The sequence below is a fragment of the Leclercia sp. GLN_9 genome (genome assembly GCF_043105735.1).
Lineage (GTDB): Bacteria > Pseudomonadota > Gammaproteobacteria > Enterobacterales > Enterobacteriaceae > Enterobacter > Enterobacter adecarboxylatus.
In genome coordinates this window covers 171,564-229,234 of the sequence record NZ_JBICLV010000010.1, presented here as the reverse complement: position 1 = coordinate 229,234, position 57,671 = coordinate 171,564, and the positions used below count along the sequence as shown (strand labels likewise).

Sequence of the window (57,671 nt, the reverse complement as noted above, 5' to 3'; positions counted from 1 at the left end):
CTGACGCGCGCAACCTGCTGGGGCTGGCATCGGAACAGAGCCTGTACAACCTGACCCAGCGTACGGTTGAGCTGGAGGTCATTCCGGCGCTCCGTCATTACGGCATCGGCATGATCCCGTGGAGCCCGGTCGGGATGGGGATGCTGGGTGGCGTGCTGAAAAAAATTGCCGGTGGCCGCCGGTCAACACCGCAGTTGCAGGCACAAATCAACCGCCTGCGGCCGCAACTGGAGGCCTGGGAAACACTGTGTGATGAGCTGGGGGAAACACCATCAGACGTCGCGCTGGCATGGCTGCTGCAGAACCCTGTGGTTAGCGCCGTGCTCAGTGGTCCGCGTACAGTTGAACAGCTCCGTCAGAATCTCAATGCCCTGACGTTGTCTCTTTCAGACGATACGCTCAAAAGGCTGGATACCATCTGGCCGGGACCAGGCGGGGAGGCACCTGAAGCTTACGCGTGGTAAACGGTTATCAATGTTAACAATTACCGGCCTTCGGGTCGGTAATTAAATTATTTCGGCGAAATTTATTACCTGAAGATGTTGTACTTTTCATCAATTCTTAGATGTCCGCTTTTCGCTCACAGCGGACCTTCAGCCAGCAAACTCGTCCGCTTTGTGCCAGAAGCGGACATTATAAATATTAAGACAGGATTGAATGTTAGGGCAGCTTGGACTGACCCCGCCGTGAGGACAGAATTTGTCTACTGTTGTGGGGTCAGTCCTGGATCGTCTAATGGAGCGGGGTCAGTCCAAATCCTGTTTTCATTCTTCACCCAACGAGCTCAAAAAGTACATGTGCCGTACGTTTACATACGGCTGGGTTTCACCTATTAACACCAAGGAATGCAGATTCTGGTATCACCAACTGTTCCTACCTGTACAGGTTTAGGAACGAGTTGACCCGGATTATTAAAGACAGAATTGCTTCCTCCCCAAATTTGTACTGGGTTACGAATGAATGAGTTTGACCCGCCAAAAATCTGGTTCGGATTACGGAGGAAAGAGTTGCTCCCTCCCCATATCTGATCGGGGTTGTTGATAACAGAATTTGGCCCCCCGGCAATCTGCCCCATATTTCTAGCAACCCAACCATTTTTACCAACTAAGTCGTTGCTGTCTCCGAAGCAACCGTCACCACCAAATCCGTCTGTTGCACATTTAACAAGCTCGCGTGCCGTTAACCGGGTAGCCATGCATCCAGCCGCAGCATAAGGTTGCCCGCCGGTTTGCACGACACATTGCACTGCGATTTGCTGTTCAGGATTAAGTTGTAAATTAAACATATTTGCACCGGCACAACTTGCCATCTGGGTTGCATCACCTCCGTATTCCGCAGCGCATCTGAGTGCTACCTTTTGCTCTTTACTTGCGTTCTCTCCGAGTAAATAATCTGCAGAACATGTAGCAAAATCTGACGTATCGGAACTATCTCGTGCGCAACGGATTGCGGCTTTCTGATCATTACTGAGATTTTTACCTATCCAACCTTCACCAGCACAGCTTAAGAAGTTTGATTTGGAACCATTAGACTCTTGAGCACATTTTATAATGGCCTGTTGCTCGCTGGATAGACCGTCACCTAACTCATTAGAAGCACATGTGAGAAAATCATCTGAACCTTCACTATCACGGGCACAGGCCATCAGTTTGCGCTCTCTGGCTGGTAATTTTACATTTTTAGCTATCCAGCTATCGCCAGCACATGTTACAAAATCAACGGTATCGCCCCCTGACCTCTGTGCACAGTTCACAGCAATTTCCTGATCGTGGGAAAGTGAAATCCCTAATTCCGGTGCTGCACAATTTGCAAACTCTTCAGCAGTTTTGTTACTAACTGCACAATCAAGTACTTGCTGTTGCTTCTTAGGCAAAATAACTTGATGGCCAACACACCCAATGAATGCTGACGTATTTAACCCGTAATTACGGGCACACTCGATCGCTAGATCCTGTGGGGACTTATTAACAGTAGAAATTGGTGCCGGAATTACACCATGAAATTGATCTAATGCTTGTTGTTGAACAAGGTTGCAAGGCATAGGCCCATTCAGACTATTACAGATTGGGCCAACATTGGGTACGTTATTAATCACATTAAATGTTTGCGGTAACGAGGCAGGAGCCGTGTTTAACTGTTGCATCTTCAAATATTGCTGTATCGCAGCGCATGGGCCCGGACCCAATGGTCCTGCACAAATAGGTCCGATTCCCGGTTGGCTCCCTATTACCTGCAACTGGAATTGCACAGGTTGTTGTTGCATCTGAATATAGTTCTGAACAGCGGCACATTGGCCAGGCCCTAGAGGGCCCTGGCAAATAGGGCCTAAAACAGGATCGACAGCGATAATCTGTAGCGGTACAGCGAAGGTAATCAAAGGGTATATGAGGAATACGATTGGTAGAAAAATACGGAGTAAACAGATCATAGATCCCCCTAGGAATCTAAAATTAGTTATGTCAAATGTCCCTTACTCAGATAGTCCCCACCTGCAATTGAAGCATAGCCCATCACCTTTCTAAGCGTCGCTAATAGTGCTCGGTAAGGCATCCTACCTTTGGATGAGTTTACCTGTTACCTGCTCCCGTTGATTAAGACACTCAATGTTAATCATCTAGTTGTTGGAGTTGCATACTTCCGCTTCTCGCTCAAAGCGGACCTTCCATTTTCACCTGCCTTTTGCTTTGAACCCCTTTCTGCCGTATCTCGCTCACCCTTCCATACGTCTAATCAGTCCAGATCCGACTTTGCAAAAAAACCGAACAGCCCCTTAAACCGCGGTAGGGCAGGCACCGGAATTTCCGGTTGCCTACGGCTTAAAACTTAGAGGCTGGCGTACTGTCCGATCCTGTATTTTCACCAGATCTGTGCCACGGTTAAACGGTACAATGTTAAATGGCGATATGACTACGCCGGTCATCAGACGGCGTCACGCCAAATGTTTTTTTGTATAAAGTGGTGAAATAATTGCTGTTAGTAAAACCACACATAAAAGCAATTTCGGTCACGGTCATCTCTGTTTCACGCAGCCTTGATCGGGCAGACAGGAGTCTCAGCCTCTTTATGTAATTCTCGGGTGTCATTCCGGTGGCTTCTTTAATATGCCTGAACATGGTCCGGGGCGTTAAATGGAAATTTAACGCCAGCAGATCCCAGTCATATTGTTCAAAACAATTCTCCTGCAGATGGTTGAGAAGTTTATGTAATTTATAACGTGTATTGTTTTTCTGCGCCCTGTACTGGGCTTCGGTAATGACCATAACCAGTCTGAAAAAAAGATATTCCCGTTGCTCAACTGGCTGTACCGAATTAAAGATCTGATCGACCAGTGAATTGCATTCCATTCGGATCCCCGGGGGTAACCAGACATATGAACTCAGGTTACCTGCCGATATCCGCTCAAGCAGACCTTCCATCCGGCTCAGGTAATTAAAATCAACATTCGGATTAACCAGAATGTTAATCAGTTTCAGCGTTCCCAGCTCGTCGTAAAAATGATGGTCTGTTCTTCGTACATAAAAAACATCCCCCTGCTGTACAAACAGAGGCCTGCCATTAATAACATGCAGCCCATGCCCCTGTTCAACAATTACTAACTCGTCAAATTCATGAGTATGTTCACAGCCATTATCTTCCGGATCGCTTTTATACAACGCAAGCTTATCGCTGTCGGCATTGAAATACATTGTGATCGTCAGATTGTTCATACATACCTCCTGGTTACTGAGGGCAACAATAGAGGAATTGTGCCGGTACAGAAACGGAGGTTTTACAAAATGTGAACCTTCCACCTGTAATCTCACATCCACTGCCACTTTCTCTGCTGACTTGGCAGCCGCAGGGTGGTTGCCACATACCCGGGACGAATATCCTTCAGGAAATTCTAGAGGGGAAGTATATGTCGCAAGCCATACAGTCGAACAGTCATATGACCATGATGAGGGAGCCCGTCTTCCTGAATAAGGCCGCTGAGCTGACACCGGTCATACGCAGAAGAAAAACCTGTCCGCTTAATGCCATTCGCCTGTGCGAAGATCCGCAGGCAGTGCATGGCTGGAGTATGGAGCCTATAGACACCGCGGACGCTTATCTGCAAAAGAGCTTCAGCACCGGAGACAGCCTTATTCTCGATTTCGGGACGCACGGGGTGGGCTGGCTGACGTTCGCCTGTGATTACACAGGCAGCCCGCCTGATGCACCTGCACACCTCCGGTTCACCTTTGGTGAAACACTGTGCGAGATTGCCGAGCCATTCAGCGAATATGAGGGCTGGCTAAGCAGCAGCTGGCTGCAGCAGCACGACGAATACATTGATGTTATTCCTTCCACGATCCAGCTTTCACGGCGTTACTGTTTCCGGTATCTGAAAATCACTGTTGTCTCTTTATCCCCCAAATATCAGCTTCGTTTAACGGATGTGACTTTTGAAACCGTCAGTTCTGCTCCGGAAACACTCCCGGCATGTGATACCCGCGATGCGCAGTTGAGGCGCATTGATGAGATATCAGTCCTGACACTGCGTAACTGTATGCAGGAAGTTTTTGAGGATGGGCCTAAACGGGATCGCAGGCTGTGGCTGGGCGATCTGAGACTGCAGGCGCTGGTTAACAACGTCACCTTTAAGAACCATGATCTCGTACGTCGCTGTCTTTATCTCTTTTCAGGCCACCGGCGTGAGGATGGCATGGTGTCCGCCAATATATTTACCAGACCTCATGTGATCGCTGATGACACTTTCCTGTTCGACTATTCACTCTTCTATGTCGATATCCTGAATGACTACGTGCTTGAAACTCAAGATGTGGCCACCGCAAAAGAACTCTGGCCGATCGCGTTACGACAAATTGAGCTTGCTCTGGATCGCTGTGACACTGACGGCCTTGTAACAGACAGCAGCGACTGGTGGTCATTTATTGACTGGCACGAAAAACTGAATAAACAGGGCCCGTCACAGGGGGTGCTGATCTACTGTCTGCATAAAGCAATACAGCTTGCACAGATTTGCCAGCCGGAGTTATGTGAGCGTTTATCCGCCACGTTAAGCCGGCTGATGGCAGGTGCCCGGCGATTATGGGACCCAGCCAGAGGGCTGTATGTCAGTGGTGCCGAACGACAAATCAGCTACGCAACGCAGATCTGGATGGTACTGGCCGATATCGGCGACGGTGCTCACCAGCGGACAGTGATGGAAAACCTCCTTCATTCATCCCCGGAAATTGGTATGAATACGCCATACATGAGACATCACTTTATCGCCGCGTTATTAAAAACGGGTATGCGCGAACGGGCGATCGAGGAAATTAAAAAATACTGGGGGAAAATGGTCGAATACGGCGTAGACACGTTCTGGGAACTCTTCGATCCCGAACATCCCGACTTCTCTCCGTATGGCAGCAAGCTTATTAACAGTTACTGCCATGCCTGGAGTTGCACCCCGTCCTGGTTTATTCGCCAGTACGGACTTTAAATATTCGTGATTGAAGAGACAATAAAATGGCTGATACTTCACTGAATGTATGGCGCCAGCGGGTTGGATATGGCATCGCTGACTTATCCTGTAACCTGGTCTGGCAGTTAATTTCATTGTATTTGATGTTTTTCTATACCGATGTCATGGGGTTGCCGGCTTACTACGTTGGCATTATGTTCCTTGTAACAAGACTGGTGGATGGTGTTGCTGATGTCCTGATGGGACTGGTTATTGATAATACCAGTACCCGCTGGGGACGTTGCCGCCCCTGGTTACTGGTCGGTGCCGTTCCGTTCGGTGTCATGTGCGTTCTGGCCTTCTATGTCCCTGACTTCGGCACTACCGGAAAGCTGATTTATGCGTTTATCACTTATCTCTGTCTCTCTTTTCTTTATACCCTGGTGAATATCCCGTTCTGTGCAATGCTGCCATTTATCACGGCTGATTCGCAGGAAAGAACGACGCTGTCATCAGTGCGCATTTTATTAGGCTCACTGGGTTCGACCATTGTGGCAGTGGCCACGCTACCACTGGTTGCTTCGCTCGGTCGGGGCGATCAGGAGCGGGGCTTCCTCTATACCGCGATTATTTTTGGTGTGATCGCCACCTTTTTCCTGCTGGTCAGTTTTAAGAACGTTGAAGAAAAAATCACGATAACCCAGGAGCGTATGACGCTTAGTCGTGCCTGGCTGGGCCTGAAGGAAAATACCCCGTGGAAAATATTTGCGATGAATATCTTCCTGATGTGGGGGGCATTTTTCTTTCAGACCGGGGCGCTGGTTTACTTCTTTAATTACTATGTCGGCAGCACCGAACTGACAGCGATTATTGCGGGGATAACAACATTTGTGCCGCTGCTTGGAACACTGACCGTTCCGGTGCTGGCAGCCAGAATGAAGAAACGGCACGTGTATCTTTTTGCCAGTTTTATAAACCTTATTGGTATGGCAATCATGATTGCCTCAGGCGTTAATCATATGGGACTTATTGTCGGTGCCGTTATTCTGTCCCTGGGAGCTGGCCAGCGACTTGCCATCTATTTCTCCATGCAGGCCGATCCTGTGGATTATGGCGTATGGAAAACAGGTATTAACACGGCAGGTATTTTAACGTCCATTAATGGTTTCCTGGGAAAAGTCGCTATGGCCATTGCTGGCGCAATAACAGGCCTGTTGCTTTCATCCGGCGGGTATGTTGCCAATGCAACGCAATCTGCGGAGGCTTTGTTTGCGATTAAAGCCTGTTATCTCTATATACCAGCAATATTGATTATCGCATCGATGGTCTGGATGGGTAGATTTTACAGGCTCGATGATACCTACGCAGATATCTGGGCGGATCTGGATGCTGCTCAGCATTCACCATCAGATAACGAAAATAAAAAAGCAGCCGTTATTTAAATAATTATAAGGACACTTTCATGCGTATCTCTGTAATTTACGCAGCGATTTGCTGCGCCCTTTTTTCACCCCGAATGGTTAATGCCGTACAGCTGACGGTAGAGCAGCGACTGCAGCAACTTGAGCAACGACTTAATATCTCTGAGAAAAAAACGGCGGAAGCCGAAAGCCGTGCAGCAAATGCAGAAAAAAAACTGGCTGACTTATCGAAACAAAATGAAGTCACCAGTAAACAGGTTGAGGCCGTCAGTAAAAAGCAGGAAATTAATAAAGGGACTGATGGTATGGAATTCAGTGCTTATGCCCGTACTGGTCTTCTGATTAATAGCCATGGAAAAGGCGGCAGAGGCGGGCCGGGTGTTTCTCCGGCCAGCTCCCTGAATGATGATGCGCATACTGGACGACTGGGTAATGAAAAAGATAATTACCTTGAACTGAGTCTTGGAAAGCGCATGACCTTCAGTGACGGTTCATGGGCACATTTTAAAACAATGATTGCGGATGGCGCTAAAAACCCCGATCCGTGGGTGCAGGACAATAACAGTCACCATATCAACGTACGACAGCTCTATGTGGAAATGGGAGGCTTCAGTGAGTTCTCCGGACCGTTTAACGATGCTTATATCTGGGCAGGAAAACGCTTCGACAGGGATAATTTTGACATTCACTTTACGGACAGCGACATCATGTTCCTTGGGGGGACCGGAGGCGGGGTTTATGACGTCAAATGGGGAGACACCCTGCAGGGAGCTTATTCCGTTTATGGCCGAAACTTTGGCGATTTGGGTAGCGATCGCTATGAAGAAAACGACATTCAGAACGTCATGTTTACGGCGAATCATTCCTATAACAACTGGCAGCTCATGCTTACCGGTATGACTGCGCAGGGGAATGATGATCTTAAGGATAATACCTCGACAACCGGCAGTTATGCTTACCGCTCGGATAACACAGCTAAAAATGGTTACTACGCCATGCTGGCCTATCACGATAAACAGCAGTTTTACGGGCTGGCTAAAGGCATGTCTGAAACGGCTCTCCAGTATGGTGGCGGGCTTGGTGCTGAAGCGAGACAACCCGGCAGCGATGGAGATCTGACCGAAAATGCCAAATCTGTACGTCTCGCATCCTATGGCATACTCCCCGTCTGGAATAACTGGGAGCTGGCGCCATCGGTGATTGCTCAGCACAGTGAAGACCGTTACCGGGAGGGTGACCGCTATGACTGGGCAAGTTTCAATTTCCGCGCATCGCAGGCACTGACAGCGCATTTTGCGCTACTGTATGAAGCGTCCTGGCAATATATGGATCTCGATCCTAACGGACGCACTTATAGTTCTGATCAGGGGGTGCAGACCTATCAGCCAGTTAAGGGTGGATTCTATAAACTAACCTTCGCCCCGACATTTAAGGTCGGCAATGTTTTCGATATCAAGGCCCGCCCTGAAATTCGCTTGTTTGCCACTTACATGGACTGGGATAAAGAGCTTGATCGCTATGCCCTGAATGATGATTTTGGCAGTGAAGGCTTTACTGCAGGTGGTACCTGGAATTTCGGTGTTCAGGCTGAAATCTGGTTCTGAGTGAGCTGACTGCAGTGGATCGTGATTAAACATAAAATCGCGACTGTTCCCGTCGATACATTCTGGGTGTTTCAGACGTGGCCATCTTTCCGGCCACGTCTGACTCCGGCGAAGGGAAAGTCCGCCACTGGCTTACTGCAGGCTTGCTCTTACTCAGTTACTGCAGGTCGTGTCGTTCGTTCTCAAATGCCTCCCGTATTCCGGTGTCTGATTCATGCTGCTATAAATCAATTTCTCGTGATTATTAGTTTTTTGACATAAAAGCATTCTGAATTGGGCTAAAGTCAAACATGGCAGTGCGCACTACAATACCTTTCTTGTTAATACAAGCATTCAGGCTATGTCTTTCTGACTGAGCCATTCCCGGCAGGGGATAGCTTCAGAAGCCGTTGCGGAAATACATTAAGGAGAAAGCTATGTCTCGTATCGTTGTCATTGGTGGCAGTGGCCACGTGGGCTCTTATCTCGTGCCAATGCTGGTTGAACTGGGTCACCAGGTGGTAAACGTCAGCCGGGGCGCAGCAAAGCCTTATCGCCCTCATTACGCATGGTCTCTCATCGAAAACGTTGTTATTGACCGGCTGGAAGAAGAAAAGAAAGGAACCTTTGGTCAACGTATTGCTGAGCTTCAGGCCGATATTGTCATCGACATGATTGCATTTGATCTCGGCAGTACGCAGCAAATTGTTGAAGCGCTTCGCGGCAGGATTGAGCATTATCTTTTCTGCAGTTCAATCTGGGTTTACGGTCGTTATGTGTCAGTCCCCTCTCTGGAAACAGATCCTGTCAGCCCGATTGATGCTTACGGACAGGGTAAAGCGGAAAGCGAAGCCTGGCTGATGCGTGAAGCGCGGCTGTCTGGCTTCCCGGCTACTTGTTTCCGTCCGGGACATATTGTCGGTGAAGGATGGGTACCGACCACGCCTCAGGGGAATTCTAATCCTGAAGTGTATTCGCGTATTGCCCGTGGTGAAACGCTGGCACTGCCTAATCTCGGAAGTGAAACGGTACATCATGTTCATGCTATTGATGTCGCACAGCTTATCATTAAGGCCATTGAAAACCGTTCTGCTTCAGTAGGTGAAATTTTCAATGCGGTATCCGGCCAGGCCATCACGCTCAGGGGTTACGCTGAAGCCGTTTTCCGCTGGTTTGGCAGGGAACCGTCCCTGAAGTTCCAGCCTTTTGACGAGTGGCTTGCCGGGCTTGAACCTGAGTTTGCTGAAAACTCCAGAGGGCATGTGGTGCGAAGTTCTTCACATTCCATTGAGAAAGCCCGCGTCAGGCTGGGTTACCAGCCCCGTTACAGCAGCCTGGAAGCGATCCATGAGTCCGTTCAGGCCCTGATCGCCCAGGGGCAGGTAGAGTCACCTTCACGCTGATCACGACGCAGATACGTTTTTAACCTTTGTTCAGGCGGGGCAGATTGAAATCGCTGCTCCGCCGTCATCCTGCTTTTTTTATCTGACTGCAGGCTGTGAGCCTGTGGTAACTGTTCACCATCATCTTTAGAAATTATCTATGAATAAACCGCTTAATGCGGGCGGCTTCAGTGCGCCCGAAATGACGTCTGCCTGGAGTGCAGTCATCAGCATGGCTCTGCTGTGCTTCGTCCTCGTTTCATCAGAATTTATGCCGGTCAGTCTGCTGACCCCAATTGCAAATGATCTGTCGGTCACGGAAGGCCAGGCGGGTCAGGCCATTGCCTTTTCCGGGCTGTTTGCGGTGATTACGAGCCTGTTTGGTAACACATTGCTTGCCCGCTTCGACCGGCGTACAGCAGTGATTTTCTATACCCTTGTGATGGTGATGTCCGGGGTCATCGTCACATCTGCTCACGGCTACGGCATGTTTATGTTCGGGCGTGCGTTGATTGGTATATCTATTGGGGGATTCTGGTCGCTTTCTACGGCCATTCTGGTACGGATTGTGCGTCCCGTGAGTGTCCCTAAAGCTATCGCCATTCTGCAGGGCGGGACCGCACTGGCGTTCGTGGTGGCGCCACCGCTGGGAAGCTTTCTGGGCAGCCTCATCGGCTGGCGGGGTGCATTCTTTACCGTGGTACCTGCGGGCGTGATCTGCCTGATATGGCAGATGGTCGTCATACCGAAACTGCCGCCGCAACGTGATACCAGCATAAGACAGATAGCATCCCTGTTACGCAGCCGGACATTCGCCCTGGGCATGATTGCCGTGACGCTTGCCTTCATGGGACAGTTCTCGCTGTCCACTTACCTGCGTCCTTTCCTCGAAAGCGTCACTGGACTGGGCATCAACATGATTTCCCTGTTCCTGCTGGGCGTAGGCATCGCAGGTCTGACGGGAACGCTGATCTCAGGTTTTTTTGTCAGGGATAATCTGCTGCCAGCTCTCACCGGTTTACCGGCGGGCCTGGCGATCGTCGCAGGTCTGCTCACGGGGCTGGGACACATACCCGCCGCCACAGGAGCATTGCTTCTGGTATGGGGCATACTTGTGACTCCCATTCCTGTCGTATGGAATACCTGGATGACCCGGATTATTCCGAATGAACTGGAGGCTGGCGGTGCCCTGATGGTCGCCCTGATTCAGTTCGCCATTACAATGGGCGCATTCACTGGCGGCGAATTATTTGATCACCAGGGCTGGGTCAGCACCTTCATGCTCGCCACCGCCCTGCTGGTAGCCTCTGCCATTATTGCCGTCCTGCCCGGGCGTCGCTCACTGGCAGGAAAATGAATGCCAGACAGGCCGCCTAACCCGCCGAAGGGATGCGTAAGGCATCAATAATAACTTTCAGTGCCGGCGACATCTGTCGCCGGCTGGGATAATAAAGATGATAGCCCTTGAAAACAGGGCTCCAGTCCTCAAGCACTCTCTCCCACTTCCCCTGCTTTATCCCGGGTTCGGCCAGATTATCCGGAACATATGCCAGTCCATACCCAGCCTCAACGGACGTGAGCATCGGATAAACGCTGCTGTATATCAGCTGACCCTGAACTTTCATGTTCAGTTTCTCATCCCCTTTCTCAAACTCCCATGCGTACAGCTGCCCGGCCCCGGAATGTCTGATATTGATGCAGTTATGACCAGCCAGTTCTGAAGGGTGTGAAGGTTTACCGGCTCTGGCAAGGTAGTCCGGAGATCCAATTACGGCAGGCCGCCAGTCAGCCCCAATCCTGACAGCTATCATATCCTTGACCACATCATCCCCTAGCCGGACTCCAGCATCAAAGCGCCCCTCAACAATATCGATAAAGCCGTTTTGCTGGGACAGTTCGACCTGAATATCAGGATAATGTTTAAGGACCGGGGCCAGAGCCGGCCAGATGTACTCATGCAGCATGTGGTCTGAAACCGTGAGCCTTACCGTTCCCGCAGGTGTGTCGCGAAAACGAAGCAGGTCAGAGATATCTGTTTCTATGGCGTTGAGGCGCGGTTCAAGCGCGGCCATAAGTTTTTCACCGATATCGGTGGGCGCCACTTTGCGCGTTGTACGCATCAGTAGCCGCATACCGAGCCTTTCCTCAAGACGTCTGATAATGTGAGACAGCGTTGATTGAGAAATATTCAGCCGTGCAGCAGCTCTGGTAAAACTCCGTTCCTGCGCGACAGCAAGGAACGCAAGATAGTCATTAAAATCTTCGCGCATGAACGTTTTCCGTGTAATGAACAAACCTTTCGGCTTAAGCTTTTTCCTGAATGATTTTACAGTCATCCTCTTTGAAAGTCCGTTGTTCGCTCATAGCGGACCTCTACTTAATCATTTTGTCCACTCTCTGCCAGAAGCCGACGTTGTTTACATTGTGTTATGTTGAGTTATTGGGATAAGTTCACCGAAAGTCATATCTTCAAGTGCGAGGCAAAGTAGATGGATTTAGAAACACCCCGTTTAAAGCTTGAACCCTATGATGACTCTCATTACGAAGGCTTGAGGGTAATGGATAGTGATGCCAGTGTGATGCGTTATATCACCGGAGGTATCGTTAAAACGCCCGAAGAAACCTGGGAAGGTATCAGAAGAGTCCAGGCACGTTGGGATAAGTACAACTTCTCATGGTGGGCTATCAAAGAGAAGTCCTCTGGGATGATCGTTGGTGCAGCATGCCTCCAGCATCTGGCAAACGTGGATGGCGCACCATTAGAGATTGGCTGGCGTCTCGTGCTGGAACACAATGGCAAGGGCTATGCAACAGAGGCAGCTCAAGCGATCGTTGATTACGCGGCGGAAAAGGTAGGAGCAACTTATCTGGTTGCTGTTGCCGATCCTGCAAATATCCCCTCGCAGCGTGTGATGCAGAGGTTAGGTATGACTTACAAAGCCATAGAGCAGCATTACGATGTGCCATGTGTGGTGTATGAACTTAATATTCGCAAGCCTGCTTAGATGTTGGCTACTCCGTGCAAACGGGGTAGCGGTAAAGGAGTTGTGCCCTTGACTACAAACAACCGGAACTGGACGTAATCGTTGTCGAATAATCATCTCTGTTTTGATCGCTCCTCGCTCATAGCGGACGCTCATCTCACTACACCCAACACGTGCATTCCGAAATTCTCACCGCTCATCGTAACTACCGCCGCACCTGCAGTGGCGGCGTTCAGGTGCAACGGCAGAATGAGGCATCTGTTGGAATAGCTGAAAGCCAGAGAGAAAACAGGAGAAGAGCGCGGCTCGAAGAACTGAGAAACCGCCGCAGCTAGCTTATGGCGTGATAAAATCCGAACGGAAAAGCATATTGAACTACCGCGTGCCGCATGAGCGGCACGCGGTATCTCCTCCTGAATGGAAAGGGAGTACAACCTAGGCTGCATCCGCCAGCACAAACATCCCGTACGGATGAATTTCCAGGTAATAGGCCTCCCCGACATCCGGTTGCAGACGTGTGGCATTCACCTGCAACAAAATCTCCTGCCCGTGCCACTCGACAATCACCTCATACTGCGGCCCCATATAGGCGACGTGGCGGATCACGCAGCGCTGGCTCTCGTCGCCGTGCTGGCTCAGGGTGATCGCCTCCGGGCGCACGCCCACGGTGCCGGTTCCCTGGGCGGCAAAGTGCAGCGGACGGGGCAGGCGGTAGCCGTGGATCGCCACAGACTCGTGGCTGAAGCTGGCCGGGAACAGGTTGGCATCGCCCATAAAGCTCGCCATAAAGCGCGACGCGGGCTGGCGATAGAGATCCTGCGGTGAGCCAATCTGCATAATGTTGCCCTTGTTCATCACCAGCACGGTGTCCGAGACCGCAAAGGCCTCGCTCTGATCGTGGGTAACGTATAGCGAGGTAATGTTGAACTGCTTTTGCAGCTCGCGGATCTTGTCGCGCATGCTTCGACGCAGGTTGGCATCAAGATTACTCAGCGGCTCATCGAACAGCAGCACTTTCGGTTTGAGGATCAGCGCCCGGGCCAGCGCCACGCGCTGCTGCTGGCCGCCGGAGATCTGATCCACATAGCGATCGTCAAAGCCCTCCAGGTCCACCATCGCCAGCGCCTCTTTGACGCGGGTTTTGATCTCCCCACGCGGTACGCCGAGCATCTTCAGGCCGTAGCCGACGTTCTCGCCCAGTGACATGTGCGGGAACAGGGCGTAAGACTGGAACACCATGCAGATATCACGCTGCTGAATGGAGCTGTGGGTCACGTCCTCGCCGTCGATAAAGATCTGCCCGCTGGTGGGCTTTTCCAGCCCGGCGACCAGACGCAGTACCGTGGTTTTACCGCAGCCGGAAGGGCCGAGCAGCGTCACCATCTCTCCCTGCGGGATCGCCAGGTTGATGTTTTCAATTACCGTGTTCGCGCCAAAGCGCTTGGTCACGTTACGCAGTTCAACAAAATGTTTCTGAGTCATAGTGTTACGCCTGGTTTTTGGCTTTAGAACGGGAGATACGCGCCTCACCGATCAGCCAGTCAAAGAGGAAAATGATCGCCAGCATGACCACAATCAGGATCGAGCCGTAGGCAATCGCCACGCCGTATTCGCCATCTTCCACGCGGTTCAGAATGTAGGCCGTGGCTACCCGGGTATCCGGGGTGACCAGGAACACAATGGCGCTGACGGTAGTAATGGCACGCACAAAGCTGTAGATCAGCGCCGACAAAATGGCCGGACGCAGCAGCGGCAGCAGGATGTGGGTGATGGTACGCAGCGACCCGGCCCGCAGGCTGAGCGAGGCTTCGTCCAGCGATTTGTCGATCTGACCCAGACCCGCGATCCCGGCGCGAATACCCACCGGCACGTTACGCATCACCATTGAGATAATGACGATGGCGGCGGTGCCCGTGAGGTACACCGGCGCGCTGTTAAAGGCCAGAATGTACGACACGCCCGCCACGGTGCCTGGAACGGCAAAGCACAGCATGGTGGTGAACTCGATGGTCTTTTTGCCTTTGAACTGCTGGCGCACCACGATCCAGGCGATCAGTAAACCGAAGGCGGCGGTGATCGGTGCGGCGATCCCGGCGTACAGCAGGGTATCGAGCAGCGAAGGCCATGCGCCATCGCTCATCCCCTGGCCGAACAGCTTGATAAAGTTATCCAGCGTCAGGGTGTAATCCACCCCCCAGTTGACGGTAAAGCTGCCGTAGAAAATGCTGCCGTAGAGCAGGGCGTTAAAGGCGATCCACACCGCCAACAGGGCGATCACGCTCCACACCAGCGTCACCGGCAGGGGCTGTACGTCGCCGCGATAGGACTTGCCGGTGACGGTTACGTAAGAACGTTTGCCGATCCACATATACTGGATGCAGAACACCAGCAGTGAGAACAGCAGCAGGAAGGCGCCCAGGGTGCTCGCCGCCTGGTAATCCAGCTGGGAACCAGTGATGTAGAAGTAAATCTGCGTGGCCAGCACGTCGAAGTTGCCCCCCAGCACCAGCGGGTTACTGAAGTCGGCCAGCGACTGCACAATCACGATCAAAAAGGCGTTCGCCAGCGCCGGTTTCAGCAGCGGGACAAAGACGCCGTTAAAGGTCTGCCAGCGGCTGGCGCGCAGGGTATACGAAGCCTCCTCCAGCGACGGGTGAATGGTCTTGATCGCGCCATCGAGGATCATAAACGCCATCGGGGTGAAGGCCAGCACCTGCGCCAGCCAGATGCCGGTAAACCCGTACAGCCAGTTGGTGTTGGTTAAGCCAAACCAGTCAACCATCAGTTCAGTGACGTAGCCGGAGCGCCCCATCATCAGCGTCACGCCCAGGCCCACCACGAACGGCGGGGTGACGATCGGCAGGATCGAGAAGATGCGGCCAATAATGGCGCTGCGTCTGGCGATGCGGGTGGTGTAGATCGCCAGCACCAGGCCAAAGAAGGTACAGCCGATACCCACCGCAATGGAGAGCAGGATCGAGTTGATGATCACCTGAATGATGTGCGACTGCGACAGCACATTCATAAATGCCAGCGGGGCGAATTCCCCTGCGTCGTTGGTGAACATCGGGATAAAGATGGCGATGCTCGGCCAGACGATAAAGATGCCGATCAGCGCGACGATGGCGATCAGCGAGCCAATCACAAAGCGGTCGCCCCCCAGCCACTCAAGACGGGTCAGGGCCAGCGTTATGATCGCCCCCAGCGCCACAAACAGCACGATGGTGGCATAGCCTAAACCGCGCCCTTCAAGGATGGCGCTGATGACCACAAAGGCCATGCACAGCAGCGCCCAGCCAGCGTCGAGGTAGTGGCGGCTGCGCTTTTCGCGCTTCGCTTCGCTGAACGGACGTACCAGCAGCAGAGTGGGGAGCAGATACCACAGCCAGCTGACGTTAAAGTGCGACCAGCTATAGGCATCGAGGATCTCGTCGCTGGTGGATTCCAGCAGGCCATAATCCAGGCTCCAGCTCGGCAGCAGGGCAAAGGCCAGCCAGCCAACGAAAACCCAAAGGAAGACCGCATCCCGTTTTTTCACGGGATGAAGAGCGAGTGTCTGTGACATAAATATTCCGGTGTTGAGGAATGTACAGGCCGGGTGAGCGCAACCGCCACCCGGCATTGACTGCGTCGTGGGCTTATTTACCCATCTTCACGTCGCTGACCCACTTGTTGATCAGCGCCTTACGCACGTCCGTAGAGCCGTACTTATCCATGTCGTAGCTGATGAGTTTCAGGTCATCCAGCTTCAGCGAGTTCGGCGAAGTCTCGGCGGTGGTATTGGTCAGGATCTGATAGGACTTGCCCTGCTTCCACGCCAGCTCCTGCGCCTCTTTTGACAGCACCCAGTCCACGAACAGCTTCGCGTTCTCTTCGTTACGTGCGCCTTTCAGAATGCTCACGCCGCCGATTTCATACCCGGTGCCTTCGCAAGGCGAAATCAGCTCCAGCGGCGCGCCTTGCTCTTTTTCCAGGGAGTAGTCGTGCAGGAAGCCAATGCCGATGGCCGTTTCACCGCGAGCGGCGTTACGCGCCGGGGCAATGCCGGATTTGGTGTACTGGGAGACGTTGCCGTTGAGCTGCTTCAGGTAGTCGAAGGCCTGATCTTCACCCCACAGCTGGACGAACGTCGCCAGCGCGGTGTAGGCGGTGCCGGAGCTTTGCGGATCGGCAATCTGGATTTCGCCTTTGTATTCCGGTTTGGTCAGATCTTTCCAGCACTGTGGCACCGGCAGGTTCTTCTCTTTCAGGCGCTGGGTGTTGACGCCGAAGCCCAGAATACCCACGTAGACTGCGGAAGAGAGGTTGCCTTTCACCTTCGCCGGATCGCGGAATTTCTCCATGATCTGCTCCAGATTCTTCGACTTGTACGGTTGCAGCAGCCCCATTTCACCGGCCTGGGATTGGGGATCCAGGGTACCGCCGTACCAGACATCAGCCTGCGGGTTTTTCTTCTCGGCATCCACTTTCGCCAGCGTGCTGCCGGAGCCGTTACGGATAAACGAGGTTTTGACGTCGTATTTGTCGCCAAACGCTTTGGTTTCGGCTTCGCACATTTCGTTGGTGGCGCTACAGTAAACCACCAGACGGCCTTTGGCCTGTGCGGCACCGGTTAAGGTGGCCAGCGCGATCCCGGAAGCTATGAGGGTAGAGAGAAGCGTTGTTTTCATTATTCAGCCCTTGTTATGACGTTATGTGACTGCGAGAAGCGGTGATGCCCGCCATCAGCAGCGGCATCAGGAGTAAACCCATCAGCACGGCGGCAATCGAGAGCAAACTGAACATCCCCGACCAGCCGTAGCGTTCGATAACCTGTGACAGCGGCCACCCGGCCAGCGCGGCCCCCAGATAAGCGAACACGCCAAGAAAACCGGTAATCGACCCTGCTGCCTGCTTGTGTCCGCACTCCACGGCGGCAAGGCCGATCAGCATCTGCGGACCAAAGACAAAAAATCCCACCGTAAAAAAGCACATTGCCAGCAGGGCGTAGTGGTGAACCGGCGCCAGCCACAGAGCAGCCACCGACACCATCAGCCCCAGCGTAAACAGCAAAATCATCGGCGCCCGCTGGCCGCTGAACAGCAGATCCGATCCCCAGCCAGCGAACAGCGCCCCGAGCAAACCGCCCACTTCAAACAGCATCACTGTGGCGTTGGCGCTTAACAGGTTGACGCCGTGGCTCTCCGCCAGCCAGATGTTGCCCCAGTCGTTGAGGGCGATGCGGATGAGATACACCAGCACATACGACGCCCCGAGCAGCCAGATCATCGGGTTTTGCAGCATGGTAGTGCGTAACATCTGCCACAGCCCCATCGGCGGGCTGTGCTGTTGCTGGCGCAACTCCAGCGGATCGTTGCGCCACTCGCCCACCGTTGGCAGACCCTCTTCCTGCGGTGTGCCCCGCAGTTGTGTGGTCAGCCACAGGCCGAGCACGATACTGATGATCCCCGGTGTCAGCATCGCTGCCTGCCAGCCCCAGCGATGGGCGGCAAAGGCACAGATCAGCGGAATAATGGCCCCGCCGATGTTGATAGAGGTATTCCAGCATCCCCACCAGAAGCCACGCTCGTTACGCGAATACCAGTGGGTGAGCAATCTTGCGCAGGGCGGCCATCCCCATCCCTGAAAGAAGCCGTTCAGCGTCCAGATAAACAGCAGTAGCGGCAGCGAGTCGCCGAAGGCGAACAGCACGTTCAGCACCCCGGTTGCCATCAGGCCGATACCCATAAATGCCCGCTGACCTTTACTGTCATGCCACAGTCCGGCGGCAAATTTCGACAGGCCATAGCTCAGATAAAACAGCGACCCGATCAGGCCGATGTCGCTTTTGCTCAACCCCAGATCCATCTGCAAAGCAGGCAGGATGTAGTTGAGGCTTTTACGCGTCAGGTAAAACGCGGCGTAACCTATCACCATGCAGATCAGCAGTTTCGGGCGAAGCCGACGGTAGCGTTGAGTAACCTGTTCAGCTGACAGTGCGGGCATGGCGTTCTCCATTTGAGATGACTGTATGAAAGCGCGACGAAAAAGGGATGAGAGAAAGTCTGGCGTGACTAAGACTTTTTCCTGGTTAGCGGTGTGTTTGTTGCAAAATTGTGGGCAGGTTAACAATTACGCGGGTGCCGCCCTGCGACTCCAGCGTCATTTCCCCGCCGAGAGCATGCACGCGCTCGCGCATCCCCTGAATACCAAAACCGGGCATCTGCTGCGGGCTGATGCCGCTGCCGTTATCCCGCACCTCCAGGCGCAGCTGATTGTCGTGCTGACAGAGCAGGACGCTGACCTCGCTGGCATCGGCGTGTTTGCTGACGTTATTCAGCAACTCCTGCAGCAGGCGATAGAGGGTAAAGACCAGGGTTTCACTCTGGGGCGGGCCAGGCAGTTGATAATCAAACCGGCAGTGGATCCCGCGCTCGGCAAAGGCGAACTCATTCACCAGGTGGTGCAGCGCCTCCTTTAAGGAGAGTTCATCCAGCACCGGCGGGCGAAGCTGGCGCAGCAATTGCCGGGTGGAGTGATGGATGCGCCGGGCCAGCTCGTTGATCTGCCCGGCCGCCTCTAAGGCCTGCGGCGTGTCGCCCGCCCGCTTCACCAGCTGGGACTGGATTTGAATGGCGGTGATGTTCTGACCAATCTCGTCGTGCAGCTCGCGGGCCAGGTGTTTGCGGGTGTCCTCTTCGGTGTGGATCAGCTTTTCCGTCAGTTCGCGACGCGCCTGGAGTTCCGCCTCCAGCCGACGGCGGTAATGATCGAGGTTCATCGCCAGATGCTGCTGGCGGCTGATGGCGATCCCCAGCCCAATCCCCAGCAGCGACTGGGTGGCGAGGAAGATCTCCAGCTCCAGCAAGTCGCTGAACCCCACCCCCACCTGGCGGGCGATGGTGATCATCATGCTGCCCAGCAGCCCGGAGAGCACGCCGCCCTGCCAGCCGAACTTCCACGCCATCATCACGTTGGGCAGAAACACCACGATCAGCAGCAGCCGCTCCAGGGCAGGGGAGAGCACCATCTGGGTGCCGATACCGATAATAAAGAACAGGCTGCACCAGATGATCAGCGAAGTGCGCAGGGGTGGGTTGCTGGTATCAAGCCCGAGCAGATGATAGCGGTGCTGCTGGCGTAAAAACTCAAATACCAGATAGACGAACGGCGTCAGCAGCACGCCGCCGGTAAAGGAGGCCAGCGCCAGCAACGTGGTCGGGCTGGCGAGAAACGGCGCCAGAATCAGCGTCTGGAGCAGCGCGTTGAGGGTTACCGCGGCGATCAGCAGCGACAGGCGCTGCCAGTAGAGCGGAAAGCGGTGCCAGTAGCGTTGCGCCAGCCACGCACTGACGGTGCCCACCAGCGGCACCACCAGCATCAGGTGATGGGTCAGGAGTTGTTCCCCCTGTAGCCAGAGCATGGCGGCCAGCGGGGGGAGGATCAACGCGGGCCAGAAGCGGCGTGCCAGCACGATCAGCAGCGCCAGATAAACGCCCTGCGGCAAAAACAGCGCCGCCTGCTGCCCGTTGTGGGTGAGGTAAAAACTGAGCGTCCACAGCATCAGCCAGCCGGTGCCCCAGGCCAGCATAATAAACAGCGAGAGGATGATGTGGCGCAGGGAGCGTCGCATCAGTGGCCAGTCAACAGCTGGTGATCAAGGGCAAAATGCACCAGTTCGATGGTGCTGTTGCACTGCAGTTTGCCCAGCACGTTGGCGCGGTGGACATGGACGGTCTTGTGGCTCAGTTCGAGTTTGAAGGCTATCTCTTTCACGCTTTCGCCCTGAACCAGCAGCTCGAACACCTCTTTCTCACGCGGGGTCAGCGCCGCCAGCGCCTGCGACACCGGTTCACCGCCGCGCAGGGCTTTGACCGCATCGGCACACAGATAATGGCCACCCATCCCGACGGATCGCACCGCCTGCACTAACTCCTCCGGGCCGCAACGTTTGGTGAGGTAGCCGCTGGCCCCGGCGTCCAGGGCGCTCTGCACAAAGGCGGGCGTGTCGTAGATGCTGAGGATAATGGCGCGGAACCCCGGGCGCTGTTGGCGCAGGCGTTTGAGCAGGCTCAGGCCGTTTTCATCAGGCATGGCGACGTCAAGCACCGCCACGTCGATGGCATCGCGGGTGAGGGCGGGCCAGGCCTCGGCGGCGCTGCTGTACTGGCCTTCGACAACCAGATCCTCTTCCAGATTTAACAGCTGGGCGAACCCGGAACGCACCACCACGTGATCGTCCACCAGCACCACTTTGATCATCACAATTACCTTTGCGGAATAATTTACCTATGATGCCTGTCAATGCTTATCTGGCAATCCCATGCCTGCGGTTATGTAACGAATGTAACAAAATTGCAATAGTGCCGGTAAGCGCAGCGCCGCCGGGCAAAACAAACCGCACAAAATTCACTATCTATTGCCGCTTTTTTTCTAAAAACGATTCGGCATTAACGATGCTTTTTAATTCCTTTATCAAAATTCCGCCGCCAGAAATACTGCCCTCATAACAACAGAGGGGAGCAGACATTATGGCAATTTCATCGCGGTTTACCTTATTTGGCGCACTGGCGCTGTGGGCCGTTCAGGCGCAGGCGGTGGAGGTCACCGTCGCGTATCAAACCTCAGCGGAACCCGCGAAAGTGGCGCAGGCGGATAAAACCTTTGAGAAAACGAGCGGCGCTAAAGTGGACTGGCGTAAGTTCGACAGCGGCGCCAGCATTGTGCGTGCGCTGGCTTCCGGCGACGTACAGATTGGTAATCTCGGCTCCAGCCCGCTGGCGGTTGCGGCCAGTCAGCAGGTGCCCATCGAAGTCTTCTTGCTGGCCTCGCAGCTCGGCAATTCCGAAGCGCTGGTGGTGAAGAAAAATATCACTAAACCTGAAGATCTGATCGGCAAACGCATTGCGGTGCCTTTTATCTCTACCACCCACTACAGCCTGCTCGCCGCCCTGAAGCACTGGAACATCAAGCCGGGGCAGGTAGAGATTATCAACCTGCAACCACCGGCCATTATCGCCGCCTGGCAGCGGGGCGATATTGACGGGGCCTACGTCTGGTCGCCTGCGGTAAATGAACTGCAGAAAGACGGCAGCGTGCTGACCGACTCCGCCCAGGTGGGCCAGTGGGGGTCGCCGACCCTGGATGTCTGGGTCGTGCGCAAAGATTTTGCCGAAAAACACCCGGAAGTGGTGAAAGCCTTCGCTAAAAGCGCCATTGACGCCCAACAACCCTACATTGCCAACCCGGATGAATGGCTGAAAAAGCCAGACAATCTGGAGAAACTTGCCCGTCTGAGCGGCGTGCCAGAGGCCGACGTACCGGGGCTGGTAAAAGGCAATACCTATCTGACACCTGCCCAGCAGCAGCAACAGCTGGCGGGGCCGGTGAATAAAGCGATTATCGATACCGCAGGCTTCCTGAAAGAGCAGGGCAAAGTGCCCGCGGTGGCGGCTGACTACAGCCAGTACGTGACCGACCGCTTTGTGAAGTAAGGGGGCCGTATGCTGACTATTACAAATCTGTACGCCGATTACGCTGGCAAGCCTGCGCTGGACGATATCAACCTCACGCTGGACAGCGGCGAGCTGCTGGTGGTACTCGGCCCGTCCGGCTGTGGGAAGACCACGCTGCTGAATCTGATCGCCGGGTTTGTACCTTATCAGCACGGCACCATTCAACTGGCCGGTAAAAAGGTGGAAGGCCCCGGCGCCGAGCGCGGCGTGGTCTTCCAGAATGAAGGGCTGCTGCCGTGGCGCAACGTGCAGGAGAACGTCGCCTTCGGCCTGCAACTGGCGGGCAAATCACAGGATGAGCGGCTGGCAATTGCCAGGGAAATGCTGAAAAAAGTGGGCCTGGAAGGGGCGGAAAAACGTTTTATCTGGCAGCTCTCCGGTGGCCAGCGTCAGCGCGTCGGCATTGCCCGGGCGCTGGCGGCGAATCCGCAGCTGTTGCTGCTGGATGAACCCTTCGGGGCGCTGGATGCCTTTACCCGCGAGCAGATGCAAACCCTGCTGCTGCGCCTGTGGCATGAAACCGGCAAACAGGTGCTGCTGATCACCCATGATATCGAAGAAGCGGTGTTTATGGCCACCGAACTGGTGCTGCTCTCGCCGGGACCGGGACGGGTGCAGGAGCGTCTGCCGCTCAGCTTTGCCCGCCGCTTTGTCGCAGGGGAGCCGGTGCGCAGCATCAAGTCCGATCCTCACTTTATCGCCCAGCGCGAATACGTGCTGAGCCGCGTGTTTGAACAGCGGGAGGCTTTCTCATGAGCATTGTGGTGAGTGATAAAACCGCGCGCAAACGCCTGACCCTTCGCTGGCCCTTCTCCCGCCAGTTAACGCTCAGCGTCGGCACCCTGCTGGTGCTGCTCGCCGTGTGGTGGGCGGTGGCCGCACAGCAGTGGATTAGCCCGCTGTTCCTGCCGCCGCCGGGCCAGGTGCTGGTGAAACTCTTCACTATCGCCGGTCCAGAGGGGTTTATGGATGCCACGCTGTGGCAGCATCTGGCCGCCAGCCTCGGACGCATTCTGGTGGCGCTGCTGGCGGCAGTGATCCTCGGTATTCCGGTGGGTATTGCGATGGGCTTAAGCCCGACGGTGCGCGGCATTCTTGATCCGCTGATCGAATTGTATCGCCCGGTGCCGCCGCTGGCCTATCTGCCGCTGATGGTGATCTGGTTTGGCATCGGTGAGACCTCGAAGATCCTGCTGATCTACCTGGCGATTTTCGCCCCGGTGGCGATGTCGGCGATGGCGGGGGTCAAAAGCGCCCAGCAGGTGCGGATCCGGGCGGCGCAGTCGCTGGGGGCGAGTCGTGCCCAGGTGCTGTGGTTTGTGATTTTACCCGGCGCGCTGCCGGAGATCCTGACCGGGTTGCGTATCGGACTTGGGGTCGGTTGGTCGACGCTGGTGGCGGCTGAACTGATCGCCGCGACGCGTGGGTTAGGTTTTATGGTCCAGTCGGCGGGGGAGTTCCTGGCGACGGACGTGGTACTGGCCGGGATCATGGTGATCGCCGTGATCGCCTTCGGATTAGAACTGGGGCTGCGCGCTCTACAGCGCCGCCTGACGCCCTGGCATGGAGAGAGACAATGAGTGAACGTCTGACTATTACCCCGCTGGGGCCGTACATTGGCGCACAGATTTCCGGCCTGGATGTCACCCGACCATTGAGTGATAACCAGTTTGAGCAGCTCTATCACGCGGTGCTACGCCATCAGGTGGTGTTCCTGCGGAAGCAGGCGATCACGCCCCACCAGCAGCGCGCCCTGGCGCTCCGTTTTGGCGATCTGCATATCCATCCGGTCTACCCGCACGCCGAGGGGGTGGAGGAAATTATCGTGCTGGATACCCACAACGATAACCCGCCGGACAACGATAACTGGCACACCGATGTCACCTTTATTGACACGCCGCCTGCCGGGGCGATTCTCGCGGCCAAACAGCTGCCGGACAGCGGCGGCGACACCCTGTGGGCCAGCGGGATCGCCGCGTTTGAGGCGTTATCCGCGCCGCTCCGCCAGCTGCTGAGCGGCCTGCGGGCGGAGCATGATTTCAAAAAATCCTTCCCGGAGTATAAGTACCGTAAAACGGAAGAGGAGCATCAGCGCTGGCGGGAGGCGGTGGCTAAACATCCCCCGCTGCTGCATCCGGTTGTGCGCACCCATCCGGTCAGCGGCAAGCAGGCGCTGTTCGTTAACGAAGGGTTCACCACGCGGATTGTGGATGTGAGTGAGAAAGAGAGCGAGGCCCTGCTGGGGTTCCTGTTTGCGCACATCACCAAACCGGAGTTCCAGGTGCGCTGGCGCTGGCAGGAGAACGATCTGGCGATCTGGGATAACCGGGTGACGCAGCATTACGCGAATGCAGATTATCTGCCGCAGCGGCGGATTATGCAGCGGGCAACGATTTTAGGGGATAAGCCTTTTTATCGTGCGCCCTGATCCCCTCACCCTAACCCTCTCCCCAAAGGGGCGAGGGAACCGTCCGATGCGGTTTTCAGCCTCTCACCAAAGGGGCGAGGGGACCGTCCGATGCGGTTTTCAGCCTCTAACCAAAGGGGCGAGGGGACTGTCAGACGCAGTTTTCACCCTCTTCACAAAGGGGCGGGGGGACCATCCGACGCGGTTTTTACCCTCTCCCCAAAGGGGCGAGGACCGTCCGATGCGGTTTTCACCCTCTCCCCAAAGGGGCGAGGGGACCGTCCGATGCGGTTTTCACCCTTTCCCCAATGGGGCGAGGGGATTGTCCGATGCGGTTTTCACCCTCTCCCTAAAGGAGGGTGGGGACTGCCAGACGCGGTTTTCACCCTCTCCCCAAAGGGGCGAGGGGACTGTCAGACGCGGTTTTCATCCTCTCCCCAAAGGGGCGAGGGGACTGTCCGACGCGGTTTTCACCCTCTCCCCAAAGGGGGGAGGGGGCTGTCCGACGCGGTTTTTACCTTCTGCCCAAATGGGCCAGCGGACTGTCAGACGCGGTGGTTTTCACCCTCTCCCTTTTAGGGAGAGGGCTGGGGTGAGGGTTGTAAATGCGCCTCTATATACCGCTGATAGCGGTTCGCCTTCAGATAGCACAAGTCCACCAGCACCAGCCCATCCACGCAGTTGTTAAACGACGGGTCGCTGCCAAAATCGATAAACTGTACGCCGCCTGGCTCGCATAGCTCGGAATACTGCTTATATAACGGCGGGATGCCGCATCCCAGATTGCCGAGCAGCGATTTCAGCCGGGTCAGATCCTCTACATAATCTTCCCCACCAAACTGCGCCAGCACCTCGGGTAACGAGGCGGGATAGGGGCGACGCGAGGCGGCCAGCGGGTGCGTTGCCGGGAACCAAAGCCGGTAAAAGGCCACCAGCAGATCCCGCGCTGCGGGCGGTAATCCACCGGAAATGGAGACGGGGCCGAACAGGTAGCGATAGTGCGGATAGCGCGCCAGATAAGCGCCAATCCCGGACCACAGGTAGTCCAGCCCGCGCCGTCCCCAGTAACGCGGCTGAATAAAGCTGCGCCCCAGTTCAATGCCATGTTCAAGGATATCCCGCATTTTGTCGTCGTAGTGGAACAGGCTGTAGCTGTACAGCGCCTCCGGCTCCCGCATCGCCGTCGGGATAAAGCGGTAGGCGCCGACGATCTCCAGATCCTCGTCATCCCACAAAATCAAATGCAGGTAGTCATCATCAAAGCTGTCGGTGTCGCGGCGCTTCCCGCTGCCTTCCCCCACCGCGCGAAAGGCAATCTCCCGCAGACGCCCCAACTCGCGCAGGATCGGGGCCTCTTCCTGGCCGTTACGCTGCCACAGATAGATGGTTTTGCCATCGGCGGTGGTACCCAGAGATTCCGCCTGCGCCAGCTCGCGCTTCAGGGTCGCCCGGTCTTCCGGTCGCGCAATGGCAGATTCGGTTTTGAATATCCCCGGCAGCCCCTTGCCGAGACGCAGCACGTGCTGGCGGCACTGCTCGGCCATCTCCCGTGGGGAAAGTGTGGGGCTGAACCAGTGACTCCAGCCAATCTGCTGGCCGATTTTGACCGGCAGGCGGCTGTGGCGGCGGCGAAACATCTGCTGCATCAGCAGCAGCATCGACAGGTTCGGGGCGAGCAGGGTGCTGGCATAGAACAGCAGGCTGTTGCGGGCGTGGATGTTGACCGGCAGCAGCGGCGCGCGAAATTTGCCCGCCAGCTTGATAAAGCCAGGGTGCCACTTTTTATCGCGGATGCCTGTGCGCGTCGGGCGGGAGACTTCCCCCGCCGGGAAGAAGATCAGCACGCCGGCATGTTGCAAATGCTGCTCCATCAGGGTGAACGACGATTTCGCCGTCCGCCCGCCGATGTTATCCACCGGGATAAACAGCGAGCTTAGCGGCTCCAGATGCGTCAGCATGCGGTTGGTCACCACTTTTACATCACGGCGCACGCGGGAGACGGCATACAGCAGCGCCAGCCCGTCCAGCGTACCGGTAGGATGGTTAGCCATCACAATGAGCGGGCCGTGAGCGGGGATCTGTTCGAGGTCGTGAGCCGGAAGGGTGCAGAGGATATCGAGATGTTCCAGAACCTGTTCCACCATATCCAGCCCTTTCAGGTGGCGGTGGTAGGCGGCAAACTGCCGGAACTCTTCTTCGTGGAATAATTTCTTTAACAGCCTTTTTTGCCAGGGGGCAGGCCTCGCCTGCGGCCAAAGGTCATCAAGAACGCTGTCGAGACTAAACATGGTGGCACCTCCTGCTGTCCTGCTCAGACAGTAGAAGCGGCAGATGTCGGTTGTATTGCAGAGGAGTGAAGCTTGTGTTCCAGGTCGTAGGCCGGGCAGGGCGAAGCCGCTACCCGGCAATACGGATTAACGCAGAATTTTCTTCTCGGCCAGATCCAGCGCGAAGTAGCTGAAGATCAGATCCGCGCCTGCACGTTTGATCGCGCCCAGACTTTCAAGGATCACTTTCTCTTCGTCGATCGCCCCCGCCTGAGCGGCGAATTTGATCATCGCGTACTCACCGCTCACCTGATAGGCACCCAGCGGCAGCGTTGTGCGCTCGCGGATATCACGCAGGATGTCCAGGTAAGCGCCAGCCGGTTTTACCATCAGGCAGTCGGCACCCTGGGCTTCGTCGAGCAGCGATTCACGGATCGCTTCGCGGCGGTTCAGCGGGTTCATCTGGTAAGTTTTGCGATCGCCTTTCAGCGCAGTGCCCGCCGCTTCGCGGAACGGACCGTAGAAAGACGAGGCAAACTTGGTGGAGTAAGACATGATCGCGGTATCGGTGAAGCCCGCGGCGTCCAGCGCCTGGCGGATAGCCTGCACCTGACCATCCATTGCGGCAGACGGGGCGATAAAGTCAGCGCCCGCAGCGGCGGCAACCACAGCCTGTTTGCCCAGGTTGAGCAGGGTCGCGTCGTTATCTACGCCATGATCGCACAGCACGCCGCAGTGGCCGTGGGAGGTGTATTCGCAGAAGCAGGTGTCGGACATGACGATCATCTCTGGCACCGTCTGCTTGGCAATCCGCGACATCCGCGCCACCAGACCATCCTCTTTCCAGGCATCGCTGCCGGTGGCGTCGGTATGGTGCGAGATGCCAAAGGTCATGATCGACCGGATGCCTGCGTTGGCGATACGCTCAATTTCGCGGGCCAGGTGTTTCTCTGGAATACGCATGACGCCCGGCATGGCGTCGATGGCTTTGTAGTCATCGATCTCTTCTTCAACAAAAATCGGCAACACCAGATCGTTTAAGGTCAGTGTTGTCTCTTCGAAAAGCGCGCGCAGAGCCGGGGATTTGCGCAGACGACGGGGACGAGCAATTAAATCGTTCATGATATGCCTGACGAGTGTGAATCAAAGAAGGTCAGTGTACCCGAAATGCTCATCGTCTGTTTTACTAAAGTTGTCGTTTAGCCCGCACTATTCAGGGCGGAAAGGGTATCTTATTATTTTTCACGTCGGTTTAATACCTTGAAATAAGTTCAGGTGTGAATGGCCTTAATCCATTTTCGAAACGTTTTTTCGTTTTCTTGGTAAAAGCTCCAAATATAAAAATGAAAAATTACATAAACCTGGTAGCATCTATTTATTATATTTCTTGATTGCTTTTGTATTATCAGTCTCAATGATCTTTCGCGTTTTAGTATGTCTTTTACTATTTATATTAACTTATTGTAATTATTGGATTAACTTATTATTTAATATGCCTAAAAAATCCATTTCTGTATTCAGTCTGATTTCGGACTTAATGGCTGGATTTATTGAACTAATTTGTGGCGAGGCTGCATAATTCGCCTCGCAATATATTTGCACTGTATATACGGACAAACTTGCTTACGTCCCTGAGGAGGGATGACCCAATGCAAACATGGAAAAAGAAACTTGTCGTATCTCAACTTGCATTAGCCTGTACGGTGGCTATCGCTTCTCAGGCCAATGCAAAAGATATTTCGGGTACAACCTATAACACCTTTGGTTACGATAATACCGCCACAGCGGCATGGTATAACGGCTATACCGACTGGAATTACTCCAGCGCGACGCACGATGGCGATATCTACCCTGTCATCAACAAGTCAACCGTCAACGGCGTGATCTCTTCCTACTACCTGGATGACGGCGCAGGCGGCTATGCAAACGCACTGTCTATTTCCAACAGCACCATCAACGGCATGATCACCTCCGAGTGCATGACCACGGAATGTGCTGATAACCTGAATACGGACGGCACTGCGCACCAGCAGTTCGATCGTTTTCAGCTGACGGTAGACAACTCCACCATCAACGATACCTATGAGCACTACGCTTACGATGTCGTGGACGGTGACAAGACCACCACGCAATACTGGGATACCCACGCGCTGGGCAATGCCATTACCCTCGACGAAGAATCCGACATCGTTATCCAGAATAACTCCCGCATTGCCGGGATCACCCTGGTGCAGGGTTATCATCAGCTGGATAACACCCCGTATGATTCCGTCACCGGTATCGAAGACAACGGCCATGTCTTTACCAATACTTTGCAGGTCAATGATTCCGTTGTGACTTCCGGTGCGTATAGCGATCTGGGCACTGAAGGTTTCTATGGTCAGTCGGCGAAACCGAGCGATTACGGCAACGGCAACGCCACTGCGTTGGATGATGCGGCTCTGATTGTCGCGGCCAGCAGCGCGGATAACGCAATGCAGACGACGGCTAACTTCGATCACTCTACCTTGACCGGCGATGTGCTGTTCAGCAGTACCTTCGACAACAACTTCTACCCGAATGGCGATCCTGCCACCGACACCACTGCTGACGGCGTCTACAACCCAACCACCAACGGCTGGGATGGTACCGACAGACTGGATCTGACCCTGGACAACCACAGCAAATGGGTCGGTGCTGCCGTCTCCAGCGTGGATGCAATTGGCACAGCGCAGATGTATGGCCTCGGCTACAGCGGTGTTGACTTGCATACCCTGTCGCCAAACAGCATCTGGCCAGGCTCCACCTTCGACGACAACAACCATCTGGTCGGCAATGAGGTTTATCAGAGCGGTATTTTCAATGTTGCGCTGAATAACGGTTCTGAATGGGATACCCGTAAGCAATCCAACATCGATGCGCTGACAGTGAATAACCGTTCGCAGGTCAATGTTGAAAACTCCAGTCTGCTGGCTGACAGCATTACGCTCACCAATGCGTCTTCACTGAACATCGGTGATGCCGGTGGCGTTGCCACGAATAGCCTGTATCTCGACAGCAGCAGCCAGGCTACCCTGACTGAAGAAACAGCAGAACTGTACGCCAACACCATTACGGTGGATAACCGCGCAGAACTGGCACTGGGTCTGGGCCAGGTGGACACCCACCAGATGGTGCTGACGGATGGCGGTGTGCTGAACGTTGCCAGCCGTGAATACGTCTTCAATTCCGATCTGAGCAATGCCCGTTACATCACCAACGACATCCACCATGCCGATTACGATTACGGGGTGATTGCCCTGAATTCCGATGGCCACCTGGCGGTTAATGGTGAAGTTTCCGGGAACTATAAAGTCCGTATTGATAACGCGACCGGTGCCGGTTCCGTTGCCGATTACAACAATAAAGAAGTGATCCGCATTTACGATAACAACGCGGATACCCACACCAGCTTCACCGCAGCCAACAAAGCGGATCTCGGTGCTTACACTTACGAGGCGCAGCAGCAGGGCGACACCGTAGTACTGCACCAGGAACGTCTGACTGACTACGCCAACATGGCGCTGAGCATTCCGTCTGCTAATACCAACATCTGGCATCTGCAGCAGGACGCTCTGGCTAACCGTCTGACTAACAGCCGTCATGGCCTGACAGACAACGGTGGCGCATGGGTGAACTTCTTCGGCGGTAATTTCGACGGTGATAACGGCACCATCCATTACGATCAGGACGTCACCGGCGTCATGGTGGGTGTGGATAGCCATATTGCTGGCAACAACGCCGACTGGATTGTGGGTGCGGCTGCGGGCTTTGCCAAAGGCGATATGAGCGATCGTAGCGGCCAGGTGGATCAGGATAGCCAGACCGCGATGCTGTACTCTGCGGCGCGCTTTGCTAACGATGTCTTCATCGACAGCTCCCTGAGCTACTCACGCTTCAATAACGATCTCACTGCCAACATGAGCAATGGCGAATACGTTGATGGCAACACCACAACCGACGCCTGGGGCTTTGGGCTGAAACTGGGCTACGACTGGAAACCGAACACCTCCGGTTACATCACGCCGTATGCTGCCGTTTCTGGCCTGTTCCAGTCTGGCGACGACTATCGTCTGAGCAACGACATGCGCGTGGGCAGTCAGTCTTACGACAGCATGCGTTATGAAGCCGGTATCGACGCAGGTTACACCTTCGGTTATGGCGATGATCAGGCGCTGACTCCGTACTTCAAACTGGCATATGTCTATGACGATGCGGGTGAAGATGCGAGCGTCAACGGCGATGACATTGATAACGGTATGAAAGGCTCCGCTGTACGCGTGGGTCTGGGTACTCAGTTCAGCTTCACCAAAAACTTCAGTGCTTACACTGATGCGACCTACGTCGGTGGTGGTGATGTTGATCAAAACTGGGGTGCCAACCTCGGTGTGAAATACACCTGGTAACATGCCTGATGCGGGGAGAGATATCTCCCCGCTTTTAGCGTCAGTTAAAGATGACTCGAGACCTGCATGAACCGGTATGCAAAACCTATTTCTGAATTCTCCCGGCTCGAAAAGTGCTTCTCTGCACACAGCACGCCGTTCAAACTCTCCGCCCAACTTCCGCTGTTTGAGGCTCGCAATGAAGAAAATTACTGTACGGTAGTGCTTCAGTCAGGCTCACTCAGTATTTACCGACAGCCGGATGATTTGCTTTTCGAGATTGTCGCCGCGCCTTATATCTTCGGAATTAATGCCGGCATGATGGGCTGCAGCACAGAGTATCAGCTGGTAACCCAATCCCCCTGTAGCGGGTTTTACCTTCCTGCCGCCAGCGCCCGCAATCTGATCCAACAGGCCGGTTTATGGGCTGATGCCTTCTGCTGGCTCTCCTGGCACCACAGGGTCATGGAGATCCGCGACAAACAGCTGGTGGGCAACAACTCGTACAGCCAGATCCGCGCCACGCTACTGAATATGGCCCAGTGGGATGAGACGTTACGGATGCGGATTGGGGTAATGAGCTACATTCAGCGCCGCACGCGGATTTCACGTTCAGTCGTGGCAGAGGTGCTGGCAGCGTTACGGCAGGGCAAATACATTACGATGGAAAGGGGCAAACTGGTTAGCGTCAACCGTTTGCCCGCGGAGTATTAATTATCCAGAGGTGGGGATCGCCTTCGGTTTATTCTCGCTCAGTTCCACCACCAGCTGGTTGACGCCGTCGCTCATGTTGACGAAACGCGTGAGCGGCGAGCGGGTCACGACCACGAATACCCCCACGTTAGACTGCGGGATCATCGCCATGTACGTGATGAATCCGCCGCCACCGCCGGTTTTCTGAATAATGCCCGGACGCCCGTTTTTTGGCGCCATATAGACCCAGCCGAGGCCCAACGCATCCGCGCGGCCTGGCACATCCATGCCGATCACCCGCGTTAACTGGTTACGCTGATAAATCAGCGTCTGCATTCTGTCGGCCTGGTTACTGCGTGCATAGAAATCAGACGAGAGGAACTGCTGCATCCAGCGCATCATGTCCCCTGGCGTGGAGTAAACGCCGCCGCTGCCAACCGCTGCCAGGGTGTTGTTACACGGGCTGGCCCCTTTCTCTGCCACCATCAGGCGCTTGCACTGATCGGGGGAGGGGGTAAAGGTGGTGTCTTTCATCCCCAGCGGACGGGCGATTTGCTCGTCAAACAGCTGGGCATAAGGTTTACCCGCAGCAGTGCCCAGTGCATCGGCCAGCAGATCGAACGCCAGGTTTGAGTAGGCGGCCTGCGAACCTGGCGTTGATTTCAGGGTTGCCGTCGATAACCAGTTCCAGCGCTGATCCCGGGTCGGCCAGACAAACACCGGACGATGCGCAGCGCCGCCCGGTTGTTCACGCGGCAGGGCGCTGGTATGGGTGGCCAGATTGACAAGCGTAATAGGCGCGCCCTGGTATGTCGGCACCCGTGCGCCCGGCGGGGCGTATTTGCTTAACGGGTCGTTCAGCTTCACCACGCCTTGATCGAGCAGTTTCACCAGCATCTCGCTGGTCATTAATTTGGTCAGGGAGGCAATGCGCACCACCGAATCCAGCTGCGGGTGGACATTGTTGCCCGGACGCGTTTCGCCAAAGCTGCGGAATACGCGCTGATTGCCGTCAATCGCCACCAGGGCCATCCCCGTTGCGCCGCTGCCGTAAAATATCAGGTTCGCATAGCGATCGACCACATCGGAGGCGAAGGCCGGATCGGCAATCGGCTGGGCAGGGGCAGCCTGCACGCAGGTGAGGCTGGCCGCATACAGCGCGGCGGAGAGTAACAGACTACGTTTCAACGAAAGCATCCATGAAGTGAATGGTAAAAGTATGCGTATTTATACTACTAAACGGCGTATTGCAAAGGCCTGAACAGCATAACGATAGCGCGAAAAAACGTAACCATGGGTAAATACGAACAATTTCGTTATTACCGATCTCATGTTTTGTGACATTGCGCTTATGATACCCGTCAGGTTGATTGACTTTTCCGCTCAGGTGGCGGTTGATGGCGAACTAAAAAGAGGCCGGCAGGTCTGATAATCCGTCGTCCACAGCAGTAGCGATAACTACAAGAAGGAAGCGTTATGTTTAAGTCGTTTTTCCCCAAACCGGGACCCTTTTTCCTTTCGGCCTTTATTTGGGCTTTGCTCGCTGTCGTTTTCTGGCAGGCCGGTGGGGGAGCCTGGTTTGAGCGCCTGCTCGGCATCACGAATGATGTGCCCATCAGCGCGGCGCGTTTCTGGTCTCCGGGCTACCTGCTCTTTTACGCTTATTACGCGTTCTGCGTAGGCGCCTTTGCCCTGTTCTGGTTTGTTTACTCGCCGCACCGCTGGCAGTACTGGTCAGTTCTCGGCACCTCGCTGATTATCTTTGTCACCTGGTTTCTGGTGGAGGTCGGGGTGGCGGTCAACGCCTGGTATGCCCCTTTCTATGACCTGATCCAGACCGCGCTCAGCGCGCCGCATAAAGTCACCATTAACCAGTTTTATCATGAAGTCGGCGTCTTCCTCGGGATCGCGCTGATCGCCGTTATTATTGGCGTGATGAATAACTTCTTTGTCAGCCACTATGTGTTCCGCTGGCGTACGGCAATGAACGAATACTATATGGCGCACTGGCAGCAGCTGCGCCATATCGAAGGGGCCGCTCAGCGTGTGCAGGAAGACACCATGCGTTTCGCCTCTACCTTAGAAGATATGGGGGTGAGCTTTATCAACGCCATTATGACCCTGATCGCCTTCCTGCCAGTGCTGGTCACGCTGTCAGCCCACGTGCCGGAGCTGCCGATTGTGGGCCATTTGCCGTACGGTCTGGTGATCGCCGCGATTGTCTGGTCGCTGATGGGGACGGGTCTGCTGGCGGCGGTGGGGATCAAACTGCCGGGACTGGAGTTTAAAAACCAGCGCGTCGAGGCCGCCTATCGTAAAGAGCTGGTCTATGGCGAAGACGATGCCAGCCGCGCCTCACCGCCGACGGTGCGCGAGCTGTTCGGCGCGGTGCGTCGTAACTATTTCCGCCTCTATTTCCACTATATGTACTTCAATATTGCCCGTATTCTTTATCTGCAGGTGGATAACGTTTTCGGCTTGTTCCTGCTGTTCCCGTCGATTGTTGCCGGTACTATCACCCTGGGTCTGATGACGCAAATCACGAATGTGTTTGGTCAGGTGCGCGGTTCATTCCAGTACCTGATCAGTTCATGGACCACGCTGGTGGAACTGATGTCTATCTATAAACGTTTACGCAGTTTCGAACGTGAGCTGGATGGTCAGGATCTACAGGAAGTGACCCATACGTTGAGCTAATACAGGGAGTCGTTATGTTTTTTACCGTACCGCGTGCGATACCGTTTTCGCTGCTTGCCGCTCTGGTCTTAGCCGGATGTGCGGAGAAGGGGGCTGCGCCACTGAAAAAGGGTGAAAAGCCCGTCGATGTGGCCAGCGTTGTGCGGCAAAAAATGCCCGCTACGGTGAAAGACCGGGATCAGTGGGCCTCGGCGCTGGCAAAAACCTTCGAGAGCCAGAAGATCGCCCCCACCGAGGAGAATATCTGCTCGGTACTGGCGGTGGCGCAGCAGGAGTCGCTGTATCAGTCCGATCCGGCGGTGCCGGGGCTGAACAAAATTGCCTGGAAAGAGATCGACCGCCGGGCGGAAAAGCTGCACATTCCGGCGTTTCTGGTCCACACCGCGCTGAAAATCACCTCGCCGAACGGCAAAAGCTACAGCGAGCGGCTGGATACGGTGAAAACCGAGAAACAGCTCAGCGCCATCTTCGACGATATGATCAGTATGGTGCCGATGGGACAGACCCTATTTGGCTCCCTGAACCCGGTGCATACTGGTGGGCCAATGCAGGTGAGTATCGCCTTCGCAGAAAAGCATACCGACGGCTATCCGTGGAAAATCGAGAATACGGTGCGCCAGGAGGTATTCTCTCTGCGCGGCGGCTTGTGGTTCGGCACTTATCATCTATTGAACTATCCCGCCAACTATACGGTGCCACTCTACCGCTTTGCTGATTTCAACGCTGGCTGGTACGCCAGCCGCAACGCGGCCTTCCAGAATGCGGTTAGCCGCGCCACCGGGGTGAAGCTGGCTCTGGACGGGGATCTGATTGCCTATGGCAGCAGCGAGGCCGGGAAGACAGAGCTGGCGGTGCGTAAACTGAAAGGCAAGCTGGACATGAGCGACAGTGAGATTCGCCAGCAACTGGCAAAAGGCGACAGCCTGGCGTTTGAGAAAACCGACCTGTATCAGCAGGTCTATAAACTGGCGGAGCAGAAGAGCGGGAAGGCACTACCGAAAGCGATGCTGCCGGGGATCCAGCTTGAAAGCCCGAAAATCACCCGCAATCTGACAACCGCCTGGTTTGCCCAGCGCGTTGACGATCGCCGGGCGAAGTGTATGGCGCTAAATTAGCGGTAGCGGCGCCAGCGCACCACCAGCGCAACGGCGCCCAACACCACCAGGCCCGCCAGGAATGGGATCAGCCCGAACACGGTGCTGACGCCCAATCCAATGTCTACGCGCGGACGAACGGAGTCTTCGACCTGCATCAGGTGTTCATACACGCCAGGGGCATGCACCAGGATGTTCAGCAGTTGTGAGCCTGCCCAGAAGCAGAACAGCACAAACAGAGCGTATGCAATATTTCCTGCCGTGGAGGTCTTAGGTTGTCTGGTGCTGAAAATCGGCTTCGACATCGTAAAGTCTGCCATAACTACCTCCGCAATGTTCTGTCTGGCTAAATGCCTGTTGTACACGCTGAGTTTGACACCTCATGGCAGATGTCAATATCGGAATGATGGTAATTTGGCCTGGAGAATTCTCCTGGATGTGCGAATTTTGCCGCACATCACAGATTTTTTACTTAAGTGAAATTCACTCTCATTTCAGATTTTCCGCATACGCCACAGACCTGGCGGCGAAACTGTGCGAGGATAGATTTTTTCTTCTGGAGCGACCATGCAACTGCCTGCCAAAATTCGCCGTGACTGGCATTTCTACGCCTTTGCAATTGGGCTGATCTTTATTCTGAATGGGGTGGTAGGGCTGCTGGGCTTTGAAGCGAAGGGCTGGCAAACCTATGCGGTAGGGCTGGTGACCTGGGTGATCAGTTTCTGGCTGGCGGGGTTTATCATTCGCCGTCGCCCGGAAGAGGCGACGGCAAAAGACGCGGATTAACCGTTAACGGAAACCTGAAGCGCGCTGTCAGCGGCATGCCGTTCCAGCGCCAGTTCAATCAGGCGGGTGATCAGATCCGGGTAGCTGAGGCCGCTGGCCTGCCACAGTTTCGGGTACATACTGATGTTGGTGAAGCCTGGCAGAGTGTTGATTTCATTGATAACGACGCGGTTATCCGCCGTTAAGAAGACATCGACACGCGCCATACCGCGACAGCCCAGCGCCTGATAAGCCTCGATGGCAATGGCGCGGATCGCGTCGTTGACCTCAGCATCCAGCACGGCAGGTACAACCACCTGCGCGCCCTGGTCGTCGATGTATTTGGTATCGTAAGAGTAGAACTCGCTGTTCAGCACCACTTCGCCACAGGTGCTGGCCTGCGGGAAATCATTCCCCAGCACCGCGCACTCAATCTCACGCCCTTTAATTCCCTGCTCAACCACTACTTTGTGATCGAAGGAAAACGCCAGACGTACCGCGTCGCTGAACTGCGCTTCGCTGTTCACTTTGCTGACGCCGACGGAGGAACCCTGGTTTGCCGGTTTGACGAACAGCGGCAGGCCAAAGCGGGCGCTAAGATCGGCAAAGGTGTGTTGGTCGCGGTTGGCGCGGGTGAGGGTGACAAAGGGGGCCACGTTCAGCCCGGCATCGCGTAGCAGGCGCTTGGTGACGTCTTTATCCATGCAGGCAGCAGAGCCGAGCACGTCGGAGCCGACAAACGGCAGGTTGGCCATTCGCAGCATCCCCTGCAGGGAGCCATCTTCGCCCAGCGTGCCGTGGACAATCGGGAAAATGACATCGACAGACGAAAGCGTCTGCCCGGTACTGGCATTGATCAGTTGGCCTTCCATTACGCCTGGCACGGTAGCAACGCTAATCTCAGACGGGTTCAGCGCGATGTGCGCCGGATCGTCGGCGTTGAGCAGATAGCCCTGCTCGTCGTTAATGTGCCACTGGCCCTGCTTATCAATACCTAACAGCACGACCTCAAAGCGGCTTTTATCAATCGCGTTAACGATATTTTTGGCCGATTGCAGCGACACTTCGTGCTCGGCTGATTTTCCCCCAAAGACAATACCTACCCGCAACTTCGCCATCACTTCGCTCATCCACTCTGACTCAAAACGCTTACCATATCACGATGCCCGGCGGGATTCGCCGCCTTCTGCCATAATGTTTTGGCACATTGTTTCAGGAGGGTGAGTGAAAGGGAAAAGCCTGATTATCTGTCTTGCTGTCATTGCTGCGGCCATCGCGGGCTACCGTTGGCTGCCGTCGTATTACAACCCCTTTGTGCCGCTAACCCTCGACGATCCCCCCGGCACGTTGACCCAGTTTAAGCTGCGTCGCCTGACCCCTGAACATTGTGAAATACTGCTGGCGCAGGCCAATGCGCGCCAGCTGATCCGTACCCAGTCGGTGGCCGACAGCGCGGGGGAGTGTCCGCTAAGTGATGTGGTGCGGGTGCGGAGTTTTGGCCGCGTCAGCCTTAGCAGCAGTTTTCTAGCCAGCTGCCCGCTGGCCCTCAGTTCGGCGCTGTTCATCAACCAGCAAGCCCGGCCCCTGACCGAAACCATGATGGGCAGCAGCCTGTCGCGCGTTGAGCACCTCGGCAGCTTTGCCTGCCGGAATATCTATCATCGCCCCAATGCCCGGCGCAGCGAACATGCTAGCGCTCAGGCGCTGGATATCAGCGGTTTCACCCTTGAGAACGGGCAGCGGATCTCGGTCTTGCGCGGCTGGGAAAACGCCACCTCCGGCCCGTGGCTGCGCGCGCTGTTGGACGCCAGTTGCGGCTATTTCGGCAATGCCCTCGGCCCGGACTACAATGCCGCCCACGCCAACCATTTCCATCTCGGGATGCGGGGTTTTGGTTACTGTCCGCAAAGCATAAATCACCAGACAAAAGGCAAAAATATGTGACATGTTTCACAAATATGATGACTGGGAAGATAAAACCCCAAAGTCGCGGCAGGCGCATCTCTAATAACTTTCGGCGCATCGTAACTTGCTAATCTGATAGCGAATTCACGCAAAATGTAGACAGTATCCGCCTATGGAATCCTGGAAAGTTAACCTCATTTCGGTCTGGTTTGGTTGTTTTTTCACCGGCCTCGCCATCAGCCAGATTTTACCCTTCTTGCCGCTGTATGTGTCCCAGCTTGGCGTCTCCTCCCATGAGGCGCTGTCAATGTGGTCGGGGCTGACCTTCAGCGTCACTTTTCTGGTTTCAGCTATCGTCTCACCGATGTGGGGCAGCCTTGCCGATCGTAAAGGGCGCAAGCTGATGCTGCTGCGCGCCTCGCTGGGGATGGCGATTGCGATCCTGCTCCAGGCCTTTGCCACCAACGTCTGGCAATTGTTCCTGCTGCGGGCGCTGATGGGGCTGACGTCCGGCTATATTCCGAACGCCATGGCGCTGGTGGCATCGCAGGTGCCCCGTGAGCGCAGTGGCTGGGCCATCAGCACGCTCTCAACGGCACAGATCAGCGGCGTAATTGGCGGCCCGCTGATGGGCGGCTTTCTGGCTGATCACGTGGGGCTTCGCGCGGTGTTCCTCATCACCGCCGTCCTGCTGGTGATCAGTTTTCTGGTGACGCTGTTTCTGATTAAAGAGGGCGCACGCCCGAGCGTGAGCAAAGCGGAACGTCTGAGCGGTAAGGCGGTATTTGCGTCGTTACCCTATCCCTGGCTGATGATTAGCCTGTTTGTCACCACCATGGTGATCCAGCTCTGCAATGGTTCGGTCGGGCCGATCCTCGCGCTGTTTATTCAGTCGATGGCGCCAGAGAGCAGCAATATTGCCTTCCTCAGCGGGATGATTGCCGCCGTGCCGGGCATTTCGGCGCTGATGTCTGCCCCACGTCTGGGCAAGCTGGGGGATCGCATCGGCACTGGTCGCATTCTGATGGCGACGCTTGTTGTGGCGGTGGTCCTCTTTTTCGCCATGTCCTTTGTCACCACGCCCTTCCAGCTTGGGGTGCTGCGTTTCCTGCTGGGCTTTGCCGATGGTGCCATGCTGCCTGCGGTGCAAACCCTGCTGATAAAATACTCCAGCGATCGGGTGACCGGGCGCATCTTCGGCTATAACCAATCGTTTATGTATCTGGGGAACGTTGCCGGGCCGTTGATGGGGGCGGCGGTCTCGGCGATGGCCGGATTCCGCTGGGTATTTTTCGCCACTGCGGTGGTGATATTGCTGAATATTATCCAGCTTGCATGGGCTATGCGGCGGCGTCGTCAGCAGGAAGATCGAACGCGCCAGATTAAGCGGTTGTAGCGCTGCTGTATAAGATAGTTAAGCAGGACTGTCGTTATCCATAATTAAAAATGATGGTTCTGCGTTTATATTGCGTTGTCACGACGATTTGAATTTCATTTAAAGAAACCTTTTATTTGACGTCGCGCAGACTATTTAATCGGGAATAAGTTTTGGCTTAAAAATAGTACTTTTAGCCACTTTGCAATCCTCAGGCATAATGATAACGTCGGAAAAAACCACATAAGGAAATACCGCTGTGAAAAATCTCATTGCTGAGTTATTGCTTAAGCTTGCCCAAAAGGAAGAAGAGTCGAAAGAGCTGGTAGCCCAGGTCGAAGCGCTCGAAATTGTGGTGACTGCACTGTTACGTCAGATGGCGAAAAGTGAGCAGCAGGCGCTGATCGACAGTGTGGAAGGCGCGCTGGATGAGGTTCGGCCAGATAAACAGGTATCTGTTGAGGACAGCGAGATGCTGCAACAATACGTAAAAAAGCTGTTACGGCACCCGCGCAGCTGAACGGTCATATGATGTAATTCCCCGTCATAGAACCGTCACATCGGTTGCCTATAGTCGCTCTGTTTTATTTTTTATGTATTTTTACATGGAGAAAATAAGTGAAACAGAGCGCACTTTATATCGCATTACTTTCCTTGCTGGTTACCCCTACAATTTATGCTGAAACTGTGGCACCGACCACGGTTCTGGATAATCGTGCCGCGCAGGGGGATATCACTCAACCTGGCGGCGCTCGCCGTCTGTCAGAGGATCAGACTGCGGCAATACGTGCATCACTGAATGACAAGCCAGCCAAAAATATTATTCTGCTGATTGGCGACGGGATGGGCGACTCCGAAATAACAGCGGCACGAAATTATGCCGAAGGCGCGGGCGGCTTTTTTAAAGGCATCGATGCCCTGCCGTTGACCGGACAATATACTCACTATGCGCTGGATAAAAAAACGGGCAAACCCGATTACGTGACCGACTCCGCGGCCTCCGCAACGGCGTGGACCACAGGCGTAAAAACCTATAATGGCGCGCTGGGCGTTGATATCCACGAAAAAGATCATCAGACCATCCTTGAGATGGCGAAAGCGGCGGGGCTGGCTACCGGCAACGTCTCCACCGCCGAATTGCAGGATGCGACACCCGCAGCGCTGGTCGCCCATGTGACCTCGCGTAAATGCTACGGCCCGTCCGTGACCAGTGAAAAATGCGCCAGCAACGCGCTGGAAAAAGGCGGAAAAGGCTCCATTACCGAACAACTGCTGAACGCCCGCGCCGATGTTACCCTTGGCGGCGGCGCGAAGACCTTCGCAGAAACCGCCACTACCGGCGAATGGCAGGGCAAAACCCTGCGTGAGCAGGCTCAGGCGCGCGGCTATCAGCTGGTAAGCGATGCCGCATCCCTCGCCGCCATTACCGACGCGGGCCAGGATAAGCCGCTGCTGGGGCTGTTTGCCGAAGGCAATATGCCGGTGCGTTGGGAAGGGCCGAAAGCCAGCTATCATGGCAATCTCGATAAGCCTCCCGTCACCTGTACGCCTAATCCACAGCGCAATGATAGCGTGCCAACCTTAGCGGCGATGACTGACAAAGCGATCTCCCTGTTGAGCAAAAACGAAAAAGGCTTCTTCCTGCAGGTAGAAGGTGCCTCGATCGATAAGCAGGATCATGCCGCGAACCCGTGCGGGCAGATTGGCGAAACCGTCGATCTGGATGAGGCCGTGCAGAAGGCGCTGGCGTTTGCGAAGCAGGATGGCAATACGCTGGTGATTGTCACTGCAGATCACGCCCACTCCAGCCAGATTGTCGCGCCGGATACCAAAGCACCGGGGTTGACGCAGGCGCTGACCACCAAAGACGGTGCCGTGATGGCGATGAGCTACGGCAACGCGGAAGGGGAGTCGATGGAGCATACCGGCAGCCAGCTGCGTATCGCGGCCTACGGTCCGCATGCCGCCAATGTGATTGGCCTGACGGATCAAACCGATCTGTTCTACACCATGCAAGCCGCGTTAGGTCTTAAATAAGCAACACCCGGCAGGAAAATCGCCTGCCGGGTGGTTTTTTCACCAGCACGAACCAGACTTACTGTGATCATCCACAGAAGGATAGTGCTATGAAAATCACACTGCTGGCTACGCTGCTCCTGGGTCTGTTTACGCTAACCCCTGCCTGGGCGCAGAATCAACAGCCCAACCCGCAGCAGCAACGTATGACCACCTGCAATCAACAGGCGACTGCTCAGGCCCTGAAGGGCGATTCCCGTAAGACCTACATGAGCGACTGTCTGAAAAATGCCTCCTCTAAACCTGCCGAAAAAAGCCTGACGCCACAGCAACAAAGGATGCGTGAATGTAACGATCAGGCGACCCAACAATCGCTCAAAGGCGACGACCGGAATAAGTTTATGAGCGCCTGTCTGAAGAAAAAAGGCTAGTTCAAACGGGTGAGCGAGCCAGGCGGCTCACCCGAAATATCATACTTAGCCTCAAGTAAGCCTTTCTATAATTTGGGAAAATGCTTTTGAGTGTTCCCAAAAATTATGAATGATGAAAACTTTTACAGCAAAGTCTATGCCCGGGAAGGGATTATTCATGCGCGTACCGCAGATGAACATCACCGCTCGGGTATCCGCCTGGCGCGTCGGCTCCGTTGGCCGCGTGCGGTGGGTCTGGCAATTCTCTTTATCCCGATTGCCAGCGTGCTGGTCTCGCAGCCGGTCAACGGCGTCTGGTGGCTACTGCTGGTGGGCTGGGCGTTCGTCTGGCCCCATCTGGCCTGGCAAATAGCTGCGCGTTCTTCCGATCCGCATAGTAGCGAGATGTTTAACCTCAGAGTGGACGCCATTATGGCCGGGGTCTGGATTGGGGTGATGGGGGTTAATGCCATGCCCAGCGCGGCGCTGGTCATGATGATAAGCATGAACCTGATAGGCGTGGGCGGGATCCGCCTGTACGGCCCCGGGGTGATAATGACCGCGCTGGCCGCGCTGATCGCTTTGCAACTCACCCACGTAACGCCGGACTACGTCAGCACGCCGCTGGAGATTGGACTCGCCCTGCCGGTGATCGTCTGTTACCCGATGCTGTTTGCCTGGATGAGTTTCCAGACCACCCGTCGTCTGGTGGAACATAAGCGACGGCTTGAGTTGATGAGTACCCTGGACGGCATGACCGGCGTCTTTAACCGTCGTCACTGGGAAGTGTTACTGCGCACGGAATATGAAAATTACCGCCGCTACCACCGTAGCGCCACGCTTCTGCTGATCGATATCGATCACTTCAAGAACATTAATGACAGCTGGGGCCATGACGTTGGCGACCTGGCGATTGTCGCCGTCACCCGCCAGCTGCAGCTCACATTACGCGCCAGCGATATGATTGGCCGGTTTGGCGGAGATGAGTTCGCGGTGATCATGAGCGGTACGACAGCGGAAAGCGCCATTGCGGCGATGTCGCGGGTGCATGAAAGGCTGGCAGATTTACATCTGCCGGGAATGCCGCAGGTAAAGATTTCCATCAGCGTCGGCGTTGCGCCACTCACGACGTCGATGGTGCATTACCAGGAGTGGCTTAAAGCGGCGGATATCGCGCTCTACAAAGCGAAAAACGCCGGACGTAACCGCACCGAAGTGGCGGCCTGACGTCCGGCAGTCGGTCAGGACTTACTCAACAGCTCTGATTTTTCCATGCACTTGTTCATGGCTTCAATGACGGCGGCACGGAAGCCGCGCGCTTCCAGTTCCCGCACCGCTTCGATGGTGGTGCCGCCAGGGGAACAGACCATATCTTTCAGTTCGCCCGGATGCTTGCCGGTTTCGAGCACCATTTTGGCAGATCCCATCACCGCCTGTGCGGCAAATTTATAGGCCTGCGCACGCGGCATCCCACCCAGAACGGCCGCATCGGCCATCGCTTCAATAAACATAAATACGTAGGCAGGCGCTGACCCGCTGACCCCGACCACCGGGTGGATCATCGCCTCGGCAATTACTTCGGCTTCACCGAAGCAGCGGAAAATGTTGAGCACATCGGCAACTTCTTCGGCGGTCACCAGCGCGTTCGGCGTGATGGAGGTCATGCCCGCGTTGACCAGCGACGGCGTGTTGGGCATGGCGCGGACAATTTTACGGTCATGGCCCAGCGCACGCGCCAGCTGATCGAGGGTAACGCCTGCGGCGATAGAGACCACCAGCGTCTCTTTGTTGAGGCTGGAAGTGATGTCGCTCAGGACTTTCACCATCATGTTCGGCTTCACTGCGCCAAAGACGATATCGGCGACCTGAGCCACTTCCTGGGCGCTTTGCGCGGCGTTGATCCCGTACTGATCGTGCAGAGCGGCGACTTTGTCCGGCGACGGGGTATAGACCCAAATCTGGCCGGGCAGCACCTGCCCGCTGGCAATCAGACCGCCGAGAATGGCTTTGCCCATATTACCGCAGCCAATAAAACCGATTTTCTTCTCCATCACGTCTCCCTCTTAGGCTTTGTTATGTGTGTGGAACTTTAGCCTATCGCGGTTTTTTACGCAGCATTAAAGCATCCGCCCCATCCGTTACTTTGCCTGGCGGGAAAAGCAGGCGACAATAGGCTCCTGTTCTATACCGGAGAGAGAAGATGGCGATTTGGGTGGATGCCGATGCGTGTCCGAATGTCATTAAAGAGATCCTGTTTCGTGCCGCCGAGCGCGTACAGATGCCAATGACGCTGGTGGCGAATCAGAACCTGCGCGTGCCGCCGTCCCGCTTTATTCGTACCCTGCGTGTTCCAGCAGGTTTTGACGTGGCCGATAACGAAATCGTGCGTCAGTGCAGCGCCGGAGACCTGGTGATCACCGCCGATATCCCGCTGGCGGCAGAAGTGCTGGAGAAAGGGGCGACGGCGCTGAACCCGCGCGGGGAACGTTACTCCCCGGCCACCATCCGTGAAAAGCTGACGATGCGCGATTTCATGGATACTCTGCGCGCCAGTGGCGTCCAGACCGGTGGGCCGGACAGTTTGTCTCAGCGCGACAGACAGCTCTTTGCCGCCGAACTCGATAAATGGCTGCTGGAAGTGAAGCGCCGTCAGGGGTAATCATCATAGTGACATAGGCGTCTGCCACTATTACTCCCTTCCGGGGTTGTCAATGGCGGGTGGGTTCAGGTAAGGTGAGCGCACCGTCAGTGCAACTATTTCTTTACAGGATCTTCCCTGACTCTCTATAGCATTGACTGATATGGCATATTAATGCCACGCCTGATGTAATAAATGTTTTACGATTACTTATGTACTAGCTTAATGATATCATGGCACTCTTTTCGACTTCACCCACCGCACGCCTGCGGCCTTAAGGGGAACACCTGGTTATGACCCAGCCTATTTTTTTAATTGGCCCCCGCGGCTGTGGAAAAACGACCGTTGGTCTGGAACTGGCGCGTCTGTGCCAGAGCGATTTTGTTGACACCGACCACTGGTTGCAGACCCATGCCGGTCAGAGCATTGCCGAGATTGTTGAACAAGAAGGGTGGGAGAGTTTCCGCGCCCGCGAGACGGCGACACTCGAGGCGGTGGCGGCGGGTGCTGGCATCATTGCTACCGGTGGCGGCATTATTTTGTCGGCGTATAACCGGCAGTTTATGCGCGAGAAAGGCATCGTCATTTACCTTTGCGCGCCGGTGCCGGTGCTGGTGGAACGCCTCGAAGCCTCCCCGGAAGAGGGCCAGCGCCCAACCCTGACCGGTAAGCCCATCAGCGAAGAGGTGAGTGCCGTGCTGGCAGAGCGCGACGCCCTCTATCGTGAAGCCGCTCATCACGTGGTGGATGCGTCCCTGCCACCGGCCGAAGTAGTGCAAAACATCGTAACCGCACTGCATCTGGCTTGCGCTAGCTAACTGATGTCTATACTGATAGTTCAGCCATGAAAAAAAAGGATGAACTATGCCAACCAGACCTCCCTATCCGCGTGAAGCCCGTATTGTTGCCGTTGAGAAAGGCGCGACGGGCCAGACTGTCACCTGGTATCAGCTGCGTGCCGACCACCCGAAACCCGATTCGCTGATCAGCGAGCACGAAACGGAGCAGGAAGCGCAGGATGCCAAAGTGCGTTACGAAGACCCTGATAAAGCCTGAACAAAATCTTAAAGCGGAAAAAAAGATACCGTAGTCACACTATTTAAAAAGCGATAACTTTACTCGGAGGGTAATGTACAGGCTTTACAGACACATCCTGTCAGGCTCGCTGATCTTTACATTCCGGTGCGTTAATCAACTGCTACGCTTTTCAGCACTTTTTCTGAACAGCGCACTGTACAGCGAAGCGAGCCTGTCTCTGTGTCCCGGTCGGTAGTAGTTAGTAAGGCGAGAACAATGAAAGCGACGTTGGCGATCCTCACCATTGGGGTAGTCCCGGTAAGCGAAGTGCTCCCGCTCTTAACGGAGCATATTTCTGAGCAACAAATTACACACCACAGTCTACTCGGCACGCTGAGCCGGGAAGAGGTCATGGAAGACTATGCACCTGAAGCGGGCGAGGTGCTTCTGCCGACTCTGCTTAGCGACGGTAAGCTGGGCAACGTCTCGCTTCCAAAGATCGAGCGCGCCCTGCAAAGCGTTATCGAAGTGCTCGATAACCAGGGCTATGAAGTTATTCTGTTAATGAGCACCGCACCCATTACCGGCCTCGTCGCCCGTAATGCGATCCTGCTGGAGCCGATGCGGATCATCCCGCCGCTGGTAGGATCGATCGTCGACAGCCATCAGGTTGGGGTGATCGTGCCGATCGAAGAGCTGCTGGAAACCCAATCGCAGAAGTGGCGCGGGCTGGTCAATACGCCGCTGCTTTCTGTAGCGAATCCGTTCTGGGACAGCGAAACGAAACTGATCGCCGCCGGACGCGATCTGCTGGAGCGCGGCGCAGACGTTCTTATGCTCGACTGCCTTGGTTTCCATCAGCATCACCGGGATTTACTGCAAAAACACCTGGATGTGCCGGTGCTGCTGTCAAACGTGCTGGTCGCCCGCCTGGCCTCGGAATTGCTGGTCTGATGATTTTGCGTGACAGGCATGGAGAGTCGCCCCTATATTGGATTCACATCCAATGACAATAAGGACCCGTCCATGCTTCAGAGTAATGAATACTTTTCCGGTAAAGTGAAGTCCATTGGTTTTACCAGCAGCATTACTGGCCGTGCCAGTGTTGGCGTGATGGCGGAAGGGGAGTATGCCTTCGGTACCGCGCAGCCTGAAGAGATGACCGTGGTCAGCGGTTCGCTGAAAGTGTTATTGCCAGGGGAAACAGAGTGGAAAGTGTATAACCCGGGCGATGTTTTCAACGTACCAGGTCATAGCGAATTCCATCTGCAGGTGGCTGAACCCTCCTCCTATCTGTGTCGTTATCTATAAAAAAAGAGCCGGGTTAACCCGGCTCCGATTTCTGGCGTAAAGCATTAACGCTGTGCTTCGCCACCTAACCCTTCTACTACGCTCTGAATCAACGCCGCCAGTTCACCCGTCATCAGAATGAAGTCAGCATCAAAACGCTGGGCATAGTCGTCCCGGTCGATATCGTCGTTCTGATCGCGCAGCTCATCGGAGAACTTCAGGCGCTTAATGGAGCCATCGTCACACATCATGAACTGAATGCGTTGCTGCCAGTCGAGCGCCAGCTTGGTCACCAGCTTGCCGGCTTCGATATGCACCGCAATCTCGTCGCTGACCAGCTCCTGCTTCTTGGCGCGGATCACGCCGCCATCTTCAAGGATCGCTTTTAGCTCGGCTTCGTCCAGCAACTGGAAGCCCTGCGGGACGTTGTTGGCTCGCACCCACTCGGTGAGGGTCAGCTCGATTGGGTTTTCCATCGTCAGCGGCACCACCGGCAGAGAACCGAGGCTTTTACGCAGCAAGGCCAGGGTATCTTCCGCTTTTTTAGCGCTGGCGCAGTCGACCATAATCAGGCCGTTAACCGTGTCGATCCACATCATTGTCTGGCTGAAGCGGCTAAAGGCACGCGGCAGCAACGAGTGCAGAACTTCATCTTTCAGCGAATCTTTTTCCGTTTTTTTCAGCTTACGGCCCTGTTCGGCTTCCAGCCTGGAGATTTTGGCTTCCAGCGCCTGTTTCACGACCGGCGTCGGCAGGATCTTCTCTTCCTTACGCGCGCAGATGATGATTTGACCATTGGTGGTGTGGGTCAGCGCATCGCTCTGTGATCCCATAGGCGGAACCCATCCGGTTTTCGCCATGTCCTGGCTGCCACACGGGGTAAATGCGTAAAGGTCTAACTGTTTTTCCATCTCGTCGGCGCGCAGCGGCACGTCACGGCTGAGACGGTAAACCATCAAATTTTTGAACCACAGCATGATAATTTCCACGGTCTTGTCGTTTAATTCAGCGGGCATGATAGCGAATTGTCGCATCGCTTGCATTGCTAATCGGGTAGCGGGCTTCTACTCTGTTGATAATCAAAAAAATGAGGAGCGTTCTGTGCGTATAGGTATTGATCTCGGTGGCACTAAAACAGAAGTGATTGCCCTGGGCGAGCAGGGGGAACAGCTGTTCCGCCATCGCCTCCCGACCCCGCGTGACGACTATCGGCAGACCATCGAAACCATCGCCACGCTGGTGGAGATGGCCGAAAAAGCAACCGGTCAGACGGGCACTGTCGGTATGGGCATTCCAGGTTCGATTTCGCCCTATACCGGCGTGGTGAAAAATGCTAACTCGACCTGGCTCAACGGCCAGCCTTTCGACCGCGATTTAAGCCAGCACCTGAACCGGGAAGTGCGGCTGGCGAATGACGCTAACTGCCTGGCCGTGTCGGAGGCGATCGACGGCGCCGCGGCGGGCGCGCAGACGGTTTTTGCGGTGATCATCGGCACCGGCTGCGGGGCAGGCGTGGCCTTTGGCGGTCGTTCCCATATTGGCGGTAACGGCACCGCAGGCGAGTGGGGCCACAACCCGCTGCCGTGGATGGATGAGGATGAGCTAAAGTACCGTGCCGAAGTGCCGTGCTACTGCGGAAAACAGGGCTGTATCGAGACCTTTATTTCCGGCACCGGCTTTGCTACCGACTATCGTCGTTTAAGCGGGCATCCGCTGAAAGGCAATGAGATCATGCGGCTGGTAGAGGAGCACGATCCGGTGGCGGAACTGGCGCTCAGTCGCTACGAAATGCGGCTGGCAAAATCGCTGGCGCACGTGGTCAATATCCTCGACCCGGATGTAATTGTCCTGGGCGGCGGAATGAGCAACGTGGATCGTTTGTACACCACCGTTCCGCAGCTAGTGAAGCAGTGGGTGTTTGGCGGCGAATGTGAAACGCCGATCCGCAAAGCGGTGCACGGCGACTCCAGCGGCGTGCGCGGCGCGGCGTGGTTGTGGCCGCATTGATATAATGACGGGGGCGGTCTTTCCCCTCTATCCCTGTGAAAGCAGGCAAGAGGGTAAAGACCGCACCGTCAAATCTCTACTCCACTGCAAACACCTTATCCAGCCTGCTATACCCCAGCCCGTTAATCTTCTTCACCTTGATTTGCACCGGGATGCGCTCTTTCATCGCTTCGACGTGGCTGATCACGCCGATGGTCTTCCCGCTCGCATTCAGTGCATCCAGCGCATCCAGGGCGGTATCCAGCGTTTCGCTGTCCAGCGTGCCGAAGCCCTCATCGAGGAACAACGAGTCAATTTGGGTTTTGTGGCTTACCAGGTCGGAGAGTGCCAGGGCCAGCGCCAGACTCACGAGGAAACTTTCTCCCCCGGAAAGCGTGCGGGTGTCGCGCACGGCATCCGCCTGCCAGGTATCCATCACTTCCAGCTCCAGCGCGTCGCTGGCCTTGCGTTGCAACAGGTAGCGGCCATGCAGGCGGGTCAACTGCTGGTTGGCGAGCCACACCAGATTGTCGAGGGTTAAGCCCTGGGCAAACTTACGGAAGCGATCTCCCTCTCTGGAGCCGATCAGCGCGTTGAGGTAACCCCAGTCATCCGCCAGCCGGGCCGCGGACTCGATTTCCTGCATCAGCGCCTGCTGGTGCAGGCGGTTATCGCTGTCCTGTTTGAGCTGCTGGCGGATCTCCCCCTGACGGGTGGTGTTTTCACGCAGCTTCTGCGCAAGCTGCTGTAACTGCGCCTGGAGAACCGGCGCGTCGGCACTCAGCCCCTCCGGTCGTTGTTCCAGATGCTCATTTAGCCGCTGGCCTGCCTTCTGGAGCAGCGCCGTGGCCTGCTGGATCTGATTTTCCAGGGTCTGTTTCAACTGCTCGAGACGGTGAAGGGTGCTGTCATCCAGCAGGGCCGCGAGAAACGCGTCGCGATCGCTAAAGACGCTGGCGGCCAGCGCGGCGGCAAACTGCGCCTGAGCGTGCTGCAGACGTTCACTTTCCAGTTTGTGCTGCTGTTGCAGAGTGGCAAGCTGGCTCTGTAGCGAGACACATTCGGTATGGATGTCGCGCCAGTTCGCCGGGATAACGGTTTCTGCTTCATCCGACTCCGCTGCCGGCAGGGTCTCCAGCAGCGGTGCCAGCGCAGTGATGCGTTCCCGCAGGGCGCTATGCTCAGATTGCTGTGCCTGCCAGTGCTGCGACTCTTTTTCACGTTCAGCGAGCCAGGCTGACTCCGCACCGTCATCAGGCATCGCCAGCGACATCGCCTGAAGCGAGGTCTCCATGGCGCTGCGCGTTGCCGCCAGCTGCTGGTGATAGCTTTGTTCCTGAGCTTCCTCTTCGCTTAGCTGGTTTTGCAGCGTCAGACGCTGGCTAAGCTGGTAAAGCTGCTGTTCGTACTGCTCCTGCTGATTCAGCCAGGGGGCGATATCGTCCTCAATATTCAGACTCACCGTCAGGGAAGCGCATACCTTCTGCCACTCCTCAGTCAGCACCTGCGCGTCCTGGGCCAGTGTCTGCGCCTCGGCGGTTTCCCGCTGCAGCTGCGTGGTGAGGGCATTCACCTGGCCCAGCACCAGCAGACCTTCCTCTTTGAGGGCGGCGACCTCTTTTTCCATCGCCTCCCGGCGACGCTGGTTTTCGGTAAGCGCTAAGGCCTGATACTGGGCGATCGCCGGATGTTCGGTGGAGCCGCAGAGCAGGCAGGGTTTGCCGGCCTCGAGTTCAGCCCGATAACTCTCCAGCTTTTTGATCTTCTCTTCCTGCTCGCATAACAGTTTGAGATCAAGGTAGTGCTGATTTTTCTCTTTGTACTGCTGGCGGCGCAGGGTCAGCACGTCGTTCAGTTTTGCCAGCTCACTCTGCGCCTTTTGCACACTTTCGCCATTCTGGCTGAGTCGCTTTTGCAGGGGCTGATAACGGGCGTGCAGGGTGGTCAGATGCTGGCGCGCCGCACGGGACTGGGTTTGCAGCGCCATTTCGGCGGCGACTTGCTCCGCCGTGAGCGTGAGCGTGTTTTCCGGCAAGGCCGCCAGCTTGTGACGTAATTCCGCGATACGACGGGTCAGCGTCGCGAGCTGCGTTTTATCGCGATTCAGCTGGGCAAAGTGCGCCCGCCAGCCCGCCATCTCCTGACCCCACTGACGGAAGCGGTCGTGGTCGGTCAGCCACTGCGTCAGAGTGGTGAACTCGGTTTGCAGTTGATCACGCGCCCGCAACGCCCCGTTGCGGATCCTGGCGCGCAGCGCCTCGCTGGACTGTAAGCGAGTATTCACATCCAGCATCTGCTGTTCTGTTTGTGCCAGGCGGGCGGTCTGCTCCTGCTGCCGCTCCCACTGCGGGCGCAGCAGCGCGGCAGGCTGGGCCAGATGCAGCTTTTCCAGCTCGGGAGTCGCGTCGGTCAGGGCCTGCTGCGCCTGCTGCTGCGCGGCCATCGCCTGCTGCTGCTCGCGCAATAACTCATCGTGGCGAGTCAGCCAGTGATAATCTTTCTGCTGCGCCTGCTGTTGGGCCAGGAGCTGATGTTCTTCGTCAGTAAGTACCTGCAAACCTTGCTGAAGCTGCTGTTGTTGCTCCTCGCTGAGTAACATCACCCCGGCGGCCTGGGCTTCACGCCGCTCCAGTTCGCTGCGGGCCGCTTTATGTTTTTCAAACACCATCGCCGAGATCTGGCCGTAAATTTCGGTGCCGGTCAGCTCCTCCAGCAGCTCGGCGCGCTCTTTTGGCCTGGCGTTGAGGAAGGCGGCAAACTGCCCTTGGGATAACAGCATCGAGCGGGTAAAGCGGTCATAGTCCAGGCCGGTCAGCGAGGCGACAAGCTCCAGTTTATCCTTCACTTTATCCGCGAGGATTTTGCCGTCTTCGCACTGGGCCAGCTCCACGCGCGGAGCCTGGAGATTGCCGTCCGGCTGATTACGCGCCCGGTTCTGGCTCCAGAAAGCGCGATAGGCTACCCCTTTGACTTCAAACTCCACCTCCGCCAGACATTCGGCGGTGTCGCGGGTCATCAGATCGTTTTGCGATTGTGAGACCGTATTCAGGCGCGGCGTCTCGTGGTACAGCGCCAGGCAGATGGCATCAAGCAGGGTGGTTTTCCCGGCACCGGTGGGGCCGGTGATGGCAAACAGGCCGTTGCTGAGGAATGGCTCGGCGGTAAAGTCGATTTTCCATTCGCCCTTGAGTGAGTTGAGGTTTTTCAGGCGCAGGCTGAGAATTTTCATGCGTTGTCCTCCTCGTTATCAAGGGCATGCAGGGCATGGCTGAACAGCTCGTTTAACCTGGCCCGCTGTGCGTCGTCGAGGGTCTCCTGCGCCAGGCGGCGCTCAAAGACCTCCTCCACCCGCAGCTCACTGAGGGTTTCACGCAGGCTGTTGGCGAGGAGTTTCTCGCGCAGCTCGCGACTGCGCCGCACCAGTAGCACCTCCACCGGCAGATCGTCCGTCAGGTGCTGAATTTTACGCTGCATGTCGTGCAGATACTCCTCGGTGGCAATTTCGATATCCAGCCAGACGGGAGGCGTCTGCTTCACGCCGCGCCACTGCTCCAGCTGGGCGGCGATAGCCGCCAGATCGCCCTTCAGTACCGCCAGCGGCTGGGTAATGGGCACGTCAAGGGATTCGACGGCACTGAGCTTGCCGTGATCGAAGCTCACCAGATGCACGCATTTGCTTTTGCCGGTTTCATCGAAGCTGAGGGGAATAGGGGAGCCGCAATAACGAATATGCTCGCAGCCGCCAATCTTCTGTGCGCGGTGGATGTGGCCCAGCGCAATATAGTCGGCCGCCGGGAAGTGCTGCGCGGGGAAGGCATCCAGCGTCCCGATGTAGATGTCACGTACCGCGTCACTTTTACTGGCACCCACGGTGGTAAGATGCCCGGTGGCAATGATCGGCAGGACGCTGTCGCCGCGCAGCTGGCAGGCGGCGGTATATTGATCGGCGTAATAATGGGTGATAGCCGTTAACAGCTGCTGCTGTTTCTCTATCCCTGAAAGACCCGCCTGGCTTTTCATCACGTCGCGAGGGCGTAAGAACGGAATAGGGCACAGCACCGCCCCTGGTGTACCGTCACGCTTGCGCAGAATTTGTGGCCCATGTCCGGCGCTGGCGACCACGGTTGTGTTGAGAAAGGCCAGGATTTCACGGGATTCATTCAGCGTGGCCACGGAATCATGGTTACCGGCCACAATCACCAGATGGCACCCGGTCTTTTGCAGGTTCACCACGAAACGGTTATACAGCTCTCGCGCATAGCTCGGCGGCGATCCGGTATCGAAAATGTCACCGGCCACGAGAATGGCGTCCACCTGGTGTGTTTGCGCCATCTCAAGCAGCCAGCTGAGGAAGGCTTCATGTTCGGCGGCGCGGCTTTTACTGTAGAAGTTCTGTCCCAGATGCCAGTCCGAGGTGTGAAGTATGCGCATAACAGATCCGTGGCAAAAAAATGTAAGCGGGATTATAAACATTCAGGGGAAGGAAGATAACCGCTACAATCAGGGCGACCAGAAAACAACGGTTTGCCTTTATTGGTGGGCGTCTTTTTCATAAATCTGTCATAAATCTGACGCATAATGACGCCGTATTACAAACATGTAACCTAAATAAGACAGGGCTAAGTATGGCGAGACGTATTCTGGTCGTAGAAGATGAAGCACCCATTCGTGAAATGGTCTGTTTCGTGCTCGAACAAAATGGCTTTCAACCGGTAGAAGCCGAAGATTACGACAGCGCAGTAAATCAGCTCAACGAACCCTGGCCCGATCTGATCCTGCTCGACTGGATGTTGCCCGGCGGCTCTGGTCTGCAATTCATCAAACATATCAAACGTGAAGCTTTAACCCGCGATATCCCGGTGATGATGTTGACTGCCCGTGGCGAAGAAGAAGATCGCGTTCGCGGCCTGGAGACCGGCGCGGATGACTACATCACCAAACCTTTCTCCCCGAAAGAGCTGGTGGCGCGTATCAAGGCAGTCATGCGCCGTATTTCACCGATGGCAGTCGAAGAGGTGATTGAGATGCAGGGCCTGAGCCTGGATCCCACCTCGCACCGCGTCATGACCGGTGAAAATCCCCTCGATATGGGGCCGACAGAATTCAAACTGCTGCACTTCTTTATGACCCACCCGGAACGCGTATATAGCCGCGAGCAGCTGCTTAATAATGTCTGGGGCACAAACGTCTATGTTGAAGACCGGACGGTGGATGTTCATATTCGTCGTTTGCGTAAGGCGCTGGAAACCAGCGGTCACGATCGTATGGTACAGACCGTCCGCGGCACGGGTTATCGTTTCTCCACCCGTTTCTGAACAATCACAGGAGTGTGACGCGTGCTGGAACGTCTGTCATGGAAAAGGCTCTGTTTTGAACTGGTACTTTGCTGTATTCCGGCCCTGATCCTCGGGGCTGTTTTCGGTTATTTACCCTGGTTTTTGCTGGCGGCAATCACCGGATTGCTGATCTGGCACTTCTGGAATCTGCTCCGCCTGTCATGGTGGCTGTGGGTAGACAGAAGCATGACCCCTCCGCCGGGAAGCGGTAGCTGGGAACCTCTGCTGTATGGCCTGCACCAGATGCAGATGCGTAATAAAAAGCGCCGACGCGAGCTGGGCAATCTGATCAAGCGCTTTCGCAGCGGCGCGGAATCCCTGCCGGATGCGGTGGTGCTCACCACCGAAGAAGGGGCAATGTTCTGGTGTAACGGACTGGCGCAACAGCTATTGGGCCTGCGCTGGCCAGACGATAATGGACAGAACATCCTCAACCTGCTGCGTTACCCCGAGTTTGCCCAGTATCTGAAAAAACGCGATTTTACCCGCCCGCATAATCTGGTGATGAACAACGGTCGTCATCTGGAGATCCGCGTGATGTCCTACAGCGACAAGCAGTGGCTGATGGTGGCGCGCGACGTGACGCAAATGCACCAGCTGGAAGGGGCGCGGCGCAACTTCTTCGCCAACGTCAGCCATGAATTACGCACCCCACTGACGGTGTTGCAGGGCTATCTGGAGATGATGCAGGAGCAGACTCTGGAGGGGGCACCGCGGGAAAAAGCGTTGCAGACCATGCGCGAGCAGACGCAACGGATGGAAGGGCTGGTCAAGCAGTTGCTGACCCTTTCCCGTATAGAGGCCGCACCAACCCTGGCGCTCAATGAAACTATCGATGTGCCGATGATGTTGCGGATGTTAGAGCGAGAGGCGCAAACCCTAAGCCAGCAGCAGCATCAGCTCACCTTCGAGGTGGATAACACTCTCAAAGTGCGCGGCAGTACCGATGAGATGCGCAGCGCCATCTCCAACCTGGTCTATAACGCGGTGAATCACACGCCGGCAGGCACTCACATCACCGTGCGCTGGCAGCATGTGTCTACGGGGGCGGAATTCAGCGTCGAGGATGACGGCCCTGGCATTGGCCCGGAGCATATTCCTCGTCTGACCGAGCGTTTTTATCGGGTGGATAAAGCCCGTTCCCGCCAGACGGGCGGCAGTGGGCTGGGGCTGGCTATCGTTAAACATGCCATCAATCACCACGATAGCCGTCTCGATATTGTCAGCACGCCGGGCAAAAGCACGCGTTTTAGCTTCGTGATCCCGGAACGTTTGATTGCCAGTAACAGCGCCTGACGCCCCGACTGTAATCAGATATTGCCACAGGCCAGCGTAAGCTGGCCTGTTTGCTTTGCAGTCAACCGAAGCGCGAATAAATTTTATACGCCTGATGCTTTTTTGTTCGCATGATTAGCCATGGGTTTTTCTTATAAATGGTGTAATGTTCCAGGTGTTAACTTCAACCTGGCATATTGTTCTGGTTTTGCGATCCCATATTGCCTTTAAACGTTATAAGCGTTTAAATTGCCGTCCTGATATTGTCGGACAGACTGTATTTGCGTGGTAAATCGAAAAATTATTCCTGACCACGGCAGCAGGGAAGCATTTCCCGCTGAAATTGCACATTTTTTCCGCTGTTTTATTCCGCATGGGATAGCGAAAAATTCAACGTTTTCAACACCACATCCACAGGCAGTAAGGTTTTATGACCCATCAACTGAAATCGCGCGATATCATCGCACTGGGCTTTATGACATTTGCGCTGTTCGTTGGCGCAGGCAACATCATCTTCCCACCCATGGTTGGCCTGCAGGCAGGTGAACACGTCTGGACTGCAGCGATCGGCTTTCTGATCACCGCTGTGGGCCTGCCGGTATTGACCGTCGTGGCGCTGGCGAAAGTCGGCGGCGGCGTCGATAGCCTCAGCGCGCCGATTGGCAAAGTGGCTGGCGTGATGCTGGCCGTGGTCTGCTATCTGGCGATCGGTCCGCTGTTCGCGACCCCTCGCACCGCGACCGTCTCCTTCGAAGTGGGGATCGCCCCGCTGACCGGTGACGGCCCGCTGCCGCTGTTTATCTACAGCCTGGTTTATTTCGCTATCGTGATCCTGGTGTCGCTCTATCCTGGCAAGCTGCTGGATACCGTGGGCAATTTCCTGGCCCCGATGAAGATTCTGGCGCTGCTGGTGCTGGCGATTGCGGCAATTATCTGGCCTGCAGGCCCGCTGAGTTCGGCCACTGAAGCGTATCAAAACGCAGCCTTCTCTAACGGTTTTGTGAATGGTTACCTGACCATGGATACGCTGGGTGCGATGGCGTTCGGTATCGTGATCGTTAACGCTGCGCGTTCCCGTGGCGTGACCGAAGCGCGTCTGCTGACCCGTTACACCGTCTGGGCTGGCCTGATGGCGGGCGCGGGTCTGGCACTGCTCTATCTGGCGCTGTTCCGTCTGGGTTCCGACAGCAGCGTGCTGGTTGACCAGGGCGCGAACGGTGCGGCCATTCTGCATGCCTACGTGCAGCATACCTTTGGCGGCGCGGGCAGCACGATGCTGGCTATCCTGATCTTCCTGGCCTGTCTGGTGACTGCGGTTGGCCTGACCTGTGCCTGTGCGGAGTTCTTTGCGCAGTACGTTCCGCTCTCTTATCGTACGCTGGTGTTTATCCTTGGCGGCTTCTCGATGGCGGTGTCGAACCTGGGTCTGAGCCACCTTATTCAGGTCTCCATTCCGGTGCTGACCACCATCTACCCGCCGTGCATCGTGCTGGTGGTGTTGAGCTTCACCCGCGGCTGGTGGAATAATTCCACACGAATTATCGCCCCGGCCATGTTTATCAGCCTGCTTTTTGGTATGCTTGACGGGATTAAGGCATCGGCAATCAGCGCCATGCTGCCCGCCTGGACACAGCGTCTGCCGCTGTCTGAACAAGGTCTGGCCTGGCTGATGCCTACCGTTGTTGCACTGGTACTGGCTATTATCTGGGATCGTGCTGCAGGGCGCCAGGTTACATCGAACGCGCACTAATCAACGGCTGAATGTTAAACCACGGGGCGTAATGCCCCGTGGTTTTTTGTTTTTT

The 57,671-nt window shown here is 55.5% G+C and carries 49 protein-coding genes (1 of these 49 only partly in view); 31 read left to right on the top strand and 18 right to left on the bottom strand.

The features are described 5' to 3' along the window. On the top strand, nucleotides 1-464 hold the end of the coding sequence (locus ACF8PE_RS06100; RefSeq protein ID WP_059308652.1) for an aldo/keto reductase. It extends 523 nt beyond the left edge of the window; the window shows 464 of its 987 coding nt (coding positions 524-987); the start codon falls outside the window, past its left edge; it ends in the stop codon at nucleotides 462-464. Nucleotides 465-832: 368 nt separating this feature from the next. Here ACF8PE_RS06100 and ACF8PE_RS06095 read toward each other — a convergent pair whose 3' ends face one another. Then, nucleotides 833-2,143: a hypothetical protein gene (locus ACF8PE_RS06095; protein WP_141242344.1), complete on the bottom strand. Its 1,311-nt coding sequence runs from the start codon at nucleotides 2,141-2,143 to the stop codon at nucleotides 833-835. Nucleotides 2,144-2,891: 748 nt separating this feature from the next. Continuing rightward, nucleotides 2,892-3,707 carry a helix-turn-helix domain-containing protein gene (locus ACF8PE_RS06090; RefSeq protein ID WP_059308651.1) on the bottom strand — a complete coding sequence of 272 codons (816 nt, stop codon included), beginning with the start codon at nucleotides 3,705-3,707 and terminating at the stop codon, nucleotides 2,892-2,894. A gap of 191 nt (nucleotides 3,708-3,898) precedes the next feature. On the opposite strand from ACF8PE_RS06090, the gene ACF8PE_RS06085 reads away from it, so the two are divergent. From ACF8PE_RS06085 to ACF8PE_RS06065, 5 genes are all read left to right on the top strand, one after another. Beyond that, a complete protein-coding gene (locus tag ACF8PE_RS06085; protein WP_077227019.1) occupies nucleotides 3,899-5,467 on the top strand; it encodes a family 78 glycoside hydrolase catalytic domain in 1,569 nt (522 codons plus the stop codon). Nucleotides 5,468-5,493: 26 nt separating this feature from the next. After that, nucleotides 5,494-6,870, top strand: a complete 1,377-nt coding sequence (locus tag ACF8PE_RS06080; RefSeq protein ID WP_392494691.1) for a glycoside-pentoside-hexuronide (GPH):cation symporter — start codon at nucleotides 5,494-5,496, stop codon at nucleotides 6,868-6,870. Nucleotides 6,871-6,890: 20 nt separating this feature from the next. After that, the gene (locus ACF8PE_RS06075; protein ID WP_392494690.1) at nucleotides 6,891-8,453 is read left to right on the top strand and encodes a carbohydrate porin; all 1,563 of its coding nucleotides are present in this window, start codon (nucleotides 6,891-6,893) and stop codon (nucleotides 8,451-8,453) included. A 416-nt stretch (nucleotides 8,454-8,869) separates the two neighbouring features. Beyond that, entirely contained in the window at nucleotides 8,870-9,835 is a 966-nt protein-coding gene (locus ACF8PE_RS06070; RefSeq protein WP_336994861.1) for an NAD-dependent epimerase/dehydratase family protein, read from the top strand. Nucleotides 9,836-9,974: 139 nt separating this feature from the next. Further along, nucleotides 9,975-11,171 carry an MFS transporter gene (locus tag ACF8PE_RS06065; RefSeq protein WP_392494689.1) on the top strand — a complete coding sequence of 399 codons (1,197 nt, stop codon included), beginning with the start codon at nucleotides 9,975-9,977 and terminating at the stop codon, nucleotides 11,169-11,171. A 16-nt stretch (nucleotides 11,172-11,187) separates the two neighbouring features. On the opposite strand, the gene ACF8PE_RS06060 is transcribed toward ACF8PE_RS06065, so the two are convergent. Next, nucleotides 11,188-12,084, bottom strand: a complete 897-nt coding sequence (locus ACF8PE_RS06060) for a LysR family transcriptional regulator (protein ID WP_059308645.1) — start codon at nucleotides 12,082-12,084, stop codon at nucleotides 11,188-11,190. A gap of 219 nt (nucleotides 12,085-12,303) precedes the next feature. On the opposite strand from ACF8PE_RS06060, the gene ACF8PE_RS06055 reads away from it, so the two are divergent. Next, nucleotides 12,304-12,819, top strand: coding sequence for a GNAT family N-acetyltransferase (locus ACF8PE_RS06055; protein ID WP_392494688.1), 516 nt, complete (start codon nucleotides 12,304-12,306; stop codon nucleotides 12,817-12,819). Nucleotides 12,820-13,233: 414 nt separating this feature from the next. Here the strand turns inward: ACF8PE_RS06055 and fbpC are convergent, their stop codons facing one another. From fbpC to ACF8PE_RS06025, 6 genes are all read right to left on the bottom strand, one after another. After that, complete coding sequence (gene fbpC, locus ACF8PE_RS06050) at nucleotides 13,234-14,280, bottom strand: ferric ABC transporter ATP-binding protein (protein WP_336994859.1); 1,047 nt, start codon at nucleotides 14,278-14,280, stop codon at nucleotides 13,234-13,236. Between the two features lie 4 nt (nucleotides 14,281-14,284). Next, nucleotides 14,285-16,363: an ABC transporter permease gene (locus ACF8PE_RS06045; protein ID WP_392494687.1), complete on the bottom strand. Its 2,079-nt coding sequence runs from the start codon at nucleotides 16,361-16,363 to the stop codon at nucleotides 14,285-14,287. A gap of 73 nt (nucleotides 16,364-16,436) precedes the next feature. Continuing rightward, entirely contained in the window at nucleotides 16,437-17,468 is a 1,032-nt protein-coding gene (locus tag ACF8PE_RS06040) for an ABC transporter substrate-binding protein (protein WP_032616757.1), read from the bottom strand. 13 nt (nucleotides 17,469-17,481) lie between these two features. Next, a complete protein-coding gene (gene uhpC / locus ACF8PE_RS06035) occupies nucleotides 17,482-18,783 on the bottom strand; it encodes an MFS transporter family glucose-6-phosphate receptor UhpC (protein ID WP_032616758.1) in 1,302 nt (433 codons plus the stop codon). An 85-nt stretch (nucleotides 18,784-18,868) separates the two neighbouring features. Further along, nucleotides 18,869-20,410: an MASE1 domain-containing protein gene (locus ACF8PE_RS06030; RefSeq protein WP_144883474.1), complete on the bottom strand. Its 1,542-nt coding sequence runs from the start codon at nucleotides 20,408-20,410 to the stop codon at nucleotides 18,869-18,871. Continuing rightward, complete coding sequence (locus ACF8PE_RS06025; protein ID WP_032616761.1) at nucleotides 20,410-21,039, bottom strand: response regulator transcription factor; 630 nt, start codon at nucleotides 21,037-21,039, stop codon at nucleotides 20,410-20,412. Before ACF8PE_RS06025 ends, ACF8PE_RS06030 begins: the two co-directional genes overlap by 1 nt. 269 nt (nucleotides 21,040-21,308) lie before the next feature. On the opposite strand from ACF8PE_RS06025, the gene tauA reads away from it, so the two are divergent. From tauA to tauD, 4 genes are read left to right on the top strand one after another with little or no spacing between them, the layout of a single operon-like run. Continuing rightward, nucleotides 21,309-22,271, top strand: a complete 963-nt coding sequence (gene tauA / locus ACF8PE_RS06020) for a taurine ABC transporter substrate-binding protein (RefSeq protein WP_077227015.1) — start codon at nucleotides 21,309-21,311, stop codon at nucleotides 22,269-22,271. Between the two features lie 9 nt (nucleotides 22,272-22,280). Beyond that, nucleotides 22,281-23,048 carry a taurine ABC transporter ATP-binding subunit gene (tauB, locus tag ACF8PE_RS06015; protein WP_077227014.1) on the top strand — a complete coding sequence of 256 codons (768 nt, stop codon included), beginning with the start codon at nucleotides 22,281-22,283 and terminating at the stop codon, nucleotides 23,046-23,048. Next, complete coding sequence (tauC, locus tag ACF8PE_RS06010; protein WP_103791814.1) at nucleotides 23,045-23,872, top strand: taurine ABC transporter permease TauC; 828 nt, start codon at nucleotides 23,045-23,047, stop codon at nucleotides 23,870-23,872. Before tauB ends, tauC begins: the two co-directional genes overlap by 4 nt. Further along, a complete protein-coding gene (gene tauD, locus ACF8PE_RS06005; protein WP_392494686.1) occupies nucleotides 23,869-24,720 on the top strand; it encodes a taurine dioxygenase in 852 nt (283 codons plus the stop codon). The genes tauC and tauD overlap by 4 nt, the downstream gene beginning before the upstream one ends. A gap of 554 nt (nucleotides 24,721-25,274) precedes the next feature. On the opposite strand, the gene ACF8PE_RS06000 is transcribed toward tauD, so the two are convergent. Together ACF8PE_RS06000 and hemB are read right to left on the bottom strand one after the other, a co-directional pair. Further along, nucleotides 25,275-26,987: a lysophospholipid acyltransferase family protein gene (locus ACF8PE_RS06000; RefSeq protein WP_032616766.1), complete on the bottom strand. Its 1,713-nt coding sequence runs from the start codon at nucleotides 26,985-26,987 to the stop codon at nucleotides 25,275-25,277. Between the two features lie 126 nt (nucleotides 26,988-27,113). Further along, the gene (gene hemB / locus ACF8PE_RS05995; protein ID WP_032616767.1) at nucleotides 27,114-28,088 is read right to left on the bottom strand and encodes a porphobilinogen synthase; all 975 of its coding nucleotides are present in this window, start codon (nucleotides 28,086-28,088) and stop codon (nucleotides 27,114-27,116) included. A gap of 527 nt (nucleotides 28,089-28,615) precedes the next feature. Between hemB and ACF8PE_RS05990 the strand changes: the two genes are divergently transcribed. After that, nucleotides 28,616-31,390 carry an autotransporter outer membrane beta-barrel domain-containing protein gene (locus ACF8PE_RS05990; protein WP_144883480.1) on the top strand — a complete coding sequence of 925 codons (2,775 nt, stop codon included), beginning with the start codon at nucleotides 28,616-28,618 and terminating at the stop codon, nucleotides 31,388-31,390. Between the two features lie 66 nt (nucleotides 31,391-31,456). Continuing rightward, complete coding sequence (locus ACF8PE_RS05985; protein ID WP_032616769.1) at nucleotides 31,457-32,083, top strand: helix-turn-helix domain-containing protein; 627 nt, start codon at nucleotides 31,457-31,459, stop codon at nucleotides 32,081-32,083. On the opposite strand, the gene ampH is transcribed toward ACF8PE_RS05985, so the two are convergent. Further along, nucleotides 32,084-33,250 (bottom strand): D-alanyl-D-alanine-carboxypeptidase/endopeptidase AmpH, encoded by a 1,167-nt coding sequence (ampH, locus tag ACF8PE_RS05980; RefSeq protein ID WP_059308631.1) that lies wholly within the window; start codon nucleotides 33,248-33,250, stop codon nucleotides 32,084-32,086. A 288-nt stretch (nucleotides 33,251-33,538) separates the two neighbouring features. On the opposite strand from ampH, the gene sbmA reads away from it, so the two are divergent. Beyond that, the gene (gene sbmA, locus ACF8PE_RS05975) at nucleotides 33,539-34,759 is read left to right on the top strand and encodes a peptide antibiotic transporter SbmA (protein ID WP_032616772.1); all 1,221 of its coding nucleotides are present in this window, start codon (nucleotides 33,539-33,541) and stop codon (nucleotides 34,757-34,759) included. Nucleotides 34,760-34,773: 14 nt separating this feature from the next. After that, on the top strand, nucleotides 34,774-35,874 hold the full coding sequence (locus ACF8PE_RS05970) for a DUF1615 domain-containing protein (protein ID WP_191153104.1): 1,101 nt from the start codon (nucleotides 34,774-34,776) through the stop codon (nucleotides 35,872-35,874). Here the strand turns inward: ACF8PE_RS05970 and ACF8PE_RS05965 are convergent. Continuing rightward, nucleotides 35,871-36,173: a DUF2755 family protein gene (locus ACF8PE_RS05965; RefSeq protein WP_032616774.1), complete on the bottom strand. Its 303-nt coding sequence runs from the start codon at nucleotides 36,171-36,173 to the stop codon at nucleotides 35,871-35,873. The two genes, ACF8PE_RS05970 and ACF8PE_RS05965, sit on opposite strands and share 4 nt — an antisense overlap. A 247-nt stretch (nucleotides 36,174-36,420) precedes the next feature. Here ACF8PE_RS05965 and ACF8PE_RS05960 point away from each other — a divergent pair, with 247 nt between their 5' ends. Then, entirely contained in the window at nucleotides 36,421-36,639 is a 219-nt protein-coding gene (locus ACF8PE_RS05960) for a DUF2754 domain-containing protein (protein ID WP_280712967.1), read from the top strand. On the opposite strand, the gene ddlA is transcribed toward ACF8PE_RS05960, so the two are convergent. Then, complete coding sequence (gene ddlA / locus ACF8PE_RS05955; RefSeq protein ID WP_392494685.1) at nucleotides 36,636-37,736, bottom strand: D-alanine--D-alanine ligase; 1,101 nt, start codon at nucleotides 37,734-37,736, stop codon at nucleotides 36,636-36,638. The genes ACF8PE_RS05960 and ddlA overlap by 4 nt on opposite strands. Nucleotides 37,737-37,842: 106 nt before the next feature. On the opposite strand from ddlA, the gene ACF8PE_RS05950 reads away from it, so the two are divergent. The 6 genes from ACF8PE_RS05950 (at nucleotide 37,843) to adrA (ending at nucleotide 43,551) form a co-directional block, all read left to right on the top strand. After that, nucleotides 37,843-38,562, top strand: coding sequence for an extensin family protein (locus tag ACF8PE_RS05950; protein ID WP_204231109.1), 720 nt, complete (start codon nucleotides 37,843-37,845; stop codon nucleotides 38,560-38,562). A gap of 133 nt (nucleotides 38,563-38,695) precedes the next feature. Then, nucleotides 38,696-39,919: a multidrug efflux MFS transporter gene (locus ACF8PE_RS05945; RefSeq protein ID WP_059308627.1), complete on the top strand. Its 1,224-nt coding sequence runs from the start codon at nucleotides 38,696-38,698 to the stop codon at nucleotides 39,917-39,919. A 238-nt stretch (nucleotides 39,920-40,157) separates the two neighbouring features. Next, nucleotides 40,158-40,418 carry an anti-adapter protein IraP gene (gene iraP / locus ACF8PE_RS05940; RefSeq protein WP_032616777.1) on the top strand — a complete coding sequence of 87 codons (261 nt, stop codon included), beginning with the start codon at nucleotides 40,158-40,160 and terminating at the stop codon, nucleotides 40,416-40,418. A gap of 98 nt (nucleotides 40,419-40,516) precedes the next feature. Then, complete coding sequence (phoA, locus tag ACF8PE_RS05935) at nucleotides 40,517-41,935, top strand: alkaline phosphatase (protein WP_077227008.1); 1,419 nt, start codon at nucleotides 40,517-40,519, stop codon at nucleotides 41,933-41,935. 89 nt (nucleotides 41,936-42,024) lie between these two features. Then, nucleotides 42,025-42,345 (top strand): phosphate starvation-inducible protein PsiF, encoded by a 321-nt coding sequence (psiF, locus tag ACF8PE_RS05930; RefSeq protein WP_392494684.1) that lies wholly within the window; start codon nucleotides 42,025-42,027, stop codon nucleotides 42,343-42,345. A 90-nt stretch (nucleotides 42,346-42,435) separates the two neighbouring features. After that, nucleotides 42,436-43,551 (top strand): diguanylate cyclase AdrA, encoded by a 1,116-nt coding sequence (gene adrA, locus ACF8PE_RS05925; protein ID WP_098946226.1) that lies wholly within the window; start codon nucleotides 42,436-42,438, stop codon nucleotides 43,549-43,551. Between the two features lie 14 nt (nucleotides 43,552-43,565). Here adrA and proC read toward each other — a convergent pair whose 3' ends face one another. Further along, nucleotides 43,566-44,375 carry a pyrroline-5-carboxylate reductase gene (gene proC / locus ACF8PE_RS05920; protein ID WP_032616781.1) on the bottom strand — a complete coding sequence of 270 codons (810 nt, stop codon included), beginning with the start codon at nucleotides 44,373-44,375 and terminating at the stop codon, nucleotides 43,566-43,568. A 149-nt stretch (nucleotides 44,376-44,524) separates the two neighbouring features. Here proC and ACF8PE_RS05915 point away from each other — a divergent pair, with 149 nt between their 5' ends. The 5 genes from ACF8PE_RS05915 to ppnP all read left to right on the top strand — a co-directional run bounded on the left by ACF8PE_RS05915 (nucleotide 44,525) and on the right by ppnP (nucleotide 47,290). Then, the gene (locus tag ACF8PE_RS05915; RefSeq protein WP_392494683.1) at nucleotides 44,525-44,983 is read left to right on the top strand and encodes a YaiI/YqxD family protein; all 459 of its coding nucleotides are present in this window, start codon (nucleotides 44,525-44,527) and stop codon (nucleotides 44,981-44,983) included. Between the two features lie 272 nt (nucleotides 44,984-45,255). Beyond that, nucleotides 45,256-45,780: a shikimate kinase AroL gene (gene aroL / locus ACF8PE_RS05910; protein WP_059308624.1), complete on the top strand. Its 525-nt coding sequence runs from the start codon at nucleotides 45,256-45,258 to the stop codon at nucleotides 45,778-45,780. 46 nt (nucleotides 45,781-45,826) lie between these two features. Continuing rightward, nucleotides 45,827-46,018, top strand: coding sequence for a protein YaiA (gene yaiA, locus ACF8PE_RS05905; RefSeq protein ID WP_032616784.1), 192 nt, complete (start codon nucleotides 45,827-45,829; stop codon nucleotides 46,016-46,018). A 237-nt stretch (nucleotides 46,019-46,255) separates the two neighbouring features. Further along, complete coding sequence (locus tag ACF8PE_RS05900) at nucleotides 46,256-46,933, top strand: AroM family protein (protein WP_032616785.1); 678 nt, start codon at nucleotides 46,256-46,258, stop codon at nucleotides 46,931-46,933. 72 nt (nucleotides 46,934-47,005) lie between these two features. Next, nucleotides 47,006-47,290, top strand: a complete 285-nt coding sequence (gene ppnP, locus ACF8PE_RS05895) for a pyrimidine/purine nucleoside phosphorylase (RefSeq protein WP_032616787.1) — start codon at nucleotides 47,006-47,008, stop codon at nucleotides 47,288-47,290. 44 nt (nucleotides 47,291-47,334) lie between these two features. Here ppnP and rdgC read toward each other — a convergent pair whose 3' ends face one another. Further along, on the bottom strand, nucleotides 47,335-48,246 hold the full coding sequence (gene rdgC, locus ACF8PE_RS05890; RefSeq protein ID WP_059309140.1) for a recombination-associated protein RdgC: 912 nt from the start codon (nucleotides 48,244-48,246) through the stop codon (nucleotides 47,335-47,337). A 124-nt stretch (nucleotides 48,247-48,370) separates the two neighbouring features. On the opposite strand from rdgC, the gene mak reads away from it, so the two are divergent. Next, complete coding sequence (gene mak / locus ACF8PE_RS05885) at nucleotides 48,371-49,276, top strand: fructokinase (protein WP_392494682.1); 906 nt, start codon at nucleotides 48,371-48,373, stop codon at nucleotides 49,274-49,276. Nucleotides 49,277-49,352: 76 nt separating this feature from the next. Here mak and sbcC read toward each other — a convergent pair whose 3' ends face one another. Together sbcC and sbcD are read right to left on the bottom strand one after the other, a co-directional pair. Next, nucleotides 49,353-52,484: an exonuclease subunit SbcC gene (gene sbcC, locus ACF8PE_RS05880; RefSeq protein WP_392494681.1), complete on the bottom strand. Its 3,132-nt coding sequence runs from the start codon at nucleotides 52,482-52,484 to the stop codon at nucleotides 49,353-49,355. Further along, nucleotides 52,481-53,686: an exonuclease subunit SbcD gene (gene sbcD / locus ACF8PE_RS05875; protein ID WP_032616790.1), complete on the bottom strand. Its 1,206-nt coding sequence runs from the start codon at nucleotides 53,684-53,686 to the stop codon at nucleotides 52,481-52,483. Before sbcD ends, sbcC begins: the two co-directional genes overlap by 4 nt. A 194-nt stretch (nucleotides 53,687-53,880) precedes the next feature. Between sbcD and phoB the strand changes: the two genes are divergently transcribed. The 3 genes from phoB (at nucleotide 53,881) to brnQ (ending at nucleotide 57,616) form a co-directional block, all read left to right on the top strand. Further along, the gene (gene phoB, locus ACF8PE_RS05870; protein WP_032616792.1) at nucleotides 53,881-54,570 is read left to right on the top strand and encodes a phosphate response regulator transcription factor PhoB; all 690 of its coding nucleotides are present in this window, start codon (nucleotides 53,881-53,883) and stop codon (nucleotides 54,568-54,570) included. A gap of 21 nt (nucleotides 54,571-54,591) precedes the next feature. Further along, nucleotides 54,592-55,887: a phosphate regulon sensor histidine kinase PhoR gene (gene phoR, locus ACF8PE_RS05865; protein WP_392494680.1), complete on the top strand. Its 1,296-nt coding sequence runs from the start codon at nucleotides 54,592-54,594 to the stop codon at nucleotides 55,885-55,887. 409 nt (nucleotides 55,888-56,296) lie between these two features. After that, complete coding sequence (gene brnQ / locus ACF8PE_RS05860) at nucleotides 56,297-57,616, top strand: branched-chain amino acid transporter carrier protein BrnQ (protein WP_103791824.1); 1,320 nt, start codon at nucleotides 56,297-56,299, stop codon at nucleotides 57,614-57,616. Nucleotides 57,617-57,671: the final 55 nt, after the last annotated feature.

Excerpts from the sequence above, each read along its gene's own strand:
- ACF8PE_RS06095 (WP_141242344.1), bottom strand. The coding sequence starts at position 2,143 with ATGCAACAGTTAAACACGGCTCCTGCCTCGTTACCGCAAACATTTAAT.
- ACF8PE_RS06090 (WP_059308651.1), bottom strand. The coding sequence starts at position 3,707 with ATGAACAATCTGACGATCACAATGTATTTCAATGCCGACAGCGATAAG.
- ACF8PE_RS06085 (WP_077227019.1), top strand. The coding sequence starts at position 3,899 with ATGTCGCAAGCCATACAGTCGAACAGTCATATGACCATGATGAGGGAG.
- ACF8PE_RS06080 (WP_392494691.1), top strand. The coding sequence starts at position 5,494 with ATGGCTGATACTTCACTGAATGTATGGCGCCAGCGGGTTGGATATGGC.
- ACF8PE_RS06075 (WP_392494690.1), top strand. The coding sequence starts at position 6,891 with ATGCGTATCTCTGTAATTTACGCAGCGATTTGCTGCGCCCTTTTTTCA.
- ACF8PE_RS06070 (WP_336994861.1), top strand. The coding sequence starts at position 8,870 with ATGTCTCGTATCGTTGTCATTGGTGGCAGTGGCCACGTGGGCTCTTAT.
- ACF8PE_RS06065 (WP_392494689.1), top strand. The coding sequence starts at position 9,975 with ATGAATAAACCGCTTAATGCGGGCGGCTTCAGTGCGCCCGAAATGACG.
- ACF8PE_RS06060 (WP_059308645.1), bottom strand. The coding sequence starts at position 12,084 with ATGCGCGAAGATTTTAATGACTATCTTGCGTTCCTTGCTGTCGCGCAG.
- ACF8PE_RS06055 (WP_392494688.1), top strand. The coding sequence starts at position 12,304 with ATGGATTTAGAAACACCCCGTTTAAAGCTTGAACCCTATGATGACTCT.
- fbpC (WP_336994859.1), bottom strand. The coding sequence starts at position 14,280 with ATGACTCAGAAACATTTTGTTGAACTGCGTAACGTGACCAAGCGCTTT.
- ACF8PE_RS06045 (WP_392494687.1), bottom strand. The coding sequence starts at position 16,363 with ATGTCACAGACACTCGCTCTTCATCCCGTGAAAAAACGGGATGCGGTC.
- ACF8PE_RS06040 (WP_032616757.1), bottom strand. The coding sequence starts at position 17,468 with ATGAAAACAACGCTTCTCTCTACCCTCATAGCTTCCGGGATCGCGCTG.
- uhpC (WP_032616758.1), bottom strand. The coding sequence starts at position 18,783 with ATGCCCGCACTGTCAGCTGAACAGGTTACTCAACGCTACCGTCGGCTT.
- ACF8PE_RS06030 (WP_144883474.1), bottom strand. The coding sequence starts at position 20,410 with ATGCGACGCTCCCTGCGCCACATCATCCTCTCGCTGTTTATTATGCTG.
- ACF8PE_RS06025 (WP_032616761.1), bottom strand. The coding sequence starts at position 21,039 with ATGATCAAAGTGGTGCTGGTGGACGATCACGTGGTGGTGCGTTCCGGG.
- tauA (WP_077227015.1), top strand. The coding sequence starts at position 21,309 with ATGGCAATTTCATCGCGGTTTACCTTATTTGGCGCACTGGCGCTGTGG.
- tauB (WP_077227014.1), top strand. The coding sequence starts at position 22,281 with ATGCTGACTATTACAAATCTGTACGCCGATTACGCTGGCAAGCCTGCG.
- tauC (WP_103791814.1), top strand. The coding sequence starts at position 23,045 with ATGAGCATTGTGGTGAGTGATAAAACCGCGCGCAAACGCCTGACCCTT.
- tauD (WP_392494686.1), top strand. The coding sequence starts at position 23,869 with ATGAGTGAACGTCTGACTATTACCCCGCTGGGGCCGTACATTGGCGCA.
- ACF8PE_RS06000 (WP_032616766.1), bottom strand. The coding sequence starts at position 26,987 with ATGTTTAGTCTCGACAGCGTTCTTGATGACCTTTGGCCGCAGGCGAGG.
- hemB (WP_032616767.1), bottom strand. The coding sequence starts at position 28,088 with ATGAACGATTTAATTGCTCGTCCCCGTCGTCTGCGCAAATCCCCGGCT.
- ACF8PE_RS05990 (WP_144883480.1), top strand. The coding sequence starts at position 28,616 with ATGCAAACATGGAAAAAGAAACTTGTCGTATCTCAACTTGCATTAGCC.
- ACF8PE_RS05985 (WP_032616769.1), top strand. The coding sequence starts at position 31,457 with ATGAACCGGTATGCAAAACCTATTTCTGAATTCTCCCGGCTCGAAAAG.
- sbmA (WP_032616772.1), top strand. The coding sequence starts at position 33,539 with ATGTTTAAGTCGTTTTTCCCCAAACCGGGACCCTTTTTCCTTTCGGCC.
- ACF8PE_RS05970 (WP_191153104.1), top strand. The coding sequence starts at position 34,774 with ATGTTTTTTACCGTACCGCGTGCGATACCGTTTTCGCTGCTTGCCGCT.
- ACF8PE_RS05965 (WP_032616774.1), bottom strand. The coding sequence starts at position 36,173 with ATGGCAGACTTTACGATGTCGAAGCCGATTTTCAGCACCAGACAACCT.
- ACF8PE_RS05960 (WP_280712967.1), top strand. The coding sequence starts at position 36,421 with ATGCAACTGCCTGCCAAAATTCGCCGTGACTGGCATTTCTACGCCTTT.
- ddlA (WP_392494685.1), bottom strand. The coding sequence starts at position 37,736 with ATGGCGAAGTTGCGGGTAGGTATTGTCTTTGGGGGAAAATCAGCCGAG.
- ACF8PE_RS05945 (WP_059308627.1), top strand. The coding sequence starts at position 38,696 with ATGGAATCCTGGAAAGTTAACCTCATTTCGGTCTGGTTTGGTTGTTTT.
- psiF (WP_392494684.1), top strand. The coding sequence starts at position 42,025 with ATGAAAATCACACTGCTGGCTACGCTGCTCCTGGGTCTGTTTACGCTA.
- proC (WP_032616781.1), bottom strand. The coding sequence starts at position 44,375 with ATGGAGAAGAAAATCGGTTTTATTGGCTGCGGTAATATGGGCAAAGCC.
- ACF8PE_RS05915 (WP_392494683.1), top strand. The coding sequence starts at position 44,525 with ATGGCGATTTGGGTGGATGCCGATGCGTGTCCGAATGTCATTAAAGAG.
- aroL (WP_059308624.1), top strand. The coding sequence starts at position 45,256 with ATGACCCAGCCTATTTTTTTAATTGGCCCCCGCGGCTGTGGAAAAACG.
- yaiA (WP_032616784.1), top strand. The coding sequence starts at position 45,827 with ATGCCAACCAGACCTCCCTATCCGCGTGAAGCCCGTATTGTTGCCGTT.
- ACF8PE_RS05900 (WP_032616785.1), top strand. The coding sequence starts at position 46,256 with ATGAAAGCGACGTTGGCGATCCTCACCATTGGGGTAGTCCCGGTAAGC.
- ppnP (WP_032616787.1), top strand. The coding sequence starts at position 47,006 with ATGCTTCAGAGTAATGAATACTTTTCCGGTAAAGTGAAGTCCATTGGT.
- rdgC (WP_059309140.1), bottom strand. The coding sequence starts at position 48,246 with ATGCTGTGGTTCAAAAATTTGATGGTTTACCGTCTCAGCCGTGACGTG.
- sbcC (WP_392494681.1), bottom strand. The coding sequence starts at position 52,484 with ATGAAAATTCTCAGCCTGCGCCTGAAAAACCTCAACTCACTCAAGGGC.
- sbcD (WP_032616790.1), bottom strand. The coding sequence starts at position 53,686 with ATGCGCATACTTCACACCTCGGACTGGCATCTGGGACAGAACTTCTAC.
- phoB (WP_032616792.1), top strand. The coding sequence starts at position 53,881 with ATGGCGAGACGTATTCTGGTCGTAGAAGATGAAGCACCCATTCGTGAA.
- brnQ (WP_103791824.1), top strand. The coding sequence starts at position 56,297 with ATGACCCATCAACTGAAATCGCGCGATATCATCGCACTGGGCTTTATG.